Source organism: Nocardia transvalensis (assembly GCF_015477765.1).
Classification (GTDB): Bacteria; Actinomycetota; Actinomycetes; order Mycobacteriales; family Mycobacteriaceae; genus Nocardia; species Nocardia transvalensis_A.
The window spans coordinates 1-55,888 of the sequence record NZ_JADLQQ010000016.1; the positions used below are offsets into that span (position 1 = coordinate 1).

Genomic DNA, 55,888 nt, shown 5'->3' on the forward strand with positions numbered 1-55,888 from the left:
CGATCGGCCGCTGATTGGCGCAGGTGCCCTGGTTCGTCCGCGCGAACTTGCGCATCCGGTAGGACTTGCGGGTGCCGTCGTCGTGCATGACGGTGATGTAGTCGGCCGAAACCTCCTCCACCACACCGGGCTTCTCGTTGACGACCACGTCGCCGGCGTCGACCGCGGCCCGCAGCTCCATGCCGGTGCCGACCAGCGGCGCCTCGGAACGGATCAGCGGCACGGCCTGACGCTGCATGTTCGCACCCATGAGGGCACGGTTGGCGTCGTCGTGCTCGAGGAACGGAATCATGGCGGTCGCCACCGACACCATCTGGCGCGGCGAGACGTCCATGTAGTCGACCTCGTTCGGGGAGACGTACTCCATCTCCTCGTTGCCGCGGCGGGCCAGGACCCGGTCGTCGACGAAGTGGCCGTTCGCGTCCACCGGCGAGTTCGCCTGGGCGCGGATGTGGCGGTCCTCCTCGTCGGCGGTCAGGTACACGACCTCGTCGGTGACCCGGCCGTTGTCGACCTTGCGGTACGGGGTCTCGATGAACCCGAACGGGTTGACCCGCGCGTACACCGACAGCGAGCCGATCAGGCCGATGTTCGGGCCTTCCGGCGTCTCGATCGGGCACATGCGGCCGTAGTGCGAGGGGTGCACGTCGCGCACTTCCAGGCCGGCGCGCTCACGGGACAGACCACCGGGGCCCAGCGCCGACAGGCGGCGCTTGTGGGTCAGGCCCGACAGCGGGTTGTTCTGGTCCATGAACTGCGACAGCTGCGAGGTGCCGAAGAACTCCTTGATCGCCGCCACGACGGGACGGATGTTGATCAGGGTCTGCGGCGTGATGGCCTCGACGTCCTGGGTGGTCATGCGCTCGCGCACGACGCGTTCCATGCGGGAGAGGCCGACGCGGATCTGGTTCTGGATCAGCTCGCCGACGGTGCGCAGGCGACGGTTGCCGAAGTGGTCGATGTCGTCGACCTCGACCGGGACCTCGACGCCGCCGGGGGCGGTCATGGTCTTGTCGCCCTGGTGCAGGCGGACCAGGTACTCGATGGTGGTGACGATGTCATCGCGGGTCATCACCGAGCCCACGATCGGCTCACCCGGGTTCAGGCCCAGCTTCTTGTTGACCTTGTAGCGGCCGACGCGGGCCAGGTCGTAGCGCTTCTCCTTGAAGAACAGGTTCTCCAGCAGGGTCTGCGCCGACTCCTTGGTCGGCGGCTCACCCGGACGCAGCTTGCGGTAGATGTCCAGCAGCGCCTCGTCCTGGCCGGCGGTGTTGTCCTTCTCCAGGGTCGACATCATGATCTCGGAGAAGCCGAACCGCTCGACGATCTCCTCGGTGGTCATGCCGAGGGCCTTGAGCAGCACGGTGACCGGCTGACGGCGCTTGCGGTCGATGCGCACGCCGACGGTGTCGCGCTTGTCGACATCGAATTCGAGCCACGCCCCGCGGCTCGGGATCACCCGGACGCTGTGCAGCAGCTTCTCGGTGCCCTTGTCGATGGACTCGTCGAAGTACACACCGGGCGAACGCACCAGCTGCGAGACGACTACACGCTCCGTGCCGTTGATGATGAACGTGCCCTTGTCGGTCATCATCGGGAAATCGCCCATGAAGACCGTCTGAGACTTGATCTCACCGGTGTTGTTGTTGATGAACTCCGCGGTGACGAACAGCGGCGCCGCGTAGGTCATGTCCTTGTCCTTGCACTCCTCGATGGAGGCCTTGACCTCTTCGAAGCGCGGATCGGAGAAGGACAGGGACATCGATCCCGAGAAGTCCTCGATCGGCGAGAGCTCCTCGAGCACCTCCTCGAGCCCGCCGACCGGATTGACGTCGCCACGGGCGATCGCCTTCTCCCGCCATTCCGGCGAACCGATCAGCCAGGCGAACGAATCGGTCTGTAGATCGAGAAGACCCGGAACCTCGAGAGGCTCACGGATCTTCGCGAAAGACACCCGCTTCGGGGCTCCGGGGATACCGGCCTTGGTCTGGGTGGAGACTGCCAAGATGCGTCCTTCCAGCACCTCACGCGCGTCGCGTGGTGGTCCCGCGACCGTCGCTTGTCTTTGCTACGAATTCCGCTGGTCACGCCCCGAACGAAACCCGAACAGCAAAAAACGGAAGTAACACCTCGGCGGTGGAACTTTCGTAGTGCGATCAAGGTATGGACAGGAGGCAGCCAGCGCAACGTCCAAACCTACACCCATACAGAGAGGGTGTCAAAGTACCACCCGAGTCGAGTTTCAAACAGTTGGCGCGCCGAACCCGTTTCCGCTGGCTGCGTTCGGGCCCGAAGGCTGCGTCTCAACCGGGGCACTCGACCCTGTGACAGCTGCCGCTGTTGTGAATAGCGTGACTGGTCGGACGGAACTCGTCAAGTGGCGGAGGGGCTCATGCCACCGGCGAGATTGCCTGCGGCGCCGACGAATCAGGCCCTGACCTCAGTTATTCGGGATATCGCTGACCAACCAGCGACCATTCACCTTCTGCATATGGACCACGACCGGGCCCGAGGCGGACTCTTGCGGGGCGCCATCCTTGGTCGAGTTCACAGTCAGGTTCACCAACAACTCGGCGCGATCAGAGGTGAGGAAAGTCACACCGATCGGATCGATCGTCCCCTCGGCCTTGGTCTGTGTCTGCCGCGCCGCGTCGATGGCCGGATCGAGATACTTGTCGGAGTCGGCGAGCGCCTTGCCCGTCAGCTCCTGACGCGCGGTCTCCTTGAACTTGTCGAGATTTTTCGGATCGTAGGAGAACAGCGTGGTCAGCGCGTGCTGTGCCGCGGCCTTCACCTCGTCGGTGGCCTTGTTGTCCACGAAGGCGAGATTGGCATCGCCGACCCCTGGCCGGAAGGCTGCCACCGTGGCGAACGCCCCGAGCAGCACGGCCGCGACGACACATGTCACCGCGACTCGCCAGGTCCGCCACCACGAGCCCGAGCCGCCGGTCTGCTTGCCCCTTCGATCCTTTCGGCGAGCGGAGATCCGACGCAGAACGGGCGTGCGAGCACGGGTGTCAGCGGCGGTGCCGGCGCGCCGGGCGTCGGCCCGGGCCGCAGGTTTGCCGGCCCGAGCGGCCGATCCGGCCGTGGCGGCCGAAGCCTTCCGGCGGGCTCCGGTACCGGGTTGCACATTGGTAGCCGGTCGCCGTTTCGTGGTGATGCGATTGACGGGTTTCCGCGAAGCCATACTCGCCATTCCTTCTATCGACCGGTCCGCGGCGGCTGCTGATCGGCCGGCGGCTGGGCGGGCGCCGGCGGCGCACCGGAATCCAGCGGCACCGCCTTACCCAGGCTCTTCGCCTGTTCGGCCTTCCACGTATCGCCGGCCTCGACCATGTCCAGCGTCCACAGCTGCCGGAAGCTTTCGGGCGGGGTATCGGGGAAGCTGCGGGTCACGCGCAGCACCAGGAAGACCGAGGCATGGTCGCGCTCGCTGTTGAGCGAGGTCAGAGCCACCTCCTCCGGCTTGACGACGACGCGTCCCTTGGACTGGATGGCCTGCTGCTTGATGCGGTCCTGCTCCTTCGTCTGCTCGTCGAGCAGGGAGCCGGTCATCGATGACCGGATATTCGCCAGCGAGCCGTCGACATCGTCCGGATTGATCGACAGCAGATTGATCGCGGCCTGCTGAGCGTCGTTGATGAGCTCATTGCGGGCATCGGTGCGCGGGCCATCGGTGAAGTAGGCGCCCACGACCCAGCGACCGCCGAACCATGCCGCCGCCACGACAGCGACCGCCAGCAGCACCACCGACGCCGCAGTGACCGGGGTCCGCAGCCGCGATGCGGCCGCGGCGGTGTCCCGGGATGCGGCGACGGGGGTCTCAGCGCGCTGGTCGCTGTCACGAAACTCACTCACGCCGACACACCATACTTTTGCTTCCTGAGTGTCATCGCTTGGGTGTCGCGCCCAGCAGGGTGGCCAGCTGAGTGGCGACAGGGTTCAGGTTCAGCTTGTCCGGATCGGACTTGGGCTTGTCGTCCCACGGCTGGGGGACGTTCGGGTCGGCGAGCTCGGCCCGCGCCCCGCCGCGCACATCGGTCGGACTCCCGAACGGCACATCGCATTTCGCGTCGGTATTGAACGGGAAATCGTCGCGGGTGTCGTCGAAGTTCGGATTCTGCGCCTTCATCTCCTGCAGGATGCGCTGGGTGCCCTCGTAGCCCACCGTGCAGGCCGGCGGGTTGTTCGCCTCCAGGACAAGCCCGAAGTGGCTGGTGCCGTCGGCCGATGCGGCCGAGGAACTACCCCACGACAGGATCGGCAACATCTGCAGGAGCGGTTTGAGCGCGTAGTACTTCGGCGAAATGGCCAGCAACAGCAGCCGCAGGTTCGCGAGGTCCTTGGTCAGCGGGTCGGCGCTCTGCTTCAGCAGGTTGTCGATCGCCGCGCCGGCGTCGGTGCCGGTGCCGATCAGCCGGCGAATATCCGGATCGTTCGCCTTCAATTGCGTAGTGAGCTTGTCCAGACCGTCACTGAACTGGCGCACGGCGCTGGACTGGTCGGCCTGCGTGCCCAGGACGGTCCGGGCATCGCGGATCAGATCCACCGTCTGCTGCAACGACTCCACACCCGTCTGGCTGAACTTGTTCAGCGAGTCGACGAGCACGTGCAGGTTGTCGCCCTGACCGTCGAACGCCTTGCCGAGTTCGGTGACGGTCGTGCTCAACGCCTGTAGGTCGGTGGTGCTGGCGAAGCTGTTCACACTGGCCAGCAGATCCTCCACCCGGATCGGCGTCTGGGCTCCGTCGATCACCGAGCCGTCGTGCAGATACGGTCCGCCCGAGGCGGTCGGCTGCAGATCCACGTACTGCTCGCCGATGGCCGACCGGTTGGCTACCACGGCCTTCGCGTTGGCGGGCACCTTCGGCTTACCCGTATCCAGCTCGAGGTCGATCACCACACCGTCGGGCGTGACATCCATGCCGACCACCCGACCCACCGGAACACCCCGGTAGGTCACCTCGGCGCCCTTGGACAGGTTGCCCGTCTCCTTCGCCTTGACCTTCACCTCGTACTGACCGAAGCCGAGCATGTGATCAAGACGGATGTACTTGGCGCCGACGAACACCACGCCGAGCACCGCGATCAGGCCGAACGCGATGAGCTGTATACGTACCAGTCGACTCATCGCGGCGTCACTCCCAACTGATCGAGGATCGCACCGATCGGATTCTGCGGCGCCGGTGGTCCGCCCGCCGGTGGCGGGACCACGGTCGGCGGCAGCGGTAGCAGCGATATCGTCGGCCAACCCGGGCGCGGCCCGTTGCCGTTGTAGTACGGGTTGGTCGGATCCACATTGGGCTGCGGACCCACCGGCGGGATGTACACCGGATCCGGTTTGCCCACACCGAGGTTCGACAGCGTGGTGCCGATCTGCAGATCCACCGACAGCCAAGTGTTCACCGAACCGCCGAAGGTGGATTTGATCGCCTCGTCAGGGAACGGGAAGGTCGGGATCAGCGGGAACGCTGTCACCAGATCCGGTGCGCCGCGGCCGAGTTCCTGCAGGGTGGGCCGCAGCGCCTGCAGATCGCGAATCAGATCGTCCTTGGAGCGATCCAGCACGTCGAATCCGGCCTGGCCCACTCGATCCAGCTGTTTCAGCAGACCGATCAGCTGCGGCCGCTGCTCGTCGAGGATCTTGATACCGGCCGGGAGCTCGTCGAGGACCTTGCCGATCTGCTCGGTCTGCTGGCCCACTCGGCTCGACAGCGTCCCCAATCCGTCCAGAGCTCGCTGAATGTCGTCGACCTGCTTGTTCAACCCGTCGATCAGGGTGTTGGCCTGTTCCAGCAGCGACCGCACCTTGTCCTCGCGACCGGACAACGCCTTGTTCAACTCGACCACGATGGGCTGCAGCTGTGCCACACCACCGCCGTTCAACAGCAGTGACAGCGCACCCAGCACCTGTTCGATCTCGGTGGCGTGCCGGGTCCGGTCGACCGGGATGACCGCCCCATCCTTCAGCGTTTCGGGCGCGGCGTCCTGGGTGGGAGCGGACAATTCGATGAATTTCTCACCCAGCAGATTGGACTGCTTGACCTCGGCGCGGGCGTTGGCCGGCAGTTTCACCGACGAATTCACCACGGTGTGCACGCTGGCGGTCCAGCCGTCGGGTGCCACGTCGATCTTGTCGACCCGGCCCACCGGTACGCCCTCCACCTTGACCGCCGACTGCGGCACCAGATCCAGCACATCGTCGAAGCGGATGTCGATGTGCAGCGGGTGGTCCCCGGTGTCGGCGCCGCCCGGCAGCGGGATGCTGTAGACGCCGTCGGAGGCACACGAGGTCACCAGCGTCGTGGACAGCCCGACCACGATGGCCGCGACGAAAGCCCGGGCGGCCCTTCGCGATGCTCTCATCGCTGTCCCCCTTCTTCCTGCGAGGGCGGCTGCCGGTCCGACGGCGTGCCGGGCACGCTGCCGGGCGCCGGGGTGCGCTGGATGTTGTCGCCGGACAGGATGCCGAACGGCAGCACCAGCGTGGGGGTCTTCACGCCCGCCGTGATCTGGTCGGTGATCTCCTTGCAGTGATCCAGGACCGGTCGCAGCTGGCGGCCGATCGCATCGAACTTCGGATCGCCCGGGCGCAGCTTGCTCAGGTCCAGCATCTTGCAGACCGCGCCGAACGGATCCTGCAGCTCCGGGAAGTTCGCCCGCATGTCCAGGGTGCCCGATTCGCCGTTGTGGGCGTTGATCAGGTTGTTCAGCGCCAGCGTGATCACAGGCAGCGCGTTGGCCAGATCGCCGCGCTGATCGGCCAGCGTCTGGGTGAGCGTGGTCAGCGACTCGGCGTTACCGGCGATCCGATCGTTGTTGTCGTCGACGAACCGGGCCACATCGCCCAGTGCGATCGACAACAGGTTGAGCGCCTGACCCAGATTTTGTCGCTCATCGGCCAGAAATCCGGACAGGTCGGCCAGCTGGGTGTTGAACTGTCGCACCTGGGCGTCGTTCTCGGCGAGGGTGCGCACGAAGACCTGCAAATTCTTGATGGTGTCGAAGATGTCGCCACGCGCATCACCCAGCGTCCGCGCCGCATGCGAGAGCTGGGTCAGGCTGTTCTTCAGCGCATCGCCGTTGCCCGCCAGATTCGCCGCCGAGGTGCGCACGAGTTCGTTGACCGCGCCGTCCTTGTTGGCACCGTTGGGACCCAACGCCTCCGACAGCTGCGAGATGCTCCGATAGAGCCGATCGACCTCCACCGGGGTGGCAGTGCGCTCCTTCGGAATGGTGGCATTGCGTCCCATCTTCGGCCCGCCCTTGTACACCGGGGTGAGCTGGATGTAGCGGTCCGACACCACCGAAGGGGTGATCTGGGCGGCCTTCGCATCGGCCGGAATGTCGTAGCTCCGGTCCACGCTCATGGTGACCTTCACCTGATCACCCATCGGTTCGACCGAATCCACCGACCCGACCGGCACGCCGAGGATGCGCACGTCCGAGCCCTCGTAGATACCGATCGACTTGTCGAAATACGCGGTGATCTTGGTGGTATTGAGATTATCGAACAGCCACCACAGCACGCTCACGAGCAGAACCGCCGCGGCCGTGCCCAGTGCGATGAGAACCTTTGTGCCGCGGCTGGATTCGCGCAGCGCGGTGAGTGGATCCCGGTGAGCGGCTTCCATCAGCGGCCTCCCAGCGTCCGAATCGGCGGGCGATCGCCCGGGACATCCGGCAGCGCCGGCGGGGTCAGATTCACGATCACGGCGTCGAACCAACGTCCGTTCCCCAGCACATTGGCATACAGGCCGTAGAACGGCGCGGCCAGCGTCAATGTCTTGGAGATGTCCTGCTGGTGGTCGTTCAACATGTCGATCGACTTCTTCAGATTGGTCAGCGCCGGACCGATCTGCTGCTCGTTGTCGTGCACCAATGCGGTCAATTCGGCAGCAACCGTTTTGGCACCGGTCAGCAACTGGTGGATGTAGCGCTGCCGATCGTTCAGCTCGGCCAGCAGCTGACCGCCGTTGGCGAGCAGCTTCTCGAATTCGGCATTGCGGTCGGCCAGCACCTTCGATGTCTTGTTGGTCGCGGCGAACAGCTGTTTGAGCTGCTCGTCCCGCTTGGCCAGGGTTTCCGACAGCCGCGCCACGCCGTCGATCGAGCCGCGGATCTCCGGCGGCGTCCCGGAGAACGCATCCGACAGCACCCGGAAGCTGGTGGCCAGCTGGGCGGTGTCGGTCCCCTCGATCTGCTTGGCGGCGTCACTGAAGGCGTCCACCACGTCGTAGGGAGATACCGTGCGCGACAACGGAATTCGCTTGGACGGATCGGCCGCGTGCGCCCCCTTCGGATCCAGCGCCAGATATTTCTGCCCGAGCAGGGTCTTGATCTGGATGGAGGCGGTGGTCTGATCGCCGATCCAGGCGTCCTTGGTGCGGAAGTCGACCAGCACCCGATCGCCGTCGAGCCGCACACTCGACACATCGCCGACCTTCACCCCGGCGATGCGCACCTCGTTGCCCTTCTTCAGCCCGGCGGCCTCGGAGAACTCCGCGGTGTATTTGGTGCCCGCCCCGAGCAGCGGCAGCTTGTCCACCGAGAAGGCCGACACGGTGATCAGCAGCACCATGAACAGTCCCAGCGCGCCCATGAATGCGGGGCTGCGCTTGCCGAACAGGGTCCGATCCTCCATCAGCGACCACCCTTCCCGTGGCAACGCGGCGCGGGATTGGTGTAGAGGGGCTGGTTCACCGTCGGCAGGTCGGACGCGACATTCAGCTGCGGCGTCTGCTGCGGATCACCCGGTCCGGCGACGATATCGATACCGCACAGATAGAACTGGAACCAGGAGCCGTAGCTGGCCGCCCGGCCCAACTTCTCCAACTTGATCGGCAGATTCGTCAGCGCCTCGTTGACCTCGTCCGAACGCGAATTCAATTCGCCGGTCAGCTGATTCAGACCCGCGATGGACCCCTGCAGGGTCGGCCGGGTGGGGACCAGCAGGTCCGAGGTTGCCGAGGCCAGATTGCCCAGCGACTGTACCGCCGAGCCGATGGTGCCGCGCTCGGCGTTCAGGCCGCTGACCAGCGCCTCGGTATTGACGATCAGATCGTTGAGCTGCCCATCGCGCGAATTGACCGCATCCAGGATGGCATTCAGATTCTTCACGATCTCACCGATCACCGCGTCCTTGTCGGCAATCTTGTTCGTCAGGCTCGCGGTATTGGCGACGAGGTCCCTGATCGTGCCGGACTCGCCCTGGAACACCTGAATGATCTCGTAGGACAGCTTGTTGACGTCGTCGGCGCTCAATGTCTGGAACAGCGGACGGAAGCCGTTGAACAGCGTGGTGAGATTCAGCGCGGGCCGGGTGCGATCCAAGGGGATCGTGGCGCCCGGGTTCAGCTTTCGGCCCTGCTGACCGGTGCCCTGCTCCAGCGCGATATAGCGCTGGCCCACCAGGTTGCGGTAGCGGATGGTGGCGGTGGTCGAGGCCGGTAGCCAGTCGCGGTCGTTGAGCTGGAAGGTCACCTCCGCCTGGTTGCGGTCGACGACGGCCACCTTGGTCACCTTGCCCACCCGCACACCGGCGATGCGGATCTCATCGCCCGGATTCAGCGACGTCACATCGGAGAACCGGGCCTTGAAGGAACTCCCCCCGCCGGTGTAATTGGCGATGGTCAGCCCCAGCATCGCGGTCGCGAGCAGCGTCACCACGACGAAGATCAGCAGTTTGGTCAGCGGCCCACCCAGGCCGCGCAGTCGCCCGTTCATCGCACACTCACCTCACTTCCGCGCAGTGCCGGCGCCGCGATCCGGCTGATCCAGCCCGGCACCTTGTCCGGTGACTCACCGCTGGCCGCACCCAGCACCGCGCCGACGGCGCGCTGTTCGGCCGGCGAGCCTGCGAGCGTCGGGGTATCGGCACCGTAGACCGAGAACTGGGCCCGCGGCAGTTCGCCGAGGGTCTGATCGCCGGGGTTCCGGCTGGGCACCGGGTAGGAGCCGTCGTTGAAGGCGCCTCCCGGGTAATCGCCGGGGTCCACGCCCGGCGGCAGTTCGTGGAAACACTGCGGTCCCCGGGTGTCGCGCCAGCGCGGCTCGTCCTGGTTGGGCAGATAGCGGCCACGAGTGTTGGTCTGCTGAATCGTCACACGCGAACCGGGCAGATCGGTGTCCTTGCCGAAGATCTTGTCGATACGCGGCTTGATCGCGGCGAAGTTCTGCAGCGCACAGGCGTAGCTGGGCGAGTAGGTGGCCAGCAGTTCCAGCGCCTCCCGCGAATCGGCGGCCACATCGATGATGTTGTCGTGGTTGGCCACCAGGAAATCGGCGGTCCGTGAAGAGCTCGGTGTCAGCACCGAATACAGGGTGTCGATCTGCGACCGCTTCTGCACAATCGTGGCGTTGGTGGTGCGCAGATTGTCGAAGGCGTCGACCAACTGCGGCAGCGCATCGGAGTAAGTGTCGGCGACCTGCGCGAAACTACGCAGATCTTCTTGCAACGTGGGCATGACATCGTTGATGTCCCGGAAGATCCGATCGAGCCGGTGGATGGTGTTGCCCAGCTCCTCGCCCTGGCCCCCGAGCGCCTGCGACAGCGCACCCAGGGTGGAGGCCAGGTACTGCGGCGGAATCGCCTGCAGCAGCGGCATCACACTGTCCAGCAGCTGGCTGACCTCGACCGCATTGCCGCTGGCGTCCTGATGCAGCGTCATCCCGGCCTTCAGATATTGGCCGCTGGGCTGCTGGGGCCACACCAGATCGACGTAGCGCTCACCGAACAGCGTCTTGGGCAACAGGCGCGCGGTGACATTGGACGGGATCTCATCGGCCTTGTCCGGCGAGATGGCCAGGTGCAGTGTCACCTTGCCGCCCGCGGATTCGCTGGACCGCACCTCGCCGACGGTCACACCGCGCACCTTCACATCGGCCTTGCGGGTCAACGCATTTCCGACGGAGTCGGTGATCAGATCGACCTTGACCACCTTGACCCACACCTTGTTGTAGGCCGCGATCGTGGTCGACAGGAACAGCGCCAAGACGACGAAGAACAGCACACCGAGGGTCCGCTTACGCAGCTTCTCGGTCGATCTCCATACCTGCACCCCGTTCATCCGGCCACCCTGACTGTCGTCGTCGTGCCCCAAATGGCAAGGCTGAGGAAGAAATCGAGGATGTTGATCAGAACGATCGAAGCACGCACCGCCCGGCCCACGGCCACGCCGACCCCGGCGGGACCGCCCGTGGCGGTGTATCCGTAATAGCAGTGGATCAAGATGATCACAAATGCGAAGACGAGCACCTTGAGGAACGAATAGAGCACGTCCTCGGGTGGCAGGAACAGACTGAAATAGTGGTCGTAGGAGCCGGTCGACTGTCCGTTGAACCACACACTGATCTGCCGGGATGCCAGGAAGGTGCCCAGCAGGCCCACGATGTAGAGCGGGATCACCGCCACGAAGCCCGCGATCACGCGGGTGGTCACCAGGAACGGCACGCCGGGCACCGCCATCACCTCGAGCGCGTCGATCTCCTCCGAGATCCGCATCGCGCCCAGCTGCGCGGTGAAACCACAGCCGACCGTCGCCGACAACGCCAGCGCAGCCACCAGCGGCGCCAGCTCACGAGTGTTGATGTACCCGGTCAGGAAGCCGGTGAGCACCGAGGAACCCAGCGCGTCGAGGGCCTTGAAACCCTGCAGGCCGACGACCACACCGACCGAGGCCGACATCATCACGACCACGCCGATCGTGCCGCCGATCACCGCCAGCGCACCCGAGCCGAAGGTCACCTCGGCCAGCAGCCGCATGACCTCCTTGCGGAAGTGCACGATCGTGCGGGGAATCCAGGCGATCGCCTTGGAGTAGAACGACATCTGATCGCCGGCGCGATCGATGACGTTCACGGGCGCGCGCAGGGCATTGCCGAGGCGGCGCAGGGCGGGAGAACGCTGTGCGACAACCATGCTCAGGATCCCTTGGCCGGAACGACCTGCAGGTACACCAACGTCAGCACGAGGTTGACGAAGAAGAGCACCAGGAAGGTGATCACCACGGACTGGTTCACCGCGTCACCCACTCCTTTCGGGCCCCCCTTCGGATGCAGACCCTTGTACGCGGCGATCACACCCGCGAGCAGGCCGAAGATGGCCGCCTTGATCTCACCGATCCACAGGTCGGGCAGCTGGGCCAGGGCCGAGAACGAGGCCAGGTAGGCGCCCGGGGTACCGCCCTGCAGCAGCACGTTGAAGCCGTAGCCGCCACAGATGCCGACCACCGCCACCAGCCCGTTGAGCAGCAGCGCGACCAGCATCATGCCCAGCACGCGCGGCACCACCAGCCGCTGCACCGGGTCGATGCCCAGCACCTCCATCGCGTCGATCTCCTCGCGGATGGTGCGCGAGCCCAGATCCGCGGCGACCGCCGATCCGGCCGCGCCGGCGATGATGAGCGCGGTGACGATGGGAGCAGCCTGCTGGACGGTAGCCAGCACGCTGGTAGCGCCGGTGAAAGCCTCGGCGCCCAACTGCTTGATCAGTGAACCGGTCTGCAACGCCACCACGGCGCCGAACGGGATTGCCACCAGCGACGCGGGAAGAATCGAAACACTCGCAATGAACCACGACTGCTCGATGAACTCACGCCACTGGAAAGGTCGGCGGAATGTCTTACGCGCTACGTCGAGTAATAGCGCGAAGATATTGCCGGCCTGTGCAAAACCCGACTCGACCGGGGTGCGCAGCCGTGCCAGGGTTTGATTCACGGTCGAGGATGTTACCCGTTAGTTGTGTTGTGTCGCACGGTGGTGTCGTACGCGCCGCCCTGGTATTCCGGAGCATTGCCGGTATAGGCGGGCAGAACTTGTGTATCGCCGTTCTGCTCCATGGATTCTCGGATCGCCACCTGCGCCGCGTGCGGCAGTGTGTGCATGATCTCGAGGACCCGGCTGCGACGGCGTTCCACCGCCTGGCGCACCGGCATGCCGGGGGTGGCCTTCATCTGCGGAATGATGCCCTCGACCTCGTCGGTGCCGTTGTCGTAGTGGCCGGCGTCGGCGAGCGCCTGCTCGCGCGCCATCTGGGCCTCGTCCTTCTCCTCCGACATGCCGATCGGGCCGACCATGCGGCCGTTGAGGAACTGTTTGACCACCGGCTCCTCCGAGGTCAGCAGCACCTCGCGCGGACCGAACATGACCAGCTGGCGGCGGAACAGCATGCCGATGTTGTCGGGCACGGTCCGGGCCAGGTTGATGTTGTGGGTCACGATCAGGATCGTGGCGTCGATCTGGGCGTTGATGTCGATCAGCAGCTGCGACAGGTAGGTGGTGCGGACCGGGTCCAGACCCGAGTCCGGCTCGTCGACGAGGATGATCTGCGGGTCCAGCACCAGCGCGCGGGCCAGACCGGCACGCTTGCGCATACCGCCGGAGATCTCGCCGGGCAGCTTGTTCTCCGCGCCGAGCAGACCGGTCAGCTCGAGCTTCTCCATGACGATCTTCTTGATCTCGGATTCGCTCTTCTTGGTGTGCTCGCGCAGCGGGAAGGCCACGTTGTCGAACAAATTCATCGAACCGAACAGCGCGCCGTCCTGGAACAGCACGCCGAACAGCTTGCGGATCTCGTAGAGCTCCTTGTTCGAGCAGGTGGTGATGTCGGTGCCGTCGACGAAGATGCTGCCGCGCTCGGGGCGCAGCAGGCCGATCAGCGACTTCAGGAAGACGGACTTACCGGTACCGGACGGGCCGAGCAGAGCGCTGACTTCCCCCGGAGGCAGGGTCAGGGTGACATCCTGCCAAATTCGCTGCGAACCGAAAGACTTCGTGACAGCTTCGGTCCTGACCTCGACGCCCACGCCAACCTCCACAATTTCTTCGACGAGCGCCCAGGGGGCCGCGTCACTGCATATTTCAGCGCCGGTGTGACGCGTCACACTGGGTGCGGCCACTGTAGCGCATGCCGCTGGCGCAGCACACCCTACCTGACTCGTCGGTAGAAAACTCGGTATGCGATCCTGCGCGCAAACACGAAAAAGGGCGGCCCCCGCGGGGACCGCCCTTTTCGAGCAGATTTTTACTGCAAATTACTTCACGGAGACCTTGGCGCCGGCCTCTTCCAGCTTGACCTTGGCGGCGTCGGCGGCGTCCTTGGCGACCTTCTCCAGGATCGGCTTCGGGGCACCCTCGACCAGGTCCTTGGCCTCCTTCAGGCCCAGGCCGGACACGATCTCGCGGACGACCTTGATGACCTGGATCTTCTTGTCGCCGGCACCCTCGAGGATGACGTCGAACTCGTCCTGCTCCTCGGCGGCCTCGGCCGGGGCGGCACCGGCGGCGCCACCGACAGCGGCGACGGCGACCGGAGCGGCGGCGGTGACCTCGAACTTCTCCTCGAACTTCTTCACGAAGTCCGACAGCTCGAGCAGGGTCATGTTGCCGATGGTCTCGAGCAGCTCGTCAACGTTGGCCATTGTGTTTCCTTTCGATATGAGGCTTCATCCCGCGGGGACGGGAAAAGTATTGGTATTTCGACTTATTCGGCGTCCGCGGCAGGAGCGGCCTCGCCGCCCTCGCGCTTCTTGTCTTCCAGCGCGGCGAACAGGCGAGCGACCTGGCCGGCGGGCGCGGCGAACAGCCCGGCCGCCTTGTACAGGTTGCCCTTCATGGCGCCGGCCAGCTTGGCCAGCAGCACCTCGCGGGACTCCAGGTCGGCGATCCGCTCGACCTCGGACACGGACAGCGGAGCGCCGTCCATGTAGCCGCCCTTGATGATCAGGGCCTTGTTGTCCTTGGCGAAGGTCTTGAGCGCCTTCGCGGCGTCGACCGGCTCACCGGTGATGAAGGTGATCGCGGTCGGACCGACGAACAAGTCATCCAGGCCTTCCACGCCCGCCTCGGCGGCGGCGCGCTTGACCAGGGTGTTCTTGGCGACGGAGTAGGTGGCGTTCTCGCCCAGGGCACGGCGCAGCTCGGTGAGCTTGCCGACCGACAGGCCACGGTATTCCGTGATCACGGTGGCGGTGGAGCCCTTGAACTGCTCGGCGATCTCCTCGACCGCGTCGACCTTCCAGGTCTTTGCCATACTTCGCCTCCTCTCTGGATGGGTCGGTGTGTGTACATCCCGTCCACTACCGACCCGCAGGAGGGGCCCGGCGACAAAGCAAACGCCCCGGACGCAGGTCGTCCCGGGGCGCACAAGAAAATTCGCGCGAGTGATCTCGCACAGTTTTCCCGACCTCGGCTCTCCCTGCGTGGGCCGCCGGCAATATCGCCGGACCTTCGACTGCCTCGCGGCAGCGACCAACGGTCTTCGGTAGAACGATGGGGGTGATCGCCGAACTGGCCGACGACCGTTGTTCAGGATAGCGGACCATCGCCCATCTACCAAAACGGGGCCCTGCGGCTTCGCCACAGGGAATGAGGAGAGCACGACCGCAGGAACAAAAGGAGGGGCACGGCAGCAGGAACAAGAGAAGCGCACCCTCGGGTCTTCCCGGGAACGTCCCTCCGTTCTCGGCCCGCCTCTTCTTCGAGAACGTCCTCCCCTCCCCCGGGCGCGCGCTTCCTATTTCCTGATTTCCTGAACGCGGCCCCTCACTTCTCGGACGCGGCGGCTGTCTCATTTCCCGAACGCGGCGGCTGTCTCATTTCCCGGACACGGTGGCTGTCTCATTTCCCGGACGCGGCTCCCTCAGTCTCCGGACGCGGCTCCCTCAGTCCCCGGACGCGGCTCCCTCAGTCCCCGGACGCGGCGACTCCCTTATTCCCGGCGCGCTTTTTGCGCCGGGACCCTACGAAACACGAAGGGCCGGTACGAAATTCGTACCGGCCCTTTGCGGACTACTTGCTACGCGTCCTCTTCGGTGAGGTTGCGGGTGCGGTTCGGGTCCACCGGGATGCCCGGGCCGGTGTTCGTCGAAATCGTCACCTTCTTGACGTAGCGGCCCTTCGCGGTCGAGGGCTTGAGGCGCAGGATCTCGTCCAGGGCGGCGCCGTAGTTCTCCACCAGCTTCTTGTCCTCGAAGGAGGCCTTGCCGATCACGAAGTGCAGGTTGGCCTGCTTGTCGACGCGGAAGTTGATCTTGCCGCCCTTGATGTCGTTGACGGCCTTGGTCACATCGGTGGTGACCGTGCCCGTCTTCGGGTTCGGCATCAGGCCGCGGGGGCCCAGCACGCGCGCGATGCGGCCGACCTTGGCCATCTGGTCCGGGGTGGCGATCGCGGCGTCGAAATCGAGCCAGCCGCCCTGGATGCGCTCGATCAGGTCCTCGGCGCCCACGGCGTCCGCACCGGCGGCCTCGGCCTCGGCGGCCTTCTCACCGGCGGCGAACACGATGACGCGGGCGGTCTTACCGGTGCCGTGCGGCAGGTTCACGGTGCCGCGGACCATCTGATCGGCCTTGCGGGGGTCGACACCCAGGCGAACGGCGACCTCGACGGTCGCGTCGGTCTTCTTGGTGGAGGTCTCCTTCGCCAGCCGCGCGGCGGTCAGCGGGGAGTACAGCTGAGAGCGGTCGACCTTGGCGGCCGCCTCGAGATAAGCCTTGCTTCGTTTTGCCATGTTTCTCTGTCCTTGTCTGAGTCAGATGTGGTGCGGGACTGGCCGTCCCTCCCACGAAGGGTCGAAACCCTTACTCGGCGACGGTGATACCCATCGAGCGAGCGGTGCCCGCGATGATCTTCGCCGCGGCGTCGATGTCGTTGGCGTTCAGGTCTTCCTGCTTGGTCTTGGCGATCTCGCGGATCTGATCCATGGTGACCTGGGCGACCTTGTTGCGGTGCGGCTCGGCCGAACCCTTCTGCACACCGGCGGCCTTGAGCAGCAGCTTGGCGGCGGGCGGAGTCTTCAGCTTGAAGTCGAACGAGCGGTCTTCGTAGACCGTGATCTCGACCGGGATGACGTTGCCACGCTGCGACTCGGTCGCGGCGTTGTACGCCTTGCAGAACTCCATGATGTTGACGCCGTGCTGACCCAGCGCGGGACCCACCGGCGGGGCGGGGTTCGCCTGGCCGGCCTGGATCTGGAGCTTGATGAGCCCAGCGACCTTCTTCTTCTTGGGGGGCATCTTTCTTCCTTGGTTTAGGTTCCTTACGGATTCCCGTAAGCCTTCTCCGGGGCTTGCACCCGACCCGCTTGGCGACAGTCAAGCGTGGGCACAGGCACAACCCGTCAAGTTTATGCGAACGCGAAAAAGGCGGTGGCACCGGCCCGGATGAGCGAACCGGACCACCGCCCCTGACGCGACTAAATCTTGGCGACCTGCGTGAACGCCAACTCGACCGGGGTCTCGCGACCGAAGATCGACACCAGCACCTTGAGCTTCTGCTGCTCGGCGTTGACCTCGGAGATGCTGGCCGGCAGGGTCGCGAACGGGCCGTCCATGACGGTGACCGACTCGCCGACCTCGAAGTCGACCTCGATGGTCGGCTTGGGCGCGACCTCGGTGGCGGTCTCGGCGGCGGCGGTGCTCGCGGCGGCCGCGGGCTTCTTCTGCTGCTGCTCGGCCGGCACCAGGAACTTCACCACGTCATCGATCGACAGCGGCGAGGGCCGGGAGGTGGCACCGACGAATCCGGTGACGCCGGGGGTGTTGCGCACCGCGCCCCACGACTCGTCGTTGAGGTCCATGCGCACCAGGATGTAGCCCGGCAGCACCTTGCGCTGCACGTTCTTGCGCTGGCCGTTCTTGATCTCGGTGACCTGTTCGGTGGGCACCTCGACCTGGAAGATGTAGTCCTCGAGGCCCAGGTTCTGCACGCGGGTCTCAAGGTTGGCCTTCACCTTGTTCTCGTAGCCGGCGTAGGAGTGCACGACATACCAGTCGCCAGGGGCGCGCCGCAGCGCGGCCTTCATCTCCGCGACCGGGTCGGAGGGTGCATCGGCGGGCTCGGTGCTCGATGCGGGCTCAGTGCTCGATGCGGCCTCCGCGGTCGGCGCGGAGTCCTCGACGGTCGTCTCGGCGGTGGTCTCTTCCACCGCGTCCTCGACCGGGAACTCGTCGTGTGTGCCGTTCTCCGGGGTGCTCACTGGGCACTCGCTTCCTGTGTCGTCACTAACTTCCTCTGCGTGCCGGATATCGCATCCGGCGGATGGCACCGTCCTCGTGTGGCGGGGGACGGTTACCGGCGCCGACGGTCAGCTAGCCGAACAGCCAGTTGACACCCTTGATGAACGCCAGATCCGACCCGGAGATGAACGCGACCATGAAGATCACGAACACCAAGACCACGCTCGTATAGGTGACCATCTGCTTGCGGTTGGGCCAGATCACCTTGCGCAGTTCCGCGATTACCTCACGCAGGAACTTCACCAGGCGCTTGAACGGATTTCCCGCACCGCGGCCTGCCTTCTTGTCGACCGGCTCGGACGCCTTGCGCGTTGCCGAATCGGTCCGAGAGCCAGAGGTCCGCTCGATGGTGGCGATCGAACCCGTATCGCTCCGCGAGGAGGTGGCCCGAGCCCGACGCGCCGACCGCTTGCCACTCGGTCGACTCACCGCGGCGGTGCCATCGTCATCGGCCGCATGCGAGCCGTGGCGAGTGTCCCGCTCGTCGCTCACGTCGATACCTCTCTCCGTCGCTGGCATCCAGTGCAGGGGCGACAGGACTTGAACCTGCAACCTGCGGTTTTGGAGACCGCTGCTCTGCCAATTGAGCTACGCCCCTTCGGCTGGACGTCTGTAGGTTTATCCAGCACCGTTCTATTCGATTGTGTTCCGGTTGTCACACAACACGCGCGCCGCTCCGGCGGTATGCCGGCCCCGGCGGTTACCCGCCTGGAACCAGCCCCTTCAGAGCAGCGCGCAGCGGCTGGTGACCCCAGAGTCCCGAGTGTACGTTACCGCCCCGTCGGATCGCCAATCCGGGTCCGATTCCGCCGGTCAGGACAGTTGCACGGTGGCGGTCGCCCGCCCGAAGATCCTGCGGCCCTCGGACTTTGCGGTGATCGCGACGACGGCCGTGCGGGTCTCGGGATCCATCGACTTCACCTTGCCGGTGTACTCGATTTCGGCCGGCGCGTCCGCGGGCACGTACACCATGCTGGTGAAGCGGACGTTGTACTCCTTGACCGCGCCCGGATCGCCCAGCCACGAGGTGATGAAGCCGCCGCCCAGGCCCATGGTGAGCATGCCGTGCGCGACCACGTTGTCCAGCCCGACCCGCTTGACGACCTCGTCGCTCCAGTGGATCGGATTCGGATCGCCGGAGACACCGGCGTAGTTCACCAGATCCCCACGCGTCAGCTGGACGATGCGGGGCGGCAGCTCATCGCCCTCGGAGACGTCGTCGAAGCTGAGCGCGCGCTTGCCCGGCTCGATCTCGGGGGCGGTCACGGCCAAGGGCTCGGCGGTCAGCGGCAGGGTGCGCGGGCGGTGCTCGGGCGCCGCCATGCCACCCTGCATCAGCACATTGCGGGCGATATCGCGCAGATTCGGATCGATGTCGGCGCCGCTGCGGCCGGCCAGGGTGGTGTAGGTGGTCATGACCAACTCGTCGCGCGAGGTGACGATGTTCTTGGTGACGATCATGTCCGCGCCGCCCGGCGCCTGACGGAACGAGTGCAGGTAGACGTCGCAGACCAGCTGATCGCCGACCTTGATGGGGCGGTGGAACTCCAGGGTCTGGTCGGCCTGCATGATCTGGCTCAGGTCGTACCCGGTGACGACCTTCTCGAAGAGCTTGCTCTGGGCCAGGATTCCGACCAGGGAGATGAAGGTCAGCGGCGCCAGAAGGCTGTCGTAACCGTACTCGTGGGCGACGTCTTCGTCCCAGTGCAGCGGGTGGTAGTCCTGCACCGCACGCGCATATTCGCGCACCTTCTCGCGGCCGACCTCGTAGTAGTCGTCGACGCGGTAGTGGTGCCCGACCATGGATGCCGCATGGGCCGCCGGGTCGAATCCCTCGGCGGTGGTATCGATCTCGACTTCGGTACCGGTGTTGATTGTCACGGAAGGCTGATCCCTATCTGACCCCGCTACCGGGAGTCGGCGGAGCGCTCACTACCGCACTTACACCAAGTGCCGGAGCGGGTGGACACCTGCTCCGGCACATTACCTACGCGGCAGCTTGCACGCGTGGTGAAGTTAGCGAGATTCGCGATGCGCCCGGTGGGTACCGCAGTTCGGGCAGAACTTCTTCAGCTCGAGGCGGTCCGGGTCGTTACGCCGGTTCTTCTTGGTGATGTAGTTGCGGTGCTTGCACTGCTCGCAGGCCAAGGTGATCTTTGGCCGGACATCGGTGGACTTCGCGGCCACGATATGCCTTCTTTCCGGTCAACCTAGGAGGGTTAATCAGTATGGGTAGCGATGGCCGGACTCGAACCGGCGACACAACGATTATGAGTCGTTTGCTCTACCACCTGAGCTACACCGCCATCACACGGTATTGCTCGGTGCCACCGCCCGGCCCATGGAGTGCCGAGTTGGTCACCACCGGCAATCCGGCGAGCCCCCTAACGGAATCGAACCGTTGACCTTTTCCTTACCATGGAAACGCTCTGCCGACTGAGCTAAGGGGGCATGGCTCTCCTCGCTCCGAGCGGCGATCTCTCGCACCCGGGGCGCCGAAGCCTTGAACGAGGTTACACATAGTGTGCGCAATGCTCCAAACCGTGTGGTCAAGGAGCGTTTCGGACCGGCGCCGGCGCGCCGGATGCGGGGATGTGAGAGGCCGCTGACGCGGATCGGAAGGTCGTTGCCACGCCCCCAGGGACGGAGTGATCGCGGAACAAACAAGAGCGAAGGGCCCTCACGGAACACTCCGTGAGGGCCCTTCGAGGGTGGCGGATGAAGGATTCGAACCTCCGTAGCTTGCGCGGCTGATTTACAGTCAGCTCCCTTTGGCCGCTCGGGCAATCCGCCTCGTCACGCCGTTACGGCGCGCTGAGCAGAATACAACGACCCCCGGTCCTGGATGCAAACCGGCTGGCCACGGGGTGGATGCCGGGTCGACTCCCGCGCGCCGGGCGACTAGCGTCGGTCGGCCGGGGTAGAAATTCTGCTGTAACTCGGGCCGTGAGACAGGAGCACAGTGTGGCCGATTCGTCATTCGATATCGTCAGCAAGGTCGATCGCCAGGAGGTCGACAATGCCCTGAACCAGGCGGCGAAGGAGCTGAACACCCGCTACGACTTCCGCGGCACCGGTGCGAGCATCGAATGGTCCGGTACCGACAAGATCGTGTTGTCGGCGGAGTCGCAGGACCGGGTCAAGGCCGCGTTGGAGGTGTTCAAGGAGAAGCTGATTCGCCGCGACATCTCACTCAAGGCGTTCGAGGCCGGCGAGCCGCAGGCCTCCGGAAAGGTGCACAAGATCACAGGCACCGTCAAGGAGGGCATCTCCACCGAAACTGCGAAGAAGATCGCGAAAAAGATCCGCGACGAGGGCCCCAAGGGCGTGAAGGCCCAGATCCAGGGCGACGAACTGCGGGTCAGCAGCAAGAAGCGCGACGAGCTCCAGGCCGTCATCGCGCTGTTGAAGAGCAGCGACTTCGACGTCGCGTTGCAGTTCGTGAACTATCGATAGTTCCGCGGCCCGCCGGCCATCTGTTCCAGGCGGGCGATGCGGTCGGCCATCGGGGGGTGGGTGGAGAACCAGCGGGCCATCCGGTCGCCCGTGCGGAACGGGTTGGCGATCATCAGGTGGGACTGGGAGGTCAGCTGCGGTTCGGGCGGCAGCGGGGCCACCTGGGTGCCGCGTTCGAGTTTGCGCAGCGCCGAGGCCAAGGCCAAGGGGTCGCCGGTGAGGGCGGCCCCGTCCTGGTCGGCCTGATATTCCCGCGAGCGCGAGACGGCCAGTTTGATCACGGTGGCGGCGATCGGCCCGAGCAGCGAAACCAGCAGGACGCCGAGAATATTCGGGCCCTCACCGTCGCGGTTGCCACCGAAGGCGCTGGCGAAGAAGGCCAGGTTGGCCAGCCCGGAAATCACCGCGGCCATCGCACCCGCGACCGACGAGATCAGAATGTCGCGGTTGTAGACGTGCGACAGCTCATGTCCCAGCACGGCGCGCAATTCCCGCTCGTCGAGAATCTGCAGGATGCCGCTGGTACAGCAGACCGCCGCATGCCGCGGATTGCGGCCGGTGGCGAACGCATTCGGGGCGTTGGTCGGGCTGATGTAGAGCCGAGGCATGGGCTGACGCGCCGCGGTCGCCAGCTCGCGCACGATCTTGTACATGACCGGCGCCTCCAGCTCGGAGACCGGCTGCGCATGCATCGCCTTGAGCGCGAGCTTGTCGCTGTTGAAGTAGGCGTAGGCATTCATGCCCACGGCCAGCAGAATCGCGATCAGCAAGATGGTGGGATTGCGGAACATGGCCCCGGCGAACACGATCAGCGCCGACAGCCCCACCATCAGCCCGAAGGTCTTCAACCCGTTCGAAAACCCATGCGAGTGCATAGTGTGGTGATCCCGCCTCTCTGACCCACCTCGATGGCTCAATTGCGTTACACCAGGTCAACGATAGAAGGCGAGAACGAGTTCCTCGGTGAAATGTGAGCTTCGCGGGGTTTACGGTCAGCCGACGCGTTCGATGGTGTAGCGGACGAGGCGCTCGAGGGCCTCGTTGGCCGGGCCCGGCGGGAGGGCGGACAGTTCGGCGTGGGCCAGGTCGGCGTAGCCGTGCAGCTTCTCCTTGGCCAGCACCATGCCGCGCGAGCGCGACAGCAGCTCCAGCGCCTCGGCCACCTCCTCGTCGGAGTCGAGCGGCCGGGACAGCAGCTTGCGCAGCCGGTCCCCCTCGGCGCCCTCGTCGCGCAGCGCGTACAGCACCGGCAGGGTGTGCACGCCCTCGCGCAGGTCGGTGCCCGGCGTCTTGCCGGACTGCTCGGACACCGAGGAGATGTCGATGATGTCGTCGGAGATCTGGAAGGCGGTGCCGACGGCGTCGCCCAGCCGGGCGAGCCGCTCGACGTGCTCGGGACCCGCACCGGAGAAGGTGCCGCCGAAGCGACCCGAGGCGGCGATCAGCGAGCCGGTCTTCTCCCACACCACCCGCAGGTAGTGCTCGACCGGATCCTGGGATTGCTTGGCGCCCAAGGTTTCCCGCATCTGCCCGGTGACCAGTTCGGCGAAGGTCTCGGCGATGATGCGGACCGCGTCGGGGCCCAGGGTGGACACCAGCCGGGAGGCGTGCGCGAACAGGTAGTCACCGGCCAGGATGGCAATGCTGTTGCCCCAGCGCGAATTCACACTGGGCGCGCCGCGGCGCATGGTCGCCTCGTCCATCACGTCGTCGTGGTACAGCGTGGCCAGATGCACCAACTCGACGACGGTGCCGGCGGTGATCAGATCCGGATCGGTCGGACGCGGGCCCAGCTGGCCGGTGAGGATGGTGAACAGCGGACGAAAACGCTTGCCGCCGGCCCGGGCCAGATGCAGCGCCGCCTCCTGGAGAAATTCCTCCCCGTCGGACAGCTCGCTGATCAGTAGCTTCTCGACCTCCTCCAGGCCGTTGCGCACCGTCGAAGCGAGCTCGGGGTCGCCCAGATCTACCCCGGCAACCACGGTGCCGTCGGAGCTCACAGCCGATGTGCTCATCTCTTCTCCCAATGCCGCGTCCAACCCCACACCGAAGAACCTAGCGTGTCGTCTGCCGAACCCCCATGAACACCGTCACTGTGGGAGGAATCAGACACCTCATCGACACCTCTCGCGCGGTGCTGCAAGTATTGACTCCATGGTTGCACCGGATGCCACCCCTGCGCGCGGCCGCACCGCGGAGGCGCTGCCCGCCCACGCCGAGGTGCTCGTGGTGGGCGCGGGTCCGGCGGGTTCGGCGGCGGCCGCATGGGCGGCGCGCGCGGGCCGTGATGTCCTGCTCACCGATGCCGCGGTGTTCCCGCGCGACAAGACCTGCGGCGACGGACTGACCCCGCGGGCGACCGCGGAGCTGGAACAGCTCGGACTGGGCGACTGGGTGCGGGCGCATACGGTCAACCGCGGCCTGCGGATGACCGGATTCGGTCGCGAGGCATTGCTCACCTGGCCGGACGGCTCGTTCCCCACCTACGGCAGCGCCGTCCCCCGCATCGAGCTCGACGAGAAGTTGCGCGAGACGGCGGTGGCATGGGGCGCCCGCATGGTCGAGGGCGCGCGGGTGGTGGAGGTGGCCCGCGACGGGGACCGCGTCACCGGCGTCACCGTGCGCACCGACGGCGGGGTGCACGAGATCGGTTGCCGCATCTTGATCGTGGCCGACGGAGTGCGCTCGCCGGTGGGAAAGCTGCTGGGACGCACCTGGCATCGACGGTACGCGTACGGGGTGGCGGCCCGCGCCTACATCGCCTCGGACCGCAGCGACGACGAGTGGATCACCTCCCATCTGGAGCTGCGCGACGCCGACGGCGCCCTGGTGCCCGGTTACGGCTGGGTGTTCCCGCTGGGCAACGGCGAGGTGAATATCGGCGTGGGTTCGCTGGCGACCGAGCGGCGCCCCTCGCACGTCTCCTTGAAACCGCTGCTGCAGCATTATGTTTCGCTGCGACGGCCGGAATGGGGATTCGAGGGCGAGGCCCGGGCGGTGGCCTCGGCGCTGCTGCCGATGGGTGGTGCGGTCTCGAATATCAGCGGCCGGAACTGGGTGCTGGTGGGCGACGCCGCCGGCTGTGTGAATCCGCTCAACGGCGAGGGCATCGACTACGGCTTGGAGGGCGGGCATCTGCTGGCCGGGCTGCTCGACGAGCCCGACCTGACCACGCTGTGGCCGGATCTGCTGCGGGCCCGCTACGGGCGCACGTACTCGGTGGCGCGGCGCATCGCCGGGCTGGCCACCCACCCGCGCATGGTCCCCACCGGCGGGCCGCCGGTGATGCGTTCGAAGTTCCTGCAGCGCACCGCGGTTCGCGTGATGGGCAACCTGGTCACCGAGGAGGACGCCGACCTGGTCGCCCGGGCCTGGCGGGCCGCGGGCCGGGCATCGATGCGGTTCGACGACCTCCCCCCGTTCACCTGATGGACGCGCGGTCGGTGCCCGAGTACCTGCTCCCGCATCTGCGGCGGGCGCGGGATCTGGCCGACCGCAACTATGCCGAACCGCTGGATCTGGACGGGCTGGCCGCGGCGGCCGGGGTGTCGAAGTATCACTTCCTGCGGTGTTTCGCGGCCACCTACGGGAAGACGCCCGCGCTGTATCTGGCCGAGCGCCGCATCGAGCGTGCCCAGGATCTGCTGCGCGCCACCAACGTCACCGTCACCGAGGCGTGCATGCTGGTCGGCTACACCAGCCTGGGCTCGTTCAGCCGCAAGTTCACCGAGTTGGTGGGCATGTCGCCGTCGGCGTACCAGGCGAAGTTCGCCGCCGAGGGCGCGCCGCACATTCCGGGCTGCTTCGTCTTCATGCACGGGCTGTCCGACCGCAAGAGCTCCCAGTGACCTCCGTCATCCCGAGCCGCGCAATTTTGGAGAAGCACCGGAGCCCGCGGCGGCCATAGCCTGAGCGCATGGCAACTATCACCAACGTTTCGCTGGTCACCGTCTATGTGAACGATCAGACCGAGGCCAAGCAGTGGTACATCGACAAGCTGGGTTTCGTGGAGACCGCCGACGTCACGATGGGTGACCACGGCTTTCGCTGGGTCACCGTGGCGCAGCCGGATCATCCGGAGCTGGAGCTGGCATTCATGGTGCCGGGCCCGCCGCTGGACGACAATCTGGCCGAGGCGATCCGCCGCGCGCTGGCCAACGGCACGCACGGCGCGGTCGGGCTCAATACCGACGACTGCCAGAAGGCGTACGAGGAGCTGACCGCCAAGGGCGTGGAATTCGTCCAGCCGCCGTCGGAACGCCCGTACGGCGTGGAGGCCGTCATGCGCGACAACTCCGGAAACTGGCTGGTCCTGGTGGAGAAGCGGGAGTACGACCCGAAGAACATCGACTGGTCGACCGACGAGGTCTGCGGCTGACCCTGTTGATTCCGGCCAAAAGCATGCCGGAATCAACAGGGATGGTGGGGTGAGCGCCGCCCTCGCACGCCCAGCACATCACCCTTCGCACGCCCGCTCGACTACCTTTGTCGGTCCCGGCATGCTTTTCGCCGGGACCGACAAAGGTTCTAGGCCTCGGCCTTGCTCAGCCACTCCTCGATGAACTTGCGTTCGCTGTTGACCACCCGGTGCTGCAGCTGTTCGGCGAGTGGTTCGATGGCGCCGCCGACCAGCGGCACCTTCACCGTCACCGTTCCGGCCACCTCGATCTCCGAACCCTCGGCGGTGGACCGCAGCAGGTAAGCGCCCTCCATGGCGGTGGTGATGCCGCGCGAGGCGCCGACGAAGGTGCCCCGGGCGGTGTCGCCGTCGAGCGGGCCCCAGTTGTCGGTGCGCTCGAGCACGAGTTCGCTCTTGAGCACCTTGCTCACGATGGACGGGATCTTGTCGGCCCGGGCCTTCTCGCTCATATGGATGCGGATGGTCCCCGGGCCCTCGGGGTGGGACAGATCGAGGGTGGCGGTTTCGGCGCCGGCGAACCTCGCCTGCCAGAGTTCGTCGCTGGTGATCGCCCGGTGAAGCTCTTCTACCGGGACGCTGTATGACACGGTGAAGCTGAATTTTCGGGACATGGCCGCACACGCTAGCCGAGCAATGCAATAGCCTTGTGCAGTGTCGGAAACCACGCAGTCTGATCACCGGCGCGAGCAACCGACCGACCGCCGCTCGATTCGCTTGCGGCGGACCCGGATCGGGGTTCTGGTCGCCGCGGTCACGGTGAGCGTGCTGGCGGTGCTGCTGGTGCTGGCGGCCTGGCGCGACGACCTGCTGATCAGTTCGAACAAGGGCGTGACCAGCGCCGAAGTCCTGTCGGCGGGCCGATTGCGGTCGGCTGTGGTCTTCACCACACCCGATGGGCAGACCCACAATCCGAAGGTCGGCGTGCTGTATCCGACCAAACTCACCGCGGGCGAACGCATCAACGTCGAATACAGCAAGAGCGATCCGGACCTGGTGCGGGTGGCCGGGCGCGATGCGCGGGTGGCGATCATTCCCGCGCTGTCGGTGATCGTGGTGGCGTGGGCGCTGGCGCTGCCGGTGCTGTGGCTGCTGCGCCGCGGTGAGCGACGGGAACGCCCCTGAGGTCGTGCAGAGTTCGCCGGATCTTCGAATAGGCGTCATGTGCGTGTGACGGCCCGGCGTGGCGGAATGGGAACACTCGGGGTGTGCGAGTAGCGATCGTCGCGGAGTCCTTCCTGCCGAATATGAACGGCGTGGTGAATTCCGTGCTGCAGGTGCTCGACCACTTGGACCGCCACGGTCACGAGGCCCTGGTCATCGCGCCGGACACCCCGCGCGGGCTGCCGTCGGCCGCGCGCGAGCACGGCCGCTTCCCGGTGGTGCGGGTTCCGGCGGTGATGGTGCCCAAGATCAGTTCGCTGCCGGTGGGTCTGCCGCAGCCGGTGATCACCGCGGCGATCGATGAATTCGATGCCGATGTCGTGCATCTGGCCTCGCCGTTCCTGCTGGGTGCGGGCGGGGTGGCGGCGGCGCTGCGGCTGGATCTGCCGGCGGTCGCGGTGTATCAGACCGATGTCGCCGGATTCGCCAAGAGTTACGGATTGGGCCCGGCGCGCCGCGCCGCCTGGGCGTGGACCCGGCGCATTCACGAGCGCGCCGCACGCACCCTCGCGCCCTCCACTGCTGCTGCGGAAGACCTTGCGGCCCACGGAATTCCGCGCGTGCATCGGTGGGCGCGCGGGGTGGACATCGCCCGCTTCACCCCGTCGGCCCGCGACGAGGAGTTGCGTGCGGCCTGGTCGGCCGAGGACAAGTTGATCGTCGGATTCGTGGGTCGGCTCGCTCCCGAGAAGCATGTGGAGCGGCTGGCCGCGCTGGCCCAGGATCGGGATATTCAGCTGGTGATCGTCGGCGACGGCCCGGAACGCGCACGGCTGGCGCAGCTGATGCCCTCGGCGATCTTCACCGGAGAACTGGGCGGATCGGAGCTGGCCAGGGCGTACGCCAGCCTCGACGTGATGGTGCACCCGGGCGAGCACGAAACCTTCTGCCAGGGCGTGCAGGAGGCGCTGGCCTCCGGTCTGCCGGTGATCGGCCCCGATGCGGGCGGGCCGCGGGATCTGATCGCCCACTGCCGCAACGGCTATCTGCTGCCCGTGGACCGCTTCGGCGAGCTGCTGCCCAGCGCCGTTGCGGCCCTGCAGGATCCGCAGCTGCGCACCCGATTCGCCACCGCCGCCCGCAAATCGGTGCTGCACCGCACCTGGCCCGCCATCTGCACGGAACTGATGGGCCACTACGCCGAGGTCATCGGCACCAACGGCCACACCGTCTACCGCACCGCTTGAATAAATCGCTGGACGGTAGCGCGGGTGTGTCGTAGCCTGCCTCGCGTGGGAGGTCCAGGCATGAACGGAGCGTGCGCGGTGGGCGCGTACTTCATCCGGCTGCGCACGGGGACCCGGGCCCTGCCTGCGCATCGCACCACGTCGTGACTCGGTCTCGCTGACCGGAATTCTCATCGTCGGCCGATAGGCCGTTTGCTGCGCTTCGGCATGGGTCCGGGCGAATCACCTTTTCCGATTCGACCGCTCCGTTCGGAGGACACCCATGTCCCGTACGTTTTCGCGTACCCGCAGAACGCTGTCCCAGAATTTCCTCGTCGACGCCGGTGCCGCGCAGCTGATCGTGCGTTCGTCCGGCGTGCGCCGCGACGACCTGATCGTCGAGATAGGCCCCGGAGACGGCATGCTGACCCGGCGCCTCGTCAGCGCGGGTCGGCGCGTACTGGCCTACGAGAAGGACCCGCACTATGTCCGACTCCTGGCTCGGCGCTATGCGGATGACAACCGAATTCGCCTCTACCACAGCGATATCCGTGACGTCGCGCCGCCGCGGCAACCCTTCGCGGTGGTCGCCAACGTCCCGTTCGCCCTCACCACCGACATTGTGCGGTGGTGCCTCGAGGCCCGCCATCTGACCTCGGCAACCCTGGTGACCCAGCTCGAATTCGCCCGCAAACACAGCGGCGATTACGGGCGCTGGTCGAAATTGACCGTCACCCATTGGCCTTGGACCGCAATGGCCTTGGGCCCGCGGGTGGACCGCGTCAAATTCCATCCGCGCCCACGGGTCGACGCCGCCGTGCTCCACCTGAACCGGCGTGCGGCACCGCTCCTTCCACGCACCGCCGCCCCCGAATACCGCCGCCTGGTGGAGCTCGGGTTCTCGGGCGTCGGCGGCTCACTGGCGGCGTCGCTGCGGAGGCACTATCCGGCAGGTGCGGTGCGACAGGCCTGCGCGCGAGCGGGAGTGGGGCTCGATCTGCCGGTCGGATACGTCTCCCCCGATGCCTGGGTCGACCTGTTCCGAGCGTTGTCGAGGGTGTGAGAAGGAAGGCGGGAAGGCGGAGGTCGCGGCGGGGTAGGGTCTCACGTTGTGGCGAAGACAGAGTCGTTTCGGGCCTCGTTGGACAAGCAGCCGCACGAGGTCGCGTCGATGTTCGACGGGGTGGCCGAGCGGTACGACCTCACCAATACCGTGATCTCCGCGGGGCAGGACCGGTACTGGCGGTGGGCGACACGCAAAGCGCTGGCGCTGCGGCCCGGCGAGCGGGTGCTCGATCTCGCCGCCGGGACCGGCGTGTCCACCCTGGAGTTCAGCAAGTCCGGCGCCTGGTGTGTCGCCACCGACTTCTCCCAGGGCATGCTGCAGGCGGGCCGGTTCCGCAATGTCCCGATGGTGGCCGGCGACGCCACCGCGCTGCCGTTCGCCGACGAGGCGTTCGACGCGGTCACCATCTCCTACGGGCTGCGCAACATCTCCGACACCGATGCCGCGCTGCGCGAAATGCTGCGGGTGACCAAGCCGGGCGGCCGTCTGGTCGTCGCGGAATTCTCCTCCCCGGTGTTCGGGCCGTTTCGCACTGTTTACATGGAATACCTGATGAAGGCGCTGCCGCGGGTCGCCCGCGCGGTCAGCAGCAATCCGGACGCCTACGTCTACCTGGCCGAATCCATCCGGGCCTGGCCGAATCAGCCGCAGCTGGCGCTGCGCATCGCCGACGCCGGATGGTCGGCGGTGAAATGGCGCAACCTCACCGGCGGGATCGTCGCGCTGCACCGGGCCTACAAGCTGGGATAACGCCGTTTCGGTGAGATCTATCACTCCTCACAGCGAAGATTCGCGGCTGTGCGGTCCTTCGTCACCTGGCGATAACGTCCGGTAAATCCGCCGCAATCGCGAGCCGAGATGATCGGCTCATGTCGCCGGACGCAGTCACCCACCGCACGCCGAGCACGGTCCACACCACGTGCTCCTACTGCGGCGTGGGCTGCGGCATCGTCGTCGAGACCGGGGCCGACGAGCGGGGTGCGCCGATGATCGCCAAGGTCAGCGGCGACAAACTGCATCCGGTCAACGCCGGCCGGCTGTGCACCAAGGGCGCCACCCACGCCGACCTGATGCGGGCGCCCGGCCGCATGGCCACCGCCTACCGGCGCCCCGAACGCGGCCAGCCGCCGCTGCCGATCCCCGTCGACGATGCCGTGCGCGAGGCTGCCGAGCGGCTGCGCGACATTCTCGAGCGGTACGGGCCCGATGCGATCGCCCTCTACGTCTCCGGGCAGATGTCGATGGAGGCGCAGTATCTGGCCACCAAGCTGGCGAAGGGCTATCTGCACACGATCCACCTCGAGGCGAACTCCCGGCTGTGCATGGCCAGCGCCGGAACCGGCTACAAACAGTCGCTGGGCGCCGACGGGCCGCCCGGCTCCTACGACGACATCGATCACGCCGATCTGTTCTTCGTGATCGGCGCGAATATGGCCGACTGCCATCCGATCCTGTTCCTGCGCATGGCCGATCGGCTGAAAACCGGTGCGAAACTGATCGTCGCCGACCCGCGCCGTACCGAGAACGCCGCGCGTGCAGACCTTTTCCTGCAGTTGCGGCCGGGAACCGACCTGGCACTGCTGAACGGTCTGCTCCACCTGCTCGTCGAGAACGGGGATATCGACTCCGATTTCATTGCCGAGCACACCGAGGGCTGGGAGGCGATGCCGGAGTTCCTGGCCGACTATCCTCCGGCCCGGGTCGCCGAGATCACCGGCCTTGCCGAGGACGATATCCGCACGGCCGCGCGCTGGATCGGCGCGGCCGGGGAATGGATGTCGCTGTGGACGATGGGGCTCAACCAGTCCACGCACGGCACGTGGAACACGAATGCGATCTGCAATCTGCATCTGGCGACGGGCGCCATCTGCCGGCCCGGTAGCGGCCCGTTCTCACTCACCGGTCAGCCGAATGCCATGGGCGGCAGGGAGATGGGCTACATGGGTGCGGGGCTGCCCGGTCAGCGCAGCGTGCACGCGGAACCGGATCGGAGGTTCGTCGAAACCGCCTGGGGTCTCGAGCCCGGCACCATTCGCGCCGCGGCCGGGCCGGGCACCATCGACATGTTCCGCGGCCTGGCCGACGGCCGGATCAAGGCATGCTGGATCATCTGCTCCAATCCCGTTGCGTCCGTGGCCAACCGAAAGACCGTGATCGCCGGGCTGGAGCAGGCGGAGCTGGTCATCGCGCAGGACGTCTACACCGAAACCGCCACCAATGCCTACGCCGACCTGATGCTGCCCGCCACGCTGTGGGCGGAATCCGATGCGACGATGGTGAATTCGGAGCGCACGGTGACCCTGTTGCAGCGGGCCGTGGACCCGGTCGGCGAGGCCCGGCCCGACTGGCTGTTGATCGCGCAGGTGGCCACGGCCATGGGTTTCGACGGGTTCGATTTCGCTTCCAGCGCCGAGGTTTTCGAGGAGATCCGCCACTTCGCCAACCCGGCCACCGGCTACGACCTGCGCGGAATCAGCTACGACGGGCTGCGGGAGGGGCCGATGCAGTGGCCCTGCCCGGATCCGGTGCGGCGGCGCAATCCGATTCGCTATGTCAACGACGGGGTGAGCCAGGAGCCCTACGTCGACGAATTCGGGCATCGGCCGCGGCTCGCCTTCGCCACGCCCAACCGGCGGGCCGTGTTCTGGCCGCGGCCGCACATGCTGCCGGACGAAATGCCGGACGACGACTATCCGTTCGTGCTCAATACCGGGCGGCTGCCGCATCAGTGGCACACCATGACCAAGACCGGGCGGGTGCCGAAGCTCAACCACCTGAACGGGAAACCGTTTCTCGAGGTGCATCCCGACGACGCCGAGCGGCTCGGCGTGCGGTCCGGTGACCAGCTCGAACTCGCCTCGCGACGGGGGCGGGCGGTGCTTCCGGTGCGGATCAGCGACAGGGTGCGGCCGGGTGCTTGCTTCGCACCGTTTCATTGGAACGACGAGCAGGGTGAGTACCTGACGGTGAACGCCGTCACCAACGACGCCGTCGACGCGGACTCGCTGCAGCCGGAGTTCAAGGTGTGCGCGGTGGCCCTGCGCCGGGTCGCGACGGTGCCGGAACCGGTCGAGGCGGAGGACACGGTGGCACCGCTGCCCGACGGTTCCGGACATCCGCTGTCGGTCATGCTGGGCTTGGAGACCGCCACCCCGCCGACACTCAGCGAGACCGAGCGGATCTACCTCGGCGGGTATCTGGCTGCGCTGCAATCACTTCCGATCCAGGGGCAGCCGGTGCTGCCGGACACCGCGCCGCTGTCGCCGCACACCCGGATGTGGATCAACGGACTGCTGGCCGGTATGTATTCCCGGTCCGGCGGACCCGAACCGGTCGCCGGTGCGGCAGCGGCCAAGCCGATCACCGTGCTGTGGGCGTCGCAGACCGGGACCGCCGAGGAACTGGCCGCGCTGACCGCGCAACGGTTGGCCGAATCAGGGTATGCGCCACGGCTGCTGGATATGGACTCGTGCGAACTCACCGCACTCACCGGTGACGTGCTGGTGATCACCAGCACGTTCGGCGACGGTGGTCCGCCCGACAACGGTGCCGACTTCTGGGAGCGGCTGCACGACAGCGCGATACGGCTGTCCGGGGTGCGCTACGCGGTCTTCGCGCTCGGGGACTCCTCCTACGACGACTTCTGCGGGCACGGGCGAACGTTGGATCGGGCCTTCGCCGAACGCGGTGCCACCCGGCTGCTTCCACGCATCGACAGCGAGCCCGATCATGCCCAGTTGTCGGAACGCTGGCTCGACGACGTGCTCGGCGCGTTGGGCGATTCTGGGGGACAACGAGATTCGGTGGAGAGGGCGCCGTCCGGCGCCCGCACGTCCACGCTGCTGCTGTCGCGCCCGGCAGCTCCGTCGTTCGGTCGCACACAGCAGGCCGCTCCCCTGTTCACGCGCAACGCCCCGGCGACGGTTCCGCTGGTCCGCAACGAACTGCTCTCGCGGTCCGGCACCGCGAAGGAGGTGCGGCAGTTCGGATTCGACCTCGGCGAACTCGACGCCACCTACGAGGTCGGGGATGCGCTGGGTGTCTGGCCGACCAACGGCGACGACCTGGTGTCGGAATGGCTGTCGGTCACCGGCCTGGACGGTCGGCGGGTGGTCGAGGTCGACGATCGGGAGTTGCCGCTCGCGCAGGCGCTGCGGACCCGGTACGACATCAGCAAGGTCAGCCACGATCTGTTGAGCTTCGTCGCCGAGCACAATCCGAGTCAGCGGCTGGCCAAACTTCTGCGCCGCGACAATCGCAACGAACTCGACCGGTATCTGTGGGATCGGCAGGCCGTCGATGTGCTGCGCGATTTCCCGGCCCGGGCGGATCTGATCGAGTGGCTGGGTGTGCTGAAAAAGCTGCAGCCACGGCAGTATTCGATCTCCTCCAGCCCATTGGTCAGCCCGCGCGAGGTCCAGTTGACGGTCGGGGTGGTGCGGTACGGGGATCCGGCGGCGCGCCGGGGCGGGGTCTGCTCGACGTTCCTGGCCGACCGCTGCCGGGACGGGCTGGTGCCGATATTCCTGCAGCGGGCACCGCATTTCCGGCCGCCGCTGGACCCGGCCGCACCGATGATCATGATCGGTCCCGGCACCGGTATCGCGCCGTTCCGCGGATTCCTGCACGAACGCCGCGCGCTGGGCTGCCGCGGCCGCAACTGGTTGTTCTTCGGGGATCAGCACGCCGAGCACAACTTCTACTACCGCGACGAACTCGAGGACATGTTCCGCACCGGCTTCCTCACCCGGCTGGATCTGGCATTCTCCCGCGATCAGCGCGAGCGAATCTATGTGCAGCACCGCATGATCGAGCACGGTGCGGAACTGTGGGGCTGGCTGCAGGAGGGCGGCCACCTCTATGTCTGCGGCGCCGCCACCCGCATGGCGCGCGACGTCGACGACGCGCTGCTACGCATCGCCCGAGTGCACGGCCGCCTCGATGCCGATGCCGCCCTGGCCTTCAAGAAACAACTCATCGCCGAGAAGCGCTACGTCCGCGACGTGTACTGAGCCGCGTACGGCTTACTCTTGCCGGACCTCGAAGGAATAGCCCTCGTAGCGGGCCGGGTCGAGCCAGTACACGCTCACCGAGCCGTCGGGCTGCGTTGCCGCCTCCCGCCACAGGTCCGCCGGTGTCGCCACGATCCAGCCTTCATCGTCCGGGCCCTCGATGCGCTGATACCGGGTGTAGGGCGCGGACACGACATATGTGTTGTCGGGAGTGGCGATCTGGTCGAGCCAGTCGGGTACGGGGGTGTTGGCCAGCAACACCGTGTCGTCGTGGCTGAGATACACGCCGGCGTAGCCCTCCGCCGGGTCCACCTCGAATTCGGCGGCCGATGCCGAGCCCGCCCCGAGTAGCGCGGCCATCGCGCCGATCGCCACGCCACCACCAATGATCAACCGCTGTGCGGTCATGTCGGGAATCCCCTCGTTCGAATGAACTGAACAGGAGATCTCATCACGAATTCAGTTGGAGTTCAAGACAAATCGGGCAACTCCTTCGGTTACACGAGCGGTGGGGCGAGGCGGGTGAAGCCGGGCAGGCGGTAGTACGGGTAGTAGGGGTAGGGCGGGGTGACGGCGCCGGCCTTGTCGAGGCGGGTCGTTTGGTCGGGGGTCAGGTGCCAGCCGACGGCACCCAGGTTCTGGCGGAGCTGGTCCTCATTGCGGGCACCGATGATGACCGTGGCCACGGTGGGGCGCGACAGCAGCCAGTTCAGGGCGATCTGGGGGACGGTTTTTCCTGTCTCGGCGGCGATCTCGTCGAGGACGTCGACGACGGAGTAGAGCAATTCGTCGTCGACCGGCGGGCCGGCGTCGGCGGTCTTGTGCAGGCGGCTGTTTTCCGGAAGTGGTTGGCCGCGACGGATTTTCCCGGTGAGGCGGCCCCAGCCCAGCGGGCTCCACACCACCGCGCCCACGCCCTGGTCGTGTCCGAGCGGCATCAGTTCCCACTCGTAGTCGCGGCCGACCAGCGAGTAGTAGACCTGGTGTGCGACATACCGCGGAAGACCGTACTTATCCGCCGCGGCAAGGGATTTCATGAGCTGCCAACCGGCGAAGTTGGAGGCGCCGACGTAGCGGATCTTGCCGGCGCGGACCAGATCGTCCAAGGCGGTGAGTACCTCCTCGACCGGGGTCGCGGCGTCGAAGGCGTGCAGTTGGAACAGGTCGATGTGGTCGGTGCCCAGGCGGCGCAGGGCGGTATCGACCGCGCCGATCAGGCGTGAGCGTCCCGATCCCGCGTCGTAGGGCCCCGGCCCCGTGGGCAGTGTTGCCTTGGTGGACAACAGCACTCGATCCCGACGGCCCCGGATCGCCTGCCCCAGCACCTCTTCCGAGGCGCCCTCGGAGTAGACGTCGGCGGTGTCGAACATCGTCACGCCCGCGTCCAGGCTGATGTCGACCAGCCTGCGCGCCTCGTCGACGTCGGTGGAACCCCAGGCGCCGAACAGTTCGCCGCGCCCGCCGAAGGTGCCCGCGCCGAAGCTCAACGCCGGAACCATCAGACCCGAGGCGCCCAATCGCCGGTACTCCATGACTACTCCTAATGGAACTGTAGTTTCATTAACGAGCTCGACGATACACTCTGTGCGCCACTAATGGAACTGGAGGCCCGTTATGACCGACGACACCCCGGGCTCGCTGCGCCCCGGCGGACGCACCGCCCGGGTGCGCGAGGCCGTCTTGCGCGCCACGGGCGATCTGCTCGCCGAACGGGGATTCGCCCAGCTCGACCTCGCCGAAGTGGCGACCCGCGCCGAGGTCGGCAAGACGACCGTCTACCGCCGCTGGCGCACCCCGGCGGGCCTGGTCGCCGATCTGCTGACCGAAATGGCCGAAACCTCACTCCCCCATGCCGACACGGGCTCCCTGCACGGCGACCTCCTCGCCAACGCCCGCCTGGTCGCCCGCACCCTCACCGACCCCCGCCAGGGCCCGCTGTTCAAATCCCTTGTCGCAGCGGCCACCTGCGACCCCGACGCCGCCGCGGCCCTACACCGCTTCTACGACACCCGCCTCACCGAATGGACCCCCTGCATCCGCTCCGCCATCACCCGTGGCGAACTTCCCCCCGAAACCAACCCCCGCGCAGTCCTTTCCGCCGTCTCGGCCCCCCTCTACTACCGCCTCCTCACCACCGGCGACCCCATCGACGACCAAACCGCAGTGACCGCAGCCGAATCCGCCACCCTCGCCGCCCGCGCAGGCCTGTTCACCCACCCCTGACCCGGCTGCCCGACGGGATCAGTCGAGGTCGATGCGGATTGTGAGGAGGTTGGTGCCGAGGAGGCGGACGTTCCAGCTGTTGAAGCGAGGGAGGAGGCGCAGGCGGGCGTAGGGGTCGTCGCTGGGGAGAAGGTGGGCGGTGCCGGAGTGCCAGCGGGAGCGGATTTGGAGGCGGACGCGGGGGTTTGTGGCGATGTTGCGGACGTAGGAGGAGGCGAGGCCGTGGTCGCTGACCATCCAGAACGAGCCGTCCAGGATGCGGCCGCCTACAGGGGTGCGGCGGGGGAGGCCGGTGCGGCGGCCCGTGGTTTCCAGGAGGGCCTGGCCTGGGAGATGGCCTGCCACGTGGCGCATCAGCGGATTGGCGATGTGCCGGTGATACCAGGTCACTCGGCGCTGCTTGGTTGTCGGATCGGTCATAATCCACCACTTTTATAGGTACCAATGGTTCCGACAATTGTTGTAGGTACCGCGGGTTCCGTCAAGCGGTAGGCTGGGCCGGTGCCGACAGCTCGCCCACACACAGGCCGCCGCCGCAACGATGCCGCGCGCCGGGCCATCCTGGACTCCGCGACGCAGTTGCTGGCCCACTCCGGTACGGCGGTGACCATCGCCGATATCGCAGGCGCCGCGGGGGTCAGCAAGCAGACGATCTATCGCTGGTGGCCTTCGAAGGGCGCGGTCCTGCTGGAGGCGATGGGCGAATGGGCCCGCAGCAGTGCCCCCGACCGCGATACCGGCAGCCTGCGCGAGGATCTGGCCACCTTCCTCACCGCGACCTTCACCGCCGCGGCCACACCACCCGCCACCGCCCTGTTGCGCGCCGTCGTCGCCGAGGCCCAAACCGATCCGGCCACAACCGAATTGCTCGCCGCCTTCGCCGCTGACCGCCGCACCGTCGCCCACCGCATACTCGATCGCGCCCGCACCCGCGGCGAACTCCCCACCGACGCCGACCTGGAACTGCTGGTCGACCAAATCTACGGCGTCCTGTGGTACCGCCTCACCGTCGCTCGCACCCCCGTGACCGCCGAAATCGCCACCCGCCTAGCGAACTCCCTCGCCCCGCCCGCCTCCGGCGGCCGGGTACCGGGGAACGAATGACCACGCACCGAGGAACGAATAGCGGCGCAGCCGGAACGGGCGACCGCTCGGCGAGAGCGAGCGAGGACACCTCGACGCCAACGGGCGGGTGCGGTCAGGGGTGGGGCCAGGATGGGGTGCGGCCGGTCAGGCCGAGTACGCGGTCCCATAGCGGGGCGTCGGCCGGGAGGGGGGGGTTGGGCCGAACAGGCCGGGGACTCCTTCGGGGGGTGTGTCTTTCAGCATCTCGAGTTGGATTGTGAGGTCGTCGGGGGACGGCCGGTAGTTCTGACCGGTGGCCCGGGCGAGGTCCCACGCGTGGATGACCAATTCGTTCAGGGCCACCGTCGCCATCGCCTCGGCGGGCATCGTCACACCGCCCGCTTCGGTCTCGCCGTCCCATGCCGCCGGGTCGCGCCAAGCCGTCACCAAGGCCTTCAGCTGCGCCGGGATCCGGGTGCGCCAGTCGCTCGGCAGCGGCGCCGACGGTCCGACCTCCGGGGGCACGGACCGACCAATGGCCTCCTTGGTCGCGGCCTGGCGAAACGCCTCCGTCAACCCGATCACGTGCACCAGCAGGTCGCGAACCGTGGTGTCGGCACAGGGGGTTGCGAGGCCCAGTTGATCATCGGCGATGCCACCGACGACCGATTCCAGTCCGGCCGCGGCCGTTTCCATATCGAACATCTTTTTCTCCTCCGCATGACAGCCCGCAGCGCGGGTGTCCATCGATGCAGACGACCCGGCCGGGCCGAACTCATCGCTGCACGTGCAGCGGCACCTCGCAACCGACTCGTTAGCAGCGAAAAGCGCTGGTGACGGGGAGAATTGGAAGATGAAAGGCGATCGAGTGGAGATCGTCGTCGATACCGGCGGCGGATCTCGGAGTTACGAGGTGGCCGCGACGCGGGCGGGGCGCCGGGTCGAGGTGCGGATCGCGCGAGGCGTGGTCGAGGTCAGTGAGGTCACCCGGACGGGCACGGCGGTGCGCACCGCGCGCTTCATGGCCGGACGAACTTTGGCGCTGGTGGAATATCCGGCCGACGGCGGGCCATTACCAGGAGAGTGACCACGCGGGCACCAGTAGTTGCCAGGTCGGCCCGGGCGGAGCATCCTCGAAACTGCCGGGGCATGGCTCCGGCAATCGGCCGAGCAGCGGAAAGGAGCACCCGATGACCGATCGAACCCTCGATACCGGCGCCATCGACGCAGTTCCGGAAGCCGATTACATGGAGCAGACCCTCCCGGCATACCCGGATGCCGACGAGGACGACACCATCGTCGTGCCGACCGGCGAACCCGCCTGGGAGGCCTCCGAGGCCGACGTGATCGAACAGTCCATTCCCGTCCCGCTCGACGACGACTACGAAGGCGACACCGCCGAATACTGACGACCGGCCGGGGCGGCGAGCTACCGGCCCGTCGCCCCCGCCGTGATCTCGGCCCGCATACCGGCGTGCAACTCGCGCAGGCTGGAGCGTTCCGTGGCCACCTCGAGCACCCGGATGCCGTGGCCGGGCCCGGTCAATTCCTCGGCCAGTTCGGCCGGATCCAGCTGCCGATGCGGAATCCGGTAGGCCGCGCACAGCGCGGCGAGGTCCATGCCGTGCGGCGTGCCGAACACCCGCTCGAACACGCCCGCGTACTGGGGATCGCCCTGTTCGAGCAGTTCGAAGATGCCGCCGCCGTCGTCATTGGCTACGACGATGGTCAGATCGGTGGGCCGCGGCTCTCCCGGCCCGATCAACAGGCCTGCCGCATCGTGCAGGAAGGTGAGATCACCGATCAGCGCGATCGTGCGGCCCGGATGGCTCAGCGCCGCGCCGACCGCCGTCGACACCGTGCCGTCGATTCCGGCAACGCCGCGGTTGGACAGCACCTTCACCCCCGGCCGCGGATACGACACCAGCGCCGCATCCCGCACCGGATTCGAGGCGCCCAGCAGGAGCTGATCACCCTCGCGCAGGGCGTCTGTCACCACGGCGGCCACATGGAGTCCGGTGGGCTTGGGATGCTTGGCCAGCTCCTCGCGCACGATGCGGTGCGCCTCGGCGTTCATCTCCCGGCACTGCTCGATCCACTCCGGCCGCGGCGCACCGCTGGTGACCGCCCGGGTCCCGGTGCCGACGACGTTGCCGGACACATCGGGCCAACGCGGCCCGGTGGTCAGCGCGTAGACGGTCACTCCGGGGTCGGCGAGCACCTTCGACACCTGCCGGTGCAGCGTCGGCCGCCCGGTGATGATGGCCTGCCGGGGGCGCACCAGCGGCAGTGCCAGCGGATGCAGCGCCGGGCCGTGCATCGGGGCGGTCGGCTCGGCCACGGTGGGCAGCTGCGCCAATTCGGGCCGGTAGCCCGCGCCGTGTCCGGAGATGACCACCGTATCCGGGGTCAGGTCGATCTCCAACGGCACGTCCAGCGTCGCGTATTGGGTTGCGGTCCACGGCAATCCCCCGGCGCGTCCGGGCGGGAACGCCTCATCGGGCAGCGCGTCGGGCACCAGCGGCTCCCGCAGCGGAATATCGAACTGCACCGGACCGGCATTGCCCGACCGGGTTCCGCGGGCCGCGGCAAGCACCCGGCACACCGCCGAACGCCACACGCTGTTCTGGCGCCGGTAGCCGTCCTCCTGCTCGGCCAGGCCCAGGCTGATCGCCGCGCGCACCTGACTGCCGAACAACCCGAACTGCTCGACCGTCTGATTCGCGCCGCTACCCAACATCTCATAGGGGCGGTTGGCGCTCAGCACGATCAGTGGCTGCCGCGCATAGTTGGCCTCCAGCACCGCCGGCCCCAGATTGGCCACTGCGGTCCCGGAGGTCATCACCACAGGCACCGGCCGGCCACTGGACACGGCCAGACCGATCGCGAGGAATCCGGCGGTGCGCTCGTCGATGCGCATATGCAGGCGCAACCGGCCCGCGACGTCGGCGGCCTGCAGGGCGAAGGCCAGCGGCGCATTTCGCGAGCCCGGGCACAGCACGACATCTTGCACACCCCCACGCGCGAGCTCGTCGACGACGACCTGCGCCTGTGCAGTCGAAGGATTCACGAACCCCAGCCTGTCAGACAGACCGGTGCGATGGGGAGTCGACCCGCTCACAGCCCGCTCGGCTAGTTAGGTTTTGCTAACCTAACGCATATGGCCAAGCGCACCAAATACGTCAAGCCCGAGGAGCGGCAGATCCTGACCGCCGAGATACTGGCGAGCAAACGGATCAGCCCGAATTTCGTCCGCGTCACGATCGGCGGCCCAGGCTTGGCCGGGTTCACGCCGATGGGTTACGACCAGTGGTTCCGGCTGTTCATGCCGGGGCGCCACGGGCTGCGGCTGCCGTCGGCGGCGAGCAACCTCTGGTACGCCCAGTATTTGATGATGGGCAAGGAACAGCGGCCGGTGGTCCGCAACTACACCGTGCGCGAGTTCCGGCCCGCGGGAGCGGGCGAATACGGCGAAACAGCCGAAATGGACATCGATTTCGCGATGCACGGCGATGAGACGCCCGCCTGCGGCTGGGCGAGCAACGCCACCCCGGGCGCCCAGATCGGACTGCTCGACGAGGGCATCATGTATCAAGCACCCCAGCACAGTTCGTACTCGCTGCTGGCGGGCGACGAGAGTGCGCTCCCCGCCATCGCGGGCGTGTTGCGCTCGGCCCCGCGGGAGCTGCGCGGCGCGGCCTTCATCGAGATCGTCCACCCCGACGACGCACAGGATCTGCACGAACCCGAAGGCGTACAGGTGAATTGGCTGCTGCGCACGGACCCGACGGCGGCGGTGGGCAGTCTCGCGCTGGAGGCGGTCCGCGCCGCCGAACTGCCCACGCAGGGCGTGTACGCCTTCGTCGCGGGCGAGCAGAAGCTCGCCTCCGGCCTGCGCCGCCACCTGGTCAACGATCGGGCGATTCCCAAGGCCGACGTCACCTTCACCGGTTACTGGCGGGTAGGCAGGGCCCAGGGCAGCTGAAATCCCCCATCCCCCCGATGGTCTCGGCGGGTGGGGGCACCCGCCGAGCATCGATTATCCAGCGTGCTTCTGGATGAGATCACCCACCCGCGGAAGGGCCTCGGCGACATGCTTTTTCGCCGAGGAGCGCACCGCGGAGTAGGCCTTCTTCAGCGCCGGGCGCGAGGAGGCCTCCGCGCGGGCGTCGGTCACCGCGAGCAGCGCCTCGGCAACCTCGTCCTGCTTGGCCACGAGCAGATCGGCGAACCGGCCGTTACCCGAGGCCTGGAACTCCGCCCAGTACGGCTCCAACCGCTCGACGAACTTGGGCACGAACGATTCCAGCGCGTCGGACACGATGGTCGGGCTGACCTTCTTCGCCGCGGCGTATGCACCCTTCACGGCCAGGCCGGACGCCCCACCTTTGTCCGACACCTCCGCTTCCAGAACCTGCTGGGCGTCGGCGAGGAAGGCCGGGCGCTTGGCGTCATCGAGCAGGGATTCAGACAGTGCAGCAACCACTTTCAGGTTCCTCCGGATAGTTTTCGATGAGCGAGCGACCGCAACTATACGCACCGGACGAACCCGGCACACTCAGCAACCCGTTAAGGTTGCCAGGGCAGCAACTGCACCATGAGTCCTTCACAATCGGCGAGCACCGTTTCCGATTCGTCTCGCAGCCTTGCGCTTACGAAGGTCTTGCGGCCTTCGACGCGGTCGACGGTGCCTTCGACCTCGAGCGGAGTCTCCAGCGGAGTGATCTTGCGGTAGTTCACATGCAGGAAGGCGGTGCGACTGATCGGCCGTCCGGCGTAGTGCACCAGCGAGCCGAACAGGTCGTCGAACAGCAGTGGCAGCACACCGCCGTGCACGGCCCCGTTGCCGCCCAGGTGGAAACGGCGGAACCGGCCGCGCATGCGCACTCCGGTCGGCCCGGCCGCCACGGTCTCCCAGGGTGGCATGAGCAGGCTGCCGCGTCCGGGCAGCTTCGGCACGCGTCCGGCGGGGCCCTGCAGTTCGGGCGCGCGGTAGGGCTCGAGCAACTCGATCAACTGCCGCGCACGGTCGAGTGCCTGGCCGTACACCTCGTCGGGGCAGTCGACCGAGACCGCCAGGTCCTGCAGCGCCCGCATGGCCTCCACGAAGGGCCCGAAGTTCGGCCCCGGCTTCGCCTCGACAACCTTGGGGAATCCGCCGTGCTTCTCGTAGCGGTCCTCGTCGATCGCGCTGCGGTCGATAACCGGTTCCACTCGATCACTCATACCTGCACCGTAGCCGCTGTTCTTACACCGTCCAACGTAACTGGCTAGTAGCTTCCCCCTCCCAGGAGCAGCGCGTGCCCACCCTCACATTCCCGGCGTGCTTTTGGCCGGGACCTCGCACTGCCAATATGGCTGGCGTGACTTTCAATCCGAAGCTGTGGGAACCCGTCGCGGGTTTCGAGGATCTGACCGACATCACCTACCACCGCCACGTCGAACAGGGCACGGTGCGCGTGGCGTTCGACCGGCCGGAGGTGCGCAACGCCTTCCGGCCGCACACCGTCGACGAGCTGTACCGCGCGCTCGATCACGCGCGGATGACCGCGGACGTCGGTGCGGTCCTGCTCACCGGCAATGGCCCCAGCCCCAAGGATGGCGGGTGGGCGTTCTGCTCCGGTGGCGATCAGCGCATCCGCGGACGCAGCGGATATCAGTACGCCAGCGGCGACACCGCCGACACCGTGGACAAGGCCCGCGCCGGTCGGCTGCACATCCTCGAGGTGCAGCGCCTGATCCGATTCATGCCCAAGGTGGTCATCGCACTCGTGAACGGCTGGGCCGCCGGGGGCGGGCACAGCCTGCACGTTGTGTGCGATCTCACACTGGCCAGCCGCGAGCACGCCCGGTTCAAGCAGACCGACGCCGACGTGGGCAGCTTCGACGGCGGTTACGGCAGCGCCTACCTGGCAAAACTGGTGGGCCAGAAGTTCGCCCGAGAGATCTTCTTCCTCGGCCGCCCCTACACCGCCGAGGACATGCATCGGATGGGTGCGGTGAACGCGGTGGTCGACCACGAGCGGCTCGAAGACGAGGCCCTGGAGTGGACCGCCGACATCCTCGCCAAATCCCCCCAGGCCCAGCGCATGCTGAAGTATGCATTCAACCTCGCCGACGACGGCCTGGTCGGCCAGCAACTCTTCGCCGGTGAGGCCACCCGCCTGGCCTATATGACCGACGAGGCGATCGAGGGCCGCGATGCATTCCTGGAGAAGCGCGCGCCGGACTGGTCTCCGTTCCCCTGGTACTTCTAGCCCTACGCTCGGTCTGGTGGACATTCTCAGCAGCCGGGTCATTTTGCGACCGGCGAACTACGAGCGAACGCTGGAGTTCTATCGGGACGGGCTGGGATTGGCGATCGCGCGGGAGTATCCCGGCGGGACCGTGTTCTTCGCCGGGCAGTCGCTGATCGAGCTCGCGGCGCACGGTCGGCGCGAGGACGCACCCACCGGTTTCGCGGGCGCGCTCTGGCTGCAGGTGCGTGATGCCGCCGACTCCGCTGCCGAGCTCGCCCTGCGCGGGATCGCGATCGACCGCGCCCCCGTGCAGGAGCCGTGGGGGCTGATCGAGGTGTGGCTGCGCGATCCGGACGGCGTGCCGATCGTGCTGGTAGAGGTCCCCGGCGACCACCCGCTGCGGCGCGATATCCGGCCGTGGCGGGACTGAGCCGCCAGCGAATCCACAGCATCGCCACGCCGCCTTACCATCCCGCCGGGCGGGACTCGACAGGAGCCTGACAATGGCGTTAACGGATCCATAACGCACACTGGAGACGTGACCGCCGAACTATTCGTTCTGCTCATCGTTATCGTCACTGCGCTCGTGTTCGACTTCACCAACGGCTTCCACGACACCGCCAACGCGATGGCAACCTCCATCGCGACCGGCGCGCTCGGCCCGCGGTCCGCGGTCGTGCTGTCGGGTGCGCTGAATCTGATCGGCGCATTCCTCAGCGTGGAGGTCGCGGCCACCGTCGCCGAAGGCATCGTCCGGCTCGACGAGGTCGGTGGTCCCGATCTGCTCGAGATCGTATTCGCGGGTCTGGTGGGCGGCATTCTGTGGAATCTGCTGACCTGGCTGTTCGGGTTGCCGTCCAGTTCCTCGCATGCGCTGTTCGGCGGGCTCATCGGTGCCACCATCGCGGCGCTGGGCTGGAGCGGGGTGATCTGGTCGGCCGGCAAGCAGGGCGTGCTGACCAAGATCGTGGTGCCCGCGGTACTCGCCCCGGTGGTGGCCGCCCTGGTCGCCTCCGTCGGCACCTGGCTGGTCTATCGCCTCACCCGCGGCAGCGACCAGCGCGTGGTCGATCGCGGGTTCCGCTGGGGTCAGATCGGATCGGCCTCGCTGGTGTCGCTGGCCCACGGCACCAACGATGCGCAGAAGACCATGGGCATCATCTTCCTGGCGCTGATCGCCTACGGCTCGCTCGGTCCGAGCGATCCGCTGCCGCTGTGGGTCATCGTGGCCTGTGCGGTGGCCATCGCGGCGGGCACCTCGCTGGGCGGTTGGCGGATCATCCGCACCCTCGGCAAGGGTTTGGTGGACATCACGCCGCCGCAGGGCCTGGCCGCCGAATCCACGAGTGCGGCGATCATCCTCACCTCCGCGCACTTCGGCCTGCCGCTGTCGACCACGCAGACGGTGACCGGCGCGATCCTCGGCACCGGCCTGGGCCGCCCGGGCGCGGAGGTGCGCTGGACGGTGCTGGGCCGGATGGTGGTCACCTGGGTGCTCACCCTCCCGCTGGCCGGGTTGGTGGGCGCGATCTGCTGGGCGCTGGCCCACGGGATCGGCGGATTCCCCGGCATTCTGGTGGTCTTCGCCCTGCTGGTCGTGTTGGCCGGGTTCATGTATCTGCGGTCGCGGCGCACGCCCGTGAATGCCCAGAATGTCAACGACGAGTGGACCGACGAGTCGGCGGCCGAGCCGGAAGGCGCACCGCACGTCGCGCCCCGCGGTGCGGAATCGGTCAGGAGAGCGTGATGCAGACACTGTTGATGGATCTGAAGGAGCTGGGGCGGGTCACGCTGGCGGCCCTCGTATTCGGCGCCGGACTGCCCGCGATCTTCGCCCTCGGGGTGCGCTTCCATTCCCACAGCGCCGTCAGCGTGTCCGACGGTACGGGCGCGGTGGCGGGTTCCGGCACCCGTCGACGGGCCGCCGCGGTGGCCGCCGCCGTGTGCTACGCGACGGTGCTGGCCGCGGTCGTCACCGGTGTGTTGTTCGTCGCCAAGGCTTTTCTGGCCTCTCGCCTCGGTATCCACCTGTTCGGGCAGGGCTGACCGCCGAAAGGACCCTCCGTGACCGCTGATCGACCAACCCCGCCCGCCGACCAACCGGAAGCCTCGCCGTCGGTGCTGGCCAAGGTGCTCGGCTGGCTGAAGGCCGGTTATCCACAGGGCATCCCCCAGTCGGACTACGTCGCGCTGCTGGCGGTGCTGCACCGCCGCCTCACCGAGTACGAGGTGCAGATGATCGTCGAGGAACTCGTCCGCGAGCGCGACGGCGGCGAGCGCATCGCCCACGAAGAGATCGCCGAAGCGATCGCCCGAGTTGCCAAGGAACAGCCCGGCGAGGACGATATCGCTCGAGTGGCCTCCCGGCTCGCAGCCGGCGGCTGGCCGCTGGCGACACCGACGTCCGACTGATCCCTGATCCCCATCCACCGAAGGGAGCACGGACCCCTGCGCGGGTCGCCGGCCCTGACATGACACGATCGCGAACGTGAGCAGTACCCTGCGGACCCTTCCCATGCCCACCGGTGCCGCGGTGGGTGATGTTCTGCCGCATCTTCGGGAAGCCTTGGACGCCAACGGTCCGGCGTGGCTACCGGTTCCGACCGGTGACCGCCGCGAATCACACCGGCTGTCGAGCGCGCTGCGCCCGGGCGAGCCGATCGACGACGACGTGGCCCTGGTGGTCACCACCTCCGGCACCACGGGCATCCCGAAGGGGGCCATGCTCACCGCGGCGGCGCTGCGGGCCAGCGGCGATGCCACCCACGAACGACTCGGCGGTCCCGGACAGTGGCTGCTCGCGCTGCCCACCCATCACATCGCCGGGTTGCAGGTGTTGCTGCGCAGCATCCTCGCCGGAACCGAACCGGTGGTGCTCGACGTATCCGACGGCTTCCTGCCGGGCGGGCTGGCGACCGCCGTCGCCGGGATGACGGCCCCGCGACGCTACACCTCCTTGGTGCCCACCCAGCTGATCAAGGCGCTCGACGAGCCCGCGGGCGCGGAGGCGCTGGCCGCGCTGGACGCGGTGCTGGTCGGTGGTGCCGCCACCCCGCTGCCGGTGCTCGAACGCGCCCGCGCCGCGGGAATCAACGTGGTGCGCACCTACGGGATGAGCGAAACCTGCGGCGGCTGCGTCTACGAGGGCGTCCCGCTGCCGGGTGCGCAGGTGCGGATCGAGGACGGACGGGTGCTGCTGGGCGGCGCGATGCTCGCCAAGGGCTACCGGGGCCTGCCCGATCATCCCGCCTTCGCCGAACCCGGTTGGTTCCGCACCGAGGACGCCGGGGTGTACGAAGACGGCCGACTACGCATCACAGGCCGCCTCGACGAGGCCATCATGACCGGCGGCCTACTGGTGATCCCGCAGGTGGTCGAGGCCGTGCTGGCCACCCACCCCTCCGTGAACGAGGTCGTCGTGCTGGGCCTGCCCGACGACCGCCTGGGCCAGCGGGTGGCAGTCGCGGTCGTGCCCACCCCGGGCACCATCCCCACCCTCGACGAACTCCGCAACCACGTAGTCGCCGAACTGGACCCGATCGCCGCCCCCCGCGAACTGGCCGTCCTGGACGAACTCCCGATGCGCGGCCCGGGCAAGCCCGACCGCATAGCCCTGCGCGACCACCTGCTGACCGAGTCCACCCACTGACCCCTCTTTCGCCCGCCACGGCGGACGCAAGGGGCCGCGCAATGGTGGTGCAAGGGGCGTGCAAGTCGGGGATCGCACAGTGAGTGCATGAGTTCTTTTGCACCTGCTGATGCTCTTGCTATCGAGGCGGACGGGCTGGTCAAGGTCTTCGGGGAGCAGCGGGCCGTCGATGGCGTGAGCCTGGCGGTGCCGCAGGGGGCCGTGTACGGCGTGCTCGGTCCGAACGGGGCCGGGAAGACCACCACGATCCGCATGCTCGCCACGCTCTTGCGGCCCGACGGCGGCAGCGCCCGCATCTTCGGTCACGACGTGGTGGCCGAGCCGACGGCGGTCCGCCAGCTCATCGGCGTCACCGGGCAGTACGCCTCGGTGGACGAGAAGCTGTCGGCCACCGAAAATCTGATCATCTTCTCCCGGCTGCTCGGACTCGGCCGCGCCGAGGCCCGCAGCCGCTCGGCCGAATTGCTCGAGGAGTTCGGGCTGACCGAGGCGGCGAACAAGCCCCTGGAGAATTTCTCCGGCGGCATGCGACGCCGGCTCGATCTGGCCGCGAGCCTGATCGCCACCCCGCCGCTGCTGTTCCTGGACGAACCCACCACCGGCCTGGATCCCCGCACCCGGGCGCAGATGTGGGAGACCATCCGGCGTCTGGTCCGCGAGGGCGCGACCGTCCTGCTCACCACGCAGTACCTGGACGAGGCCGATCAGCTGGCCGACCGGATCGCGGTGATCGACCGCGGCAAGGTCATCGCCGACGGCACCTCCGACCAGCTCAAGGCCTCGGTCGGCCTGTCGGCACTGCAGATCACCCTGGCCGATCCGACCCGGATCGAGCAGGCCCGCACCCTCATCGGCGAATTCCTCTCCCGCACCGCCGGGAAACTCGTCGAGGCCAGCATCACCCCCGAAGCGGGCCGGGTCACCGCACCGCTGAACGATCCCGGCGTGACCGCCGACCTACTGATCCGCTTGCGAGACAACGACATCCGTGTCGACGAGATCACCGTGAGCAAGCCGAGCCTGGACGAGGTGTTCTTCGCGCTGACCGGGCACGGCGCCGAAGACCCGACCGACACCACCGACACCGAGAGGAACGTGGCGTGACAAGCACCCTCACCGCGCCCACCACCACCGCGCGGCATGCGGCCGAGGCCGCCATCCCCCACGTCAGCAACCACATCAATCTGCGTCAGGCACTGGCGAATTCGTTCACCATGGCCTACCGCGGGATTCTGAAGATCAAGCACAATCCGGAGCAGCTGTTCGACGTCACCATCCAGCCGATCCTGTTCACCGCGCTGTTCGCCTATATCTTCGGCGGCAAGATCGGCGGGAGCGTCGAAGGCTACCTGCCGATTCTGATTCCGGGCATCCTGGTGCAGACGGTGGTGCTCACCTCCGTGGTCACCGGCACCCAGCTGCGCGAGGACATGGACAAGGGCGTCTTCGACCGGTTCAAATCCCTTCCGATCGCCCGCATTTCGGCGCTGTCGGGCGCGCTGCTCGCCGATATGGTGCGCTACGGCCTGGCCACCGTGCTCACCATCACCGTCGGCCTGATCCTGGGCTACCGGCCCGCCGGAGGCGTCGCCGGTGTCGTGGTGGCCGGGCTGATCGTGGTGTTCTGCTCGTTCGCGGTCAGCTGGGTCTGGGCGCTGATCGGCGTCACCGGTAAGAGCGCCTCTGCGGTGCAGGGCATCTCGATGATGATCATGTTCCCGCTGACCTTCATGTCCGGCGCCTTCGTCGAGGTCAACACCATGCCCGGCTGGCTGCAGGGCCTGAACAAGGTCAACCCCATCTACTACATGGTCAATGCCAGCCGCGAGCTGATGAACGGCAACGTCTACACCAGCAATATCGCCTGGTGCCTGATCGGTTCGGTCGCCGTGATCGCGATCTTCGCACCGCTGGCCATCCGGGCGTACATGCGCCGGGCGTGATTCCGTCACGAGCGTGTCCACCGGCCGGGAAACCCGGTTGGTGGACACGTTCATTCGTGCATCCGGCCCGAAATCTCCCGCAGGAGCTTCAGAATCCGTTTACCTGCGGTGCGTCGGCCGATGCGCGCGGCACGTTGCCGCGGCCCGGCCATCAGTTCCTCCGAGGTGGCCGCGCCGTGCAGCACCAGATGCCGATGCAGCTGCATCGAGGGAGTGTCCTCCCGTGCGACGACCTTGGCCGCGAGGGCGAGCAGTTCCCGCGCGATATCCGGAAACTTTTGCTCGGCAAGCAGATACGAGCCGATCGCGGTGGCGACCGCACCGATCTGGGGCAGGTCGAAGAACTGTCCGAGGCGTTCGGCCGTGGTCTCGATCAGCTCCTGCGGCAGCTCGGGAACCTGGTCGATCCCGCCGTGCAGTACATGGGCGTCGAGAACACCGGCGGCGGTCATGATATCGCCGGGCCCCGGACTCGACGTGCGCATCGGCCAGGAGAACAACTCGAGCACCCGGCGGCTGCGTTGCAGCCCACGGTCGATATCGCCCTCGGCGAGTGCGAGTTCGGCCCAGCTGTGCTGCACGGCCGCCCGGCGGTGATTGGGCCGCAGCACCGGGTCGTCGGGGCGCGCCCCGCCGTCGACGTATCCGGCCGCAATCTCCAATTCCTGCCGCGCCCGATCCAGCTCACCGGCGCCGATCAGCGCCGCCGCCAGATAGCTGCGCAGCTCCACACTCTCGTCGTACGAACGCAGCAGATACAGCCCGTGCACGGCACGGCGGTAATGGTCCGCGGCCTCCCGGTACTGTCCGGTCTGAGCACCCAGCTGGCCCAGATGCTGACTGACCATGGCGCGACCCCAGATATCAGCGAGGTCCGCTTCCTCGAGGGCCTGCAGCGAATCCCGCAGGGATCCGGTCACATCGCTGGCGTTCTCCCGCAGATTGGCCCGCAGCAGCAGAGCCGACCATCGCGTCGCCCGATCCGGAGATCGAACCCCCTCGGTGATCTTGCGCAGCACCCGCATGGGTGTGGGCTCGGTGACCAGCAGTTCGGTGGCGAACCGGACCGAGGGGGTCAACGGCGTGTCCGAATGCAGCAATTGCCGGGCCCATGTCCGGACCCTGGCGAAATCGCGCAGCGGGATGTCGTTGACCATCGCTTGCGAGCCCAGCATCACATAGGTCCACGCCCGCAGATCTGCCTCGATCCCATGGGGTGTGGTCGCCGGTGGCGCCACCGTGAGCACCCGCTGCCCCCAGCCCGCCAGCTCCATATGCGTGCCGCGCATCACCCAGACCAAGCCGAGCACGGGAAACAGGGTGTAGACGGTCTCCGCATCCCGGTGGTCGACCGCGTAGCGCAGCACCGTCGTCAGGTTGTCCAGCTCCGCGCCCACCGCCAGCACCGCCTCGAGCTGCCCGCCGGAGGTGTATCGACGACTGATGTCGGCGACGAAATCCCGTGCCCAACCGACCATTCGGAGCATCACCTCGTCGGCCTCACCGGCCGCGGTCAGCTGCTCCTCGCCGAATTCACGCACGGTTTCCAGCATCCGATAGCGCGTACCGCTGTCGTCCTCGAGCACCGTCAGCAGCGACTGACTCACCAGGCCCTCGACCGCGGTGACGACATCGTCGACATCCGCACCGCCGACCACGAATTCCGCTGCGGCCAAGGTGAACCCGGCCGGGAATCGGCACAGCCGCCGCAGCGCGATCCGCTGCGGCTCGTCGAGCAGATTCCAGCTCCACTCGATCACGGCGTGCAGGGTGCGGTGTCGTTCCGGTGAGGTGCGGTCGCCGCTGCGCAACAGGGAGAAGCGGTGCTCGAGCCGTTTCTCGATCTCCTCCACGCCCATGGTGCGGACCCGCGCCGCGGCCAGTTCGATCGCCAGCGGCAGCCCGTCGAGGGTGCGGCACAGCCGCGCGACCACCTCGGTATCCAGGCGCACCGACGGCCGCACCGCGCGGGCCCGCGCGGCGAACAGGTCGGTCGCCGGTGAGCCGTGCTCGTCGATGGCCAAGGGCGGCAACGGATATACCGTCTCGGCGGTGATCGCCAGGGGAGCGCGGCTGGTGGTGAGGACCCTGAGCTGATCGCAGGCGCCGATCAGATCGGCCACGACCTCGGCCGCCGCATCGATCAGATGCTCGCAGTTGTCGAGGATCAGCAGCATCGGCCGGGCCGAGAGCGCATCGCGCAGCCGCCGACGCGAGTCGATCTTGCGCCCGGCACGCAAAGCGGTGGTGTCGCGGGCTATTTCGCCGATTCCCAGGGTGGCACCGATGGCCCCTTCGAGTTCGGCGCGGGCGGTGTCCGCGGCGGCCCGCACCGAGGCCAGTTCGACCAGCACGACCGGTAGTTCCGCGGCCACCCGCAGTCCGAGTTCGTTGGCGACGCGGGTCTTTCCGGTCCCGCCGGGCCCGAGCACGGTGGTCACACGGGAGGTCCCGACCAGATTCTCGAGGGCGTCGAGATCGGCGTCGCGGCCGAGCAACGGATTGGGCGCGGCCCGCAAACCGATCGCCGACACCGCCGGTTCCGATGGCCGGGTGGCCGCAGACACCTCATGCCGGGCCGAGTCCACCCGCTGCGCGGAAGTCGGTGCGCGACCGGCCTCGACCGGTTCACCGCGCAGGATCGCGGCATTGAGCCTGACCAGCGCGGGGCCCGGGTCGGTGCCGAGTTCGGTGGCCAACCGCGCGCGCAGTCCGGCGAAGACGTCGAGAGCCTCGTTGCCGCGACCGGCGGCGGCGAGCAATCGCATCAGGGTGGCGTGCGCGGGCTCGTCCAGCGGTTCGGCCGAGGCGATACCGCGCGCGATCGTCACGGCCCCGGTGTAGTCACCCGCGGCCTCGCGGGAGGCCAGTTCCAATTCGTCGAGCGCCCGCCAGCGGGTCGCGGCCGATTCGGCCAGTTCGTCGGCGACCGGGCCGGGCGGCAGATCCGCGCCGGGCTCGCCGCGCCACAGCGACCGCGCCCGGGCCACCAGCGCGAGGCACCCGGGATCGTCACCAGCGGCATGTAATTCGCGGGCCTGACGTTCCAGGCGACGGGCCAGGGTGAGATCGACCTGCTCCTCGCCCAGCGACAGCCGGTAACCGGCCGGGCCGATCTCGAGCACCCCGTCCGGCAGCGCCGACCGCAGCCGGGAGACCTGGGTGTGCAGCGCATTCATCGGCGCGCGCGGCGGCTGTGCACCCCAGACGTCGTCGATCAGGGACTGGGCGCTGCGGCTCCGGCCGGGATGGGTGGCGAGTGCGGCGATCAGCAGCCGTGCTCGGGCACCGGGCACCGCGGCGAGTTCACCGTCACGGCGGACCGCTACCTCACCCAGCAGGGCCACCCGGACCGGCGCAGCCGCGGCCGGACCGTCGCCCCCGCCCGGCCGAGCGTTCGTCCTTCCGGCGCCCGCGGAGCCGCTGTGCTCAGGAAACATGCCGTCGCAATCGTAGGCGACCGGTCGCAGGGTCATCGGGCCTGCCACGTCCGGGGCCTCCTCCACCATCGTCCGCCGTGCTCCCCGTCGGAATACTTCGATATATCGGAATAATACTATCGATAGCGGCGGTGGCGGAATCTTGTGCGCGCATTAGGCTTCGACCATGGCCAGCGCAGCACAGTGGCTCGAAGGAGCCCGTCCCCGCACCTTCCCCAATGCCATCGCCCCGATCCTGGTCGGTACCGGCGCGGCCGCCTCGCTCGACGCCGCGGTGTGGTGGAAGGCCCTGCTGAGCCTGCTGGTTTCGCTGGCATTGATCATCGGCGTGAACTACGCCAACGACTACTCCGACGGGATCCGCGGCACCGACGACAATCGGGTCGGACCGCTGCGGCTGGTCGGGTCGGGGCTGGCGAGCCCGGCCGCGGTGCGCGCCGCCGCCCTCACGAGCCTGACGGTCGGGGCGGTATTGGGTCTGGTGCTGGTGTTCACCACCGCGTGGTGGCTGATCCTGATCGGCGCGGCCTGCCTGGCCGGTGCCTGGTTCTACACCGGCGGCCGCAAGCCCTACGGCTACAGCGGTTTCGGTGAAATTGCCGTCTTCGTCTTCTTCGGCCTGATCGCGGTGCTGGGCACCGAATTCGTGCAGGCGCAGCGGATCGACTGGGCCGGACTGGTCGGCGCGGTGGCGGTCGGCTCCTTCTCGAGCGCGGTGCTGGTCACCAACAACCTGCGCGATATCCCCACCGACTCGGTGTCCGGTAAGACGACGCTGGCGGTGCGGCTGGGCGACACCCGCACGCGCACACTGCATCTGGCGCTGCTGGTGGTGCCGTTCGTGGCCTCGCTGCTGTTGGTGGTCCGCACGCCGTGGGCGCTGGCCGGACTGCTCGCCATCCCGCTCGCGGTGCGCTCCAACGCACCCGTGCGGGGCGGGCAGAACGGCCCGGGATTGATCCCCTCGCTGCGCGATACCGGGCTGGCGATGCTGGTGTGGTCGATCCTCACCGCGGTGGCGCTGGGGATCGGCTGAGCGAGCCGTCAGTCCCGGCCACCCTCGGGCACCAGCACCCCCAGCACCCAGTTGACCAGGGTGATGATGATGGCGCCGAGCACCGCGGCCCAGAAGCCGTGCACCCGCAGGCCGTATTCGGTGGTTTCGGTGATCTTCGCGGTCAGCATGAGCATGAGGGCGTTGATCACCAGCAGGAACAGGCCCAGGGTGACGATCACCAGCGGCAGCGACAGCAGTTTCACGATCGGCCGGACAAGGGCGTGGACCAGACCGAAGATCAGCGCCACGACCAGCACCACCACGATCTTGCCGCCGGTGCCGCTGTCTTCCGGACCGATCAGTTCGATCTTGTCCACCCAGGTGGCGGCGAGCCAGATGGCGACGGCATTGATGACCAGGCGGAGCAGGAGAGCCATGCGGCCATGCTAACGATCTTTGTGCCCGGGCACCGATCAAGCCGCTCGGTCGAGCAGGTCGTGCACGGCCTGGCGCAACTGCCGGATGCCGTCCTCGCCGCCGAGCAGCTCGCGCGTCCGTTCGTTCGGCGCGCGCAGGACCCCGAGCAGGATGTGCCCGGCGTCGATGCTCTTGTCGTCGCGGGCCAGCGCCTCGCGCAGGGATAGTTCCAGCACCTTCTTCGCCTCCCGCGTGAACGGGATGTGTCCGAAGGCCATGCTCCCACCGCGGCGGAACCAGCCGCCCTTGCGCTCCTCGGCCGGTACCGCCCGGTCCAGCGCGTCCTCGCCGAAGGTGGCCTCCAGGCTTTCGCGCACCGCGTCCAGATCGATGCCGATCGATCTCAGGGCGGCGGCATCCTGTTCACCCAGCGGTTCTTCACCCAGGGGTTCTCCGGAATATTTCGGCGCCAGCTGCTCTCGTAGCCCCTCGGCGGTCAGGCCGTTGTCGGCCAAGGTAGTTCGCAGCTTGTCGTCCTGGCAGGTCAGGATTCCGAGCAGCACGTGCTCGACATCGATAGTGGCCGAACGCAATTCGCGCGCCTCCTCCTGCGCGTTCACGACCGCATAGCGCGCTGATTTGGTAAAACGTTCGAACATCAGCGGATCCCGCCTCTCCGGTTGTACTTCTGATGGACCGCCTGGCGGCTGACCTCGAGCGCATCGGCGATCGCCTGCCAGGACCAGCCCTGCTTGCGGGCATTGGCCACCTGGATCGCCTCCAATCGCTCGAGCAGCCGACGCAGCGCAAGCACCGCGCGCAGCCCGACCTGTGGATCCGGACTGCCGGCGGCGGCCGCCAGCGTCGTTGCCTCACTCATGCCGTCAATTTACGTTGACATTCGCCCCGCGTCAACAAAAATTGACATGTCGAGGAAGGCGTTCACCACCAGCGAACCGTTGGCCGAATCAGCCGAGCCAGGTTCCCGTGCGGAGGAATTCGGTGAGGACGCCCGCAGGTTCGCTCAGGTCCAAGCCCTGGCGGGCGACCCAGTCGTCGTCGAAATAGGTTCCGGCGTAGCGATCTCCGCCGTCGCACAGCAGGGTGACGACACTGCCGGGGCGACCGTCGGCGAGCATCTCGGCGATCAGGGCGAAGGCGCCCCACAGGTTGGTGCCGGTGGAGCCGCCGACCCGGCGGCCCAGGGCCGCGCTGGCATGCCGGCAGGCCGCGATGGAGGCGGCATCGGGCACCTCGATCATGCGATCGACGACCGTGCCGAGGAACGAGGGCTCCACCCGCGGGCGGCCGATCCCCTCGATCCGCGAGGGCATTCCGGTCTGATACCCCGCATCGCCGGTCTCGTAGCCGCCGTAGAAGGCGGAGTTCTCCGGATCCACCACGGCCAGCCTGGTGGCGTGGCGGCGATAGCGGATGTATCGGCCGAGGGTGGCGCTGGTACCGCCCGTCCCGGCACCGACCACGATCCACTCCGGGACCGGGTGGTCCTCCAAAAGCATTTGCCCGTAGATGGATTCGGCGATGTTGTTGTTACCGCGCCAGTCGGTGGCCCGCTCGGCGTGGGTGAACTGATCCATGTAGTGACCGCCGCAG

The 55,888-nt window shown here is 67.3% G+C and carries 58 protein-coding genes and 4 tRNA genes (1 of these 62 cut by a window edge); 23 read left to right on the top strand and 39 right to left on the bottom strand.

What is annotated here, in order from left to right; translation table 11 throughout:
• The 24 genes from IU452_RS34825 to IU452_RS34940 all read right to left on the bottom strand — a co-directional run.
• A partial coding sequence (locus IU452_RS34825) for a DNA-directed RNA polymerase subunit beta (RefSeq protein WP_195113518.1) occupies positions 1 to 2,023 on the bottom strand: 2,023 nt, incomplete at its 3' end.
• Positions 2,024 to 2,440: 417 nt separating this feature from the next.
• Entirely contained in the window at positions 2,441 to 2,887 is a 447-nt protein-coding gene (locus IU452_RS38730) for a hypothetical protein (protein WP_228819274.1), read from the bottom strand.
• A 317-nt stretch (positions 2,888 to 3,204) separates the two neighbouring features.
• Positions 3,205 to 3,861 carry a hypothetical protein gene (locus IU452_RS34835; protein WP_195113520.1) on the bottom strand — a complete coding sequence of 219 codons (657 nt, stop codon included), beginning with the start codon at positions 3,859 to 3,861 and terminating at the stop codon, positions 3,205 to 3,207.
• Positions 3,862 to 3,892: 31 nt separating this feature from the next.
• Positions 3,893 to 5,134 carry an MlaD family protein gene (locus IU452_RS34840; RefSeq protein ID WP_195113521.1) on the bottom strand — a complete coding sequence of 414 codons (1,242 nt, stop codon included), beginning with the start codon at positions 5,132 to 5,134 and terminating at the stop codon, positions 3,893 to 3,895.
• Positions 5,131 to 6,369 carry an MCE family protein gene (locus tag IU452_RS34845; protein WP_195113522.1) on the bottom strand — a complete coding sequence of 413 codons (1,239 nt, stop codon included), beginning with the start codon at positions 6,367 to 6,369 and terminating at the stop codon, positions 5,131 to 5,133. The genes IU452_RS34840 and IU452_RS34845 overlap by 4 nt, the downstream gene beginning before the upstream one ends.
• Positions 6,366 to 7,637, bottom strand: a complete 1,272-nt coding sequence (locus IU452_RS34850) for an MCE family protein (RefSeq protein WP_195113523.1) — start codon at positions 7,635 to 7,637, stop codon at positions 6,366 to 6,368. The genes IU452_RS34845 and IU452_RS34850 overlap by 4 nt, the downstream gene beginning before the upstream one ends.
• Complete coding sequence (locus tag IU452_RS34855) at positions 7,637 to 8,647, bottom strand: MCE family protein (RefSeq protein WP_195113524.1); 1,011 nt, start codon at positions 8,645 to 8,647, stop codon at positions 7,637 to 7,639. Before IU452_RS34855 ends, IU452_RS34850 begins: the two co-directional genes overlap by 1 nt.
• Positions 8,647 to 9,729 (bottom strand): MCE family protein, encoded by a 1,083-nt coding sequence (locus IU452_RS34860; RefSeq protein WP_228819275.1) that lies wholly within the window; start codon positions 9,727 to 9,729, stop codon positions 8,647 to 8,649. Before IU452_RS34860 ends, IU452_RS34855 begins: the two co-directional genes overlap by 1 nt.
• Positions 9,726 to 11,072 carry an MCE family protein gene (locus IU452_RS34865; protein ID WP_195113525.1) on the bottom strand — a complete coding sequence of 449 codons (1,347 nt, stop codon included), beginning with the start codon at positions 11,070 to 11,072 and terminating at the stop codon, positions 9,726 to 9,728. Before IU452_RS34865 ends, IU452_RS34860 begins: the two co-directional genes overlap by 4 nt.
• Entirely contained in the window at positions 11,069 to 11,923 is an 855-nt protein-coding gene (locus IU452_RS34870) for an MlaE family ABC transporter permease (RefSeq protein WP_195113526.1), read from the bottom strand. Before IU452_RS34870 ends, IU452_RS34865 begins: the two co-directional genes overlap by 4 nt.
• Before the next feature lie 2 nt (positions 11,924 to 11,925).
• Positions 11,926 to 12,720 (bottom strand): MlaE family ABC transporter permease, encoded by a 795-nt coding sequence (locus tag IU452_RS34875; RefSeq protein WP_195113527.1) that lies wholly within the window; start codon positions 12,718 to 12,720, stop codon positions 11,926 to 11,928.
• Positions 12,721 to 12,731: 11 nt separating this feature from the next.
• Positions 12,732 to 13,808, bottom strand: a complete 1,077-nt coding sequence (locus IU452_RS34880; RefSeq protein ID WP_195113528.1) for an ABC transporter ATP-binding protein — start codon at positions 13,806 to 13,808, stop codon at positions 12,732 to 12,734.
• 228 nt (positions 13,809 to 14,036) lie between these two features.
• Complete coding sequence (gene rplL / locus IU452_RS34885; protein WP_195113529.1) at positions 14,037 to 14,423, bottom strand: 50S ribosomal protein L7/L12; 387 nt, start codon at positions 14,421 to 14,423, stop codon at positions 14,037 to 14,039.
• Between the two features lie 62 nt (positions 14,424 to 14,485).
• Positions 14,486 to 15,034, bottom strand: coding sequence for a 50S ribosomal protein L10 (gene rplJ / locus IU452_RS34890; protein WP_195113530.1), 549 nt, complete (start codon positions 15,032 to 15,034; stop codon positions 14,486 to 14,488).
• 765 nt (positions 15,035 to 15,799) lie between these two features.
• Positions 15,800 to 16,513, bottom strand: coding sequence for a 50S ribosomal protein L1 (gene rplA / locus IU452_RS34895; RefSeq protein ID WP_195113531.1), 714 nt, complete (start codon positions 16,511 to 16,513; stop codon positions 15,800 to 15,802).
• Between the two features lie 70 nt (positions 16,514 to 16,583).
• Positions 16,584 to 17,018: a 50S ribosomal protein L11 gene (gene rplK, locus IU452_RS34900; protein ID WP_195113532.1), complete on the bottom strand. Its 435-nt coding sequence runs from the start codon at positions 17,016 to 17,018 to the stop codon at positions 16,584 to 16,586.
• 179 nt (positions 17,019 to 17,197) lie between these two features.
• Entirely contained in the window at positions 17,198 to 17,980 is a 783-nt protein-coding gene (gene nusG, locus IU452_RS34905) for a transcription termination/antitermination protein NusG (protein WP_195113533.1), read from the bottom strand.
• Positions 17,981 to 18,092: 112 nt separating this feature from the next.
• Positions 18,093 to 18,512 carry a preprotein translocase subunit SecE gene (gene secE / locus IU452_RS34910; RefSeq protein WP_324192998.1) on the bottom strand — a complete coding sequence of 140 codons (420 nt, stop codon included), beginning with the start codon at positions 18,510 to 18,512 and terminating at the stop codon, positions 18,093 to 18,095.
• Positions 18,513 to 18,545: 33 nt separating this feature from the next.
• A tRNA-Trp gene (locus IU452_RS34915) sits at positions 18,546 to 18,618 on the bottom strand.
• Positions 18,619 to 18,833: 215 nt separating this feature from the next.
• A complete protein-coding gene (locus IU452_RS34920) occupies positions 18,834 to 19,895 on the bottom strand; it encodes a fused (3R)-hydroxyacyl-ACP dehydratase subunits HadA/HadB (protein ID WP_416382398.1) in 1,062 nt (353 codons plus the stop codon).
• A 141-nt stretch (positions 19,896 to 20,036) separates the two neighbouring features.
• The gene (gene rpmG / locus IU452_RS34925) at positions 20,037 to 20,207 is read right to left on the bottom strand and encodes a 50S ribosomal protein L33 (protein ID WP_011211653.1); all 171 of its coding nucleotides are present in this window, start codon (positions 20,205 to 20,207) and stop codon (positions 20,037 to 20,039) included.
• 46 nt (positions 20,208 to 20,253) lie between these two features.
• A tRNA-Met gene (locus tag IU452_RS34930) sits at positions 20,254 to 20,326 on the bottom strand.
• A gap of 72 nt (positions 20,327 to 20,398) precedes the next feature.
• Positions 20,399 to 20,471 (bottom strand) — tRNA-Thr (locus tag IU452_RS34935).
• A 261-nt stretch (positions 20,472 to 20,732) separates the two neighbouring features.
• Positions 20,733 to 20,813 (bottom strand) — tRNA-Tyr (locus tag IU452_RS34940).
• A 171-nt stretch (positions 20,814 to 20,984) separates the two neighbouring features.
• Here IU452_RS34940 and IU452_RS34945 point away from each other — a divergent pair.
• Positions 20,985 to 21,476, top strand: coding sequence for a YajQ family cyclic di-GMP-binding protein (locus IU452_RS34945; RefSeq protein WP_195113535.1), 492 nt, complete (start codon positions 20,985 to 20,987; stop codon positions 21,474 to 21,476).
• Here the strand turns inward: IU452_RS34945 and htpX are convergent.
• Together htpX and IU452_RS34955 are read right to left on the bottom strand one after the other, a co-directional pair.
• Positions 21,467 to 22,351, bottom strand: a complete 885-nt coding sequence (htpX, locus tag IU452_RS34950; RefSeq protein WP_195113536.1) for a zinc metalloprotease HtpX — start codon at positions 22,349 to 22,351, stop codon at positions 21,467 to 21,469. The genes IU452_RS34945 and htpX overlap by 10 nt on opposite strands.
• A 117-nt stretch (positions 22,352 to 22,468) precedes the next feature.
• The gene (locus tag IU452_RS34955) at positions 22,469 to 23,491 is read right to left on the bottom strand and encodes a polyprenyl synthetase family protein (protein ID WP_228819276.1); all 1,023 of its coding nucleotides are present in this window, start codon (positions 23,489 to 23,491) and stop codon (positions 22,469 to 22,471) included.
• Positions 23,492 to 23,630: 139 nt separating this feature from the next.
• Between IU452_RS34955 and IU452_RS34960 the strand changes: the two genes are divergently transcribed.
• The 3 genes from IU452_RS34960 (at position 23,631) to IU452_RS34970 (ending at position 25,854) form a co-directional block, all read left to right on the top strand.
• Complete coding sequence (locus IU452_RS34960) at positions 23,631 to 24,905, top strand: geranylgeranyl reductase family protein (RefSeq protein ID WP_195113537.1); 1,275 nt, start codon at positions 23,631 to 23,633, stop codon at positions 24,903 to 24,905.
• Positions 24,905 to 25,324 carry a helix-turn-helix domain-containing protein gene (locus tag IU452_RS34965; protein ID WP_195113538.1) on the top strand — a complete coding sequence of 140 codons (420 nt, stop codon included), beginning with the start codon at positions 24,905 to 24,907 and terminating at the stop codon, positions 25,322 to 25,324. Before IU452_RS34960 ends, IU452_RS34965 begins: the two co-directional genes overlap by 1 nt.
• A gap of 68 nt (positions 25,325 to 25,392) precedes the next feature.
• Complete coding sequence (locus tag IU452_RS34970; RefSeq protein WP_195113539.1) at positions 25,393 to 25,854, top strand: VOC family protein; 462 nt, start codon at positions 25,393 to 25,395, stop codon at positions 25,852 to 25,854.
• 149 nt (positions 25,855 to 26,003) lie between these two features.
• Here IU452_RS34970 and IU452_RS34975 read toward each other — a convergent pair whose 3' ends face one another.
• The gene (locus tag IU452_RS34975) at positions 26,004 to 26,507 is read right to left on the bottom strand and encodes a DUF2505 domain-containing protein (protein ID WP_195113540.1); all 504 of its coding nucleotides are present in this window, start codon (positions 26,505 to 26,507) and stop codon (positions 26,004 to 26,006) included.
• Between the two features lie 97 nt (positions 26,508 to 26,604).
• Here IU452_RS34975 and IU452_RS34980 point away from each other — a divergent pair, with 97 nt between their 5' ends.
• The 5 genes from IU452_RS34980 to IU452_RS35000 all read left to right on the top strand — a co-directional run bounded on the left by IU452_RS34980 (position 26,605) and on the right by IU452_RS35000 (position 34,301).
• Entirely contained in the window at positions 26,605 to 27,018 is a 414-nt protein-coding gene (locus IU452_RS34980; protein ID WP_416382399.1) for a DUF3592 domain-containing protein, read from the top strand.
• Between the two features lie 83 nt (positions 27,019 to 27,101).
• Positions 27,102 to 28,244, top strand: a complete 1,143-nt coding sequence (locus IU452_RS34985) for a glycosyltransferase family 4 protein (protein WP_195113542.1) — start codon at positions 27,102 to 27,104, stop codon at positions 28,242 to 28,244.
• Positions 28,245 to 28,506: 262 nt separating this feature from the next.
• Positions 28,507 to 29,286: a 23S ribosomal RNA methyltransferase Erm gene (erm, locus tag IU452_RS34990; protein ID WP_195113543.1), complete on the top strand. Its 780-nt coding sequence runs from the start codon at positions 28,507 to 28,509 to the stop codon at positions 29,284 to 29,286.
• Positions 29,287 to 29,334: 48 nt separating this feature from the next.
• Entirely contained in the window at positions 29,335 to 30,039 is a 705-nt protein-coding gene (locus IU452_RS34995; protein ID WP_195113544.1) for a demethylmenaquinone methyltransferase, read from the top strand.
• A 119-nt stretch (positions 30,040 to 30,158) separates the two neighbouring features.
• Entirely contained in the window at positions 30,159 to 34,301 is a 4,143-nt protein-coding gene (locus tag IU452_RS35000) for a bifunctional nitrate reductase/sulfite reductase flavoprotein subunit alpha (RefSeq protein WP_195113545.1), read from the top strand.
• Positions 34,302 to 34,313: 12 nt separating this feature from the next.
• Here IU452_RS35000 and IU452_RS35005 read toward each other — a convergent pair whose 3' ends face one another.
• Both IU452_RS35005 and IU452_RS35010 read right to left on the bottom strand, forming a co-directional pair.
• Positions 34,314 to 34,709 (bottom strand): hypothetical protein, encoded by a 396-nt coding sequence (locus IU452_RS35005; protein ID WP_195113546.1) that lies wholly within the window; start codon positions 34,707 to 34,709, stop codon positions 34,314 to 34,316.
• An 89-nt stretch (positions 34,710 to 34,798) separates the two neighbouring features.
• On the bottom strand, positions 34,799 to 35,833 hold the full coding sequence (locus tag IU452_RS35010; protein ID WP_195113547.1) for an aldo/keto reductase: 1,035 nt from the start codon (positions 35,831 to 35,833) through the stop codon (positions 34,799 to 34,801).
• An 82-nt stretch (positions 35,834 to 35,915) separates the two neighbouring features.
• Here IU452_RS35010 and IU452_RS35015 point away from each other — a divergent pair, with 82 nt between their 5' ends.
• Positions 35,916 to 36,524 (top strand): TetR/AcrR family transcriptional regulator, encoded by a 609-nt coding sequence (locus IU452_RS35015; protein ID WP_195113548.1) that lies wholly within the window; start codon positions 35,916 to 35,918, stop codon positions 36,522 to 36,524.
• An 18-nt stretch (positions 36,525 to 36,542) separates the two neighbouring features.
• Here IU452_RS35015 and IU452_RS35020 read toward each other — a convergent pair whose 3' ends face one another.
• On the bottom strand, positions 36,543 to 36,944 hold the full coding sequence (locus tag IU452_RS35020) for a nitroreductase/quinone reductase family protein (protein WP_195113549.1): 402 nt from the start codon (positions 36,942 to 36,944) through the stop codon (positions 36,543 to 36,545).
• Between the two features lie 81 nt (positions 36,945 to 37,025).
• On the opposite strand from IU452_RS35020, the gene IU452_RS35025 reads away from it, so the two are divergent.
• Complete coding sequence (locus IU452_RS35025) at positions 37,026 to 37,628, top strand: TetR/AcrR family transcriptional regulator (protein WP_195113550.1); 603 nt, start codon at positions 37,026 to 37,028, stop codon at positions 37,626 to 37,628.
• A 126-nt stretch (positions 37,629 to 37,754) separates the two neighbouring features.
• On the opposite strand, the gene IU452_RS35030 is transcribed toward IU452_RS35025, so the two are convergent.
• Positions 37,755 to 38,294 carry a TIGR03086 family metal-binding protein gene (locus tag IU452_RS35030; RefSeq protein WP_324193000.1) on the bottom strand — a complete coding sequence of 180 codons (540 nt, stop codon included), beginning with the start codon at positions 38,292 to 38,294 and terminating at the stop codon, positions 37,755 to 37,757.
• A 148-nt stretch (positions 38,295 to 38,442) separates the two neighbouring features.
• Between IU452_RS35030 and IU452_RS35035 the strand changes: the two genes are divergently transcribed.
• The gene (locus IU452_RS35035; RefSeq protein ID WP_195113551.1) at positions 38,443 to 38,676 is read left to right on the top strand and encodes a hypothetical protein; all 234 of its coding nucleotides are present in this window, start codon (positions 38,443 to 38,445) and stop codon (positions 38,674 to 38,676) included.
• A gap of 103 nt (positions 38,677 to 38,779) precedes the next feature.
• Complete coding sequence (locus IU452_RS35040; RefSeq protein ID WP_195113552.1) at positions 38,780 to 38,998, top strand: hypothetical protein; 219 nt, start codon at positions 38,780 to 38,782, stop codon at positions 38,996 to 38,998.
• 20 nt (positions 38,999 to 39,018) lie between these two features.
• Here IU452_RS35040 and menD read toward each other — a convergent pair whose 3' ends face one another.
• Positions 39,019 to 40,659 (bottom strand): 2-succinyl-5-enolpyruvyl-6-hydroxy-3-cyclohexene-1-carboxylic-acid synthase, encoded by a 1,641-nt coding sequence (menD, locus tag IU452_RS35045; RefSeq protein WP_195113553.1) that lies wholly within the window; start codon positions 40,657 to 40,659, stop codon positions 39,019 to 39,021.
• A gap of 90 nt (positions 40,660 to 40,749) precedes the next feature.
• Here menD and IU452_RS35050 point away from each other — a divergent pair, with 90 nt between their 5' ends.
• The gene (locus IU452_RS35050; protein WP_195113554.1) at positions 40,750 to 41,574 is read left to right on the top strand and encodes a siderophore-interacting protein; all 825 of its coding nucleotides are present in this window, start codon (positions 40,750 to 40,752) and stop codon (positions 41,572 to 41,574) included.
• 54 nt (positions 41,575 to 41,628) lie between these two features.
• Here the strand turns inward: IU452_RS35050 and IU452_RS35055 are convergent, their stop codons facing one another.
• The gene (locus IU452_RS35055; protein WP_195113555.1) at positions 41,629 to 42,075 is read right to left on the bottom strand and encodes a DUF6918 family protein; all 447 of its coding nucleotides are present in this window, start codon (positions 42,073 to 42,075) and stop codon (positions 41,629 to 41,631) included.
• An 83-nt stretch (positions 42,076 to 42,158) separates the two neighbouring features.
• Positions 42,159 to 42,815, bottom strand: a complete 657-nt coding sequence (locus tag IU452_RS35060) for a PaaI family thioesterase (RefSeq protein ID WP_195113556.1) — start codon at positions 42,813 to 42,815, stop codon at positions 42,159 to 42,161.
• Positions 42,816 to 42,952: 137 nt separating this feature from the next.
• Between IU452_RS35060 and IU452_RS35065 the strand changes: the two genes are divergently transcribed.
• From IU452_RS35065 to IU452_RS35100, 8 genes are all read left to right on the top strand, one after another.
• Complete coding sequence (locus IU452_RS35065) at positions 42,953 to 43,846, top strand: 1,4-dihydroxy-2-naphthoyl-CoA synthase (protein ID WP_195113557.1); 894 nt, start codon at positions 42,953 to 42,955, stop codon at positions 43,844 to 43,846.
• Positions 43,847 to 43,862: 16 nt separating this feature from the next.
• Positions 43,863 to 44,258 (top strand): VOC family protein, encoded by a 396-nt coding sequence (locus IU452_RS35070; protein WP_195113558.1) that lies wholly within the window; start codon positions 43,863 to 43,865, stop codon positions 44,256 to 44,258.
• Between the two features lie 108 nt (positions 44,259 to 44,366).
• On the top strand, positions 44,367 to 45,575 hold the full coding sequence (locus tag IU452_RS35075) for an inorganic phosphate transporter (protein WP_195113559.1): 1,209 nt from the start codon (positions 44,367 to 44,369) through the stop codon (positions 45,573 to 45,575).
• Complete coding sequence (locus IU452_RS35080) at positions 45,575 to 45,874, top strand: hypothetical protein (RefSeq protein ID WP_195113560.1); 300 nt, start codon at positions 45,575 to 45,577, stop codon at positions 45,872 to 45,874. Before IU452_RS35075 ends, IU452_RS35080 begins: the two co-directional genes overlap by 1 nt.
• Before the next feature lie 18 nt (positions 45,875 to 45,892).
• Complete coding sequence (locus IU452_RS35085; protein WP_195113561.1) at positions 45,893 to 46,240, top strand: DUF3349 domain-containing protein; 348 nt, start codon at positions 45,893 to 45,895, stop codon at positions 46,238 to 46,240.
• A gap of 103 nt (positions 46,241 to 46,343) precedes the next feature.
• Positions 46,344 to 47,477 carry an o-succinylbenzoate--CoA ligase gene (gene menE, locus IU452_RS35090; RefSeq protein WP_195113679.1) on the top strand — a complete coding sequence of 378 codons (1,134 nt, stop codon included), beginning with the start codon at positions 46,344 to 46,346 and terminating at the stop codon, positions 47,475 to 47,477.
• A gap of 87 nt (positions 47,478 to 47,564) precedes the next feature.
• Positions 47,565 to 48,581 carry an ATP-binding cassette domain-containing protein gene (locus IU452_RS35095; protein WP_195113562.1) on the top strand — a complete coding sequence of 339 codons (1,017 nt, stop codon included), beginning with the start codon at positions 47,565 to 47,567 and terminating at the stop codon, positions 48,579 to 48,581.
• Positions 48,578 to 49,420 carry an ABC transporter permease gene (locus IU452_RS35100; protein WP_416382396.1) on the top strand — a complete coding sequence of 281 codons (843 nt, stop codon included), beginning with the start codon at positions 48,578 to 48,580 and terminating at the stop codon, positions 49,418 to 49,420. Before IU452_RS35095 ends, IU452_RS35100 begins: the two co-directional genes overlap by 4 nt.
• Before the next feature lie 50 nt (positions 49,421 to 49,470).
• On the opposite strand, the gene IU452_RS35105 is transcribed toward IU452_RS35100, so the two are convergent.
• Entirely contained in the window at positions 49,471 to 52,929 is a 3,459-nt protein-coding gene (locus tag IU452_RS35105; RefSeq protein WP_195113563.1) for an AfsR/SARP family transcriptional regulator, read from the bottom strand.
• A 97-nt stretch (positions 52,930 to 53,026) separates the two neighbouring features.
• On the opposite strand from IU452_RS35105, the gene IU452_RS35110 reads away from it, so the two are divergent.
• Positions 53,027 to 53,896: a 1,4-dihydroxy-2-naphthoate polyprenyltransferase gene (locus tag IU452_RS35110; RefSeq protein ID WP_195113564.1), complete on the top strand. Its 870-nt coding sequence runs from the start codon at positions 53,027 to 53,029 to the stop codon at positions 53,894 to 53,896.
• Between the two features lie 8 nt (positions 53,897 to 53,904).
• Here IU452_RS35110 and IU452_RS35115 read toward each other — a convergent pair whose 3' ends face one another.
• The 4 genes from IU452_RS35115 to IU452_RS35130 form a co-directional block, all read right to left on the bottom strand.
• Complete coding sequence (locus IU452_RS35115) at positions 53,905 to 54,294, bottom strand: phage holin family protein (protein WP_195113565.1); 390 nt, start codon at positions 54,292 to 54,294, stop codon at positions 53,905 to 53,907.
• 36 nt (positions 54,295 to 54,330) lie between these two features.
• Complete coding sequence (locus IU452_RS35120; RefSeq protein ID WP_195113566.1) at positions 54,331 to 54,933, bottom strand: Clp protease N-terminal domain-containing protein; 603 nt, start codon at positions 54,931 to 54,933, stop codon at positions 54,331 to 54,333.
• Positions 54,933 to 55,154 carry a helix-turn-helix domain-containing protein gene (locus tag IU452_RS35125; protein WP_025353045.1) on the bottom strand — a complete coding sequence of 74 codons (222 nt, stop codon included), beginning with the start codon at positions 55,152 to 55,154 and terminating at the stop codon, positions 54,933 to 54,935. The genes IU452_RS35120 and IU452_RS35125 overlap by 1 nt, the downstream gene beginning before the upstream one ends.
• 88 nt (positions 55,155 to 55,242) lie before the next feature.
• A protein-coding gene (locus IU452_RS35130; RefSeq protein WP_195113567.1) for a PLP-dependent cysteine synthase family protein crosses the window boundary here: on the bottom strand, positions 55,243 to 55,888 show its 3' portion. Its footprint extends 440 nt past the window's final position; 646 of the gene's 1,086 nt are visible here — the last part of the coding sequence; the start codon falls outside the window, past its right edge; the stop codon is at positions 55,243 to 55,245.

Excerpts from the sequence above, each read along its gene's own strand:
- IU452_RS35015 (WP_195113548.1), top strand. The coding sequence starts at position 35,916 with ATGACCGACGACACCCCGGGCTCGCTGCGCCCCGGCGGACGCACCGCC.
- IU452_RS35080 (WP_195113560.1), top strand. The coding sequence starts at position 45,575 with ATGCAGACACTGTTGATGGATCTGAAGGAGCTGGGGCGGGTCACGCTG.
- IU452_RS35060 (WP_195113556.1), bottom strand. The coding sequence starts at position 42,815 with ATGAGTGATCGAGTGGAACCGGTTATCGACCGCAGCGCGATCGACGAG.
- IU452_RS35020 (WP_195113549.1), bottom strand. The coding sequence starts at position 36,944 with ATGACCGATCCGACAACCAAGCAGCGCCGAGTGACCTGGTATCACCGG.
- IU452_RS35005 (WP_195113546.1), bottom strand. The coding sequence starts at position 34,709 with ATGACCGCACAGCGGTTGATCATTGGTGGTGGCGTGGCGATCGGCGCG.
- IU452_RS35010 (WP_195113547.1), bottom strand. The coding sequence starts at position 35,833 with ATGGAGTACCGGCGATTGGGCGCCTCGGGTCTGATGGTTCCGGCGTTG.
- IU452_RS34855 (WP_195113524.1), bottom strand. The coding sequence starts at position 8,647 with ATGGAGGATCGGACCCTGTTCGGCAAGCGCAGCCCCGCATTCATGGGC.
- rplJ (WP_195113530.1), bottom strand. The coding sequence starts at position 15,034 with ATGGCAAAGACCTGGAAGGTCGACGCGGTCGAGGAGATCGCCGAGCAG.
- IU452_RS35095 (WP_195113562.1), top strand. The coding sequence starts at position 47,565 with ATGAGTTCTTTTGCACCTGCTGATGCTCTTGCTATCGAGGCGGACGGG.
- IU452_RS34845 (WP_195113522.1), bottom strand. The coding sequence starts at position 6,369 with ATGAGAGCATCGCGAAGGGCCGCCCGGGCTTTCGTCGCGGCCATCGTG.
- IU452_RS34965 (WP_195113538.1), top strand. The coding sequence starts at position 24,905 with ATGGACGCGCGGTCGGTGCCCGAGTACCTGCTCCCGCATCTGCGGCGG.
- IU452_RS35030 (WP_324193000.1), bottom strand. The coding sequence starts at position 38,294 with ATGTTCGATATGGAAACGGCCGCGGCCGGACTGGAATCGGTCGTCGGT.
- IU452_RS35000 (WP_195113545.1), top strand. The coding sequence starts at position 30,159 with ATGTCGCCGGACGCAGTCACCCACCGCACGCCGAGCACGGTCCACACC.
- IU452_RS34960 (WP_195113537.1), top strand. The coding sequence starts at position 23,631 with ATGGTTGCACCGGATGCCACCCCTGCGCGCGGCCGCACCGCGGAGGCG.
- IU452_RS35105 (WP_195113563.1), bottom strand. The coding sequence starts at position 52,929 with ATGGTGGAGGAGGCCCCGGACGTGGCAGGCCCGATGACCCTGCGACCG.
- IU452_RS35125 (WP_025353045.1), bottom strand. The coding sequence starts at position 55,154 with ATGAGTGAGGCAACGACGCTGGCGGCCGCCGCCGGCAGTCCGGATCCA.
- IU452_RS34870 (WP_195113526.1), bottom strand. The coding sequence starts at position 11,923 with ATGGTTGTCGCACAGCGTTCTCCCGCCCTGCGCCGCCTCGGCAATGCC.
- IU452_RS34840 (WP_195113521.1), bottom strand. The coding sequence starts at position 5,134 with ATGAGTCGACTGGTACGTATACAGCTCATCGCGTTCGGCCTGATCGCG.
- erm (WP_195113543.1), top strand. The coding sequence starts at position 28,507 with ATGTCCCGTACGTTTTCGCGTACCCGCAGAACGCTGTCCCAGAATTTC.
- IU452_RS35035 (WP_195113551.1), top strand. The coding sequence starts at position 38,443 with ATGAAAGGCGATCGAGTGGAGATCGTCGTCGATACCGGCGGCGGATCT.
- IU452_RS35110 (WP_195113564.1), top strand. The coding sequence starts at position 53,027 with ATGGCCAGCGCAGCACAGTGGCTCGAAGGAGCCCGTCCCCGCACCTTC.
- IU452_RS34955 (WP_228819276.1), bottom strand. The coding sequence starts at position 23,491 with ATGAGCACATCGGCTGTGAGCTCCGACGGCACCGTGGTTGCCGGGGTA.
- IU452_RS35120 (WP_195113566.1), bottom strand. The coding sequence starts at position 54,933 with ATGTTCGAACGTTTTACCAAATCAGCGCGCTATGCGGTCGTGAACGCG.
- IU452_RS34860 (WP_228819275.1), bottom strand. The coding sequence starts at position 9,729 with ATGAACGGGCGACTGCGCGGCCTGGGTGGGCCGCTGACCAAACTGCTG.
- IU452_RS35040 (WP_195113552.1), top strand. The coding sequence starts at position 38,780 with ATGACCGATCGAACCCTCGATACCGGCGCCATCGACGCAGTTCCGGAA.
- htpX (WP_195113536.1), bottom strand. The coding sequence starts at position 22,351 with ATGCACTCGCATGGGTTTTCGAACGGGTTGAAGACCTTCGGGCTGATG.
- IU452_RS34865 (WP_195113525.1), bottom strand. The coding sequence starts at position 11,072 with ATGAACGGGGTGCAGGTATGGAGATCGACCGAGAAGCTGCGTAAGCGG.
- rplL (WP_195113529.1), bottom strand. The coding sequence starts at position 14,423 with ATGGCCAACGTTGACGAGCTGCTCGAGACCATCGGCAACATGACCCTG.
- IU452_RS34975 (WP_195113540.1), bottom strand. The coding sequence starts at position 26,507 with ATGTCCCGAAAATTCAGCTTCACCGTGTCATACAGCGTCCCGGTAGAA.
- IU452_RS35115 (WP_195113565.1), bottom strand. The coding sequence starts at position 54,294 with ATGGCTCTCCTGCTCCGCCTGGTCATCAATGCCGTCGCCATCTGGCTC.
- IU452_RS35050 (WP_195113554.1), top strand. The coding sequence starts at position 40,750 with ATGGCCAAGCGCACCAAATACGTCAAGCCCGAGGAGCGGCAGATCCTG.
- rplA (WP_195113531.1), bottom strand. The coding sequence starts at position 16,513 with ATGGCAAAACGAAGCAAGGCTTATCTCGAGGCGGCCGCCAAGGTCGAC.
- menE (WP_195113679.1), top strand. The coding sequence starts at position 46,344 with ATGCCCACCGGTGCCGCGGTGGGTGATGTTCTGCCGCATCTTCGGGAA.
- rplK (WP_195113532.1), bottom strand. The coding sequence starts at position 17,018 with ATGCCCCCCAAGAAGAAGAAGGTCGCTGGGCTCATCAAGCTCCAGATC.
- IU452_RS34850 (WP_195113523.1), bottom strand. The coding sequence starts at position 7,637 with ATGGAAGCCGCTCACCGGGATCCACTCACCGCGCTGCGCGAATCCAGC.
- IU452_RS34970 (WP_195113539.1), top strand. The coding sequence starts at position 25,393 with ATGGCAACTATCACCAACGTTTCGCTGGTCACCGTCTATGTGAACGAT.